39 protein-coding genes and 2 pseudogenes are annotated in these 47,806 nt (G+C 68.0%); 20 read left to right on the top strand and 21 right to left on the bottom strand.

The features are described from left to right. Nucleotides 1–55 precede the first annotated feature (55 nt). Nucleotides 56–601, bottom strand: a complete 546-nt coding sequence (locus CV1CTNOD_RS05735; protein ID WP_431607075.1) for a (2Fe-2S)-binding protein — start codon at nt 599–601, stop codon at nt 56–58. A 37-nt stretch (nt 602–638) separates the two neighbouring features. Beyond that, nucleotides 639–1,667, bottom strand: coding sequence for an FAD binding domain-containing protein (locus CV1CTNOD_RS05730; RefSeq protein WP_431607074.1), 1,029 nt, complete (start codon nt 1,665–1,667; stop codon nt 639–641). 646 nt (nt 1,668–2,313) lie between these two features. Between CV1CTNOD_RS05730 and CV1CTNOD_RS05725 the strand changes: the two genes are divergently transcribed. Then, nucleotides 2,314–3,522 carry a Rieske 2Fe-2S domain-containing protein gene (locus CV1CTNOD_RS05725; protein ID WP_131785124.1) on the top strand — a complete coding sequence of 403 codons (1,209 nt, stop codon included), beginning with the start codon at nt 2,314–2,316 and terminating at the stop codon, nt 3,520–3,522. Nucleotides 3,523–4,027: 505 nt separating this feature from the next. Here the strand turns inward: CV1CTNOD_RS05725 and CV1CTNOD_RS05720 are convergent. Beyond that, a complete protein-coding gene (locus CV1CTNOD_RS05720) occupies nt 4,028–4,543 on the bottom strand; it encodes a hypothetical protein (RefSeq protein ID WP_131785123.1) in 516 nt (171 codons plus the stop codon). A 177-nt stretch (nt 4,544–4,720) separates the two neighbouring features. On the opposite strand from CV1CTNOD_RS05720, the gene CV1CTNOD_RS24435 reads away from it, so the two are divergent. After that, a complete protein-coding gene (locus tag CV1CTNOD_RS24435; RefSeq protein WP_165485329.1) occupies nt 4,721–4,864 on the top strand; it encodes a hypothetical protein in 144 nt (47 codons plus the stop codon). On the opposite strand, the gene CV1CTNOD_RS05715 is transcribed toward CV1CTNOD_RS24435, so the two are convergent. Further along, nucleotides 4,846–6,636 carry an adenine deaminase C-terminal domain-containing protein gene (locus CV1CTNOD_RS05715; RefSeq protein WP_131785121.1) on the bottom strand — a complete coding sequence of 597 codons (1,791 nt, stop codon included), beginning with the start codon at nt 6,634–6,636 and terminating at the stop codon, nt 4,846–4,848. The two genes, CV1CTNOD_RS24435 and CV1CTNOD_RS05715, sit on opposite strands and share 19 nt — an antisense overlap. A gap of 474 nt (nt 6,637–7,110) precedes the next feature. On the opposite strand from CV1CTNOD_RS05715, the gene CV1CTNOD_RS05710 reads away from it, so the two are divergent. The 7 genes and pseudogenes from CV1CTNOD_RS05710 to CV1CTNOD_RS05685 all read left to right on the top strand — a co-directional run. Further along, the gene (locus CV1CTNOD_RS05710; RefSeq protein ID WP_131785120.1) at nt 7,111–7,413 is read left to right on the top strand and encodes an urease subunit gamma; all 303 of its coding nucleotides are present in this window, start codon (nt 7,111–7,113) and stop codon (nt 7,411–7,413) included. 48 nt (nt 7,414–7,461) lie between these two features. Beyond that, nucleotides 7,462–7,773, top strand: a pseudogene (locus CV1CTNOD_RS25445) (urease subunit beta); the annotation flags it as partial. A gap of 123 nt (nt 7,774–7,896) precedes the next feature. Beyond that, nucleotides 7,897–9,627, top strand: a complete 1,731-nt coding sequence (locus CV1CTNOD_RS05705) for an urease subunit alpha (protein ID WP_207386214.1) — start codon at nt 7,897–7,899, stop codon at nt 9,625–9,627. Nucleotides 9,628–9,892: 265 nt separating this feature from the next. Beyond that, nucleotides 9,893–10,618 carry an urease accessory protein UreF gene (locus CV1CTNOD_RS05700; protein WP_131785119.1) on the top strand — a complete coding sequence of 242 codons (726 nt, stop codon included), beginning with the start codon at nt 9,893–9,895 and terminating at the stop codon, nt 10,616–10,618. A 267-nt stretch (nt 10,619–10,885) separates the two neighbouring features. Continuing rightward, nucleotides 10,886–11,077 (top strand): hypothetical protein, encoded by a 192-nt coding sequence (locus CV1CTNOD_RS05695; protein ID WP_131785118.1) that lies wholly within the window; start codon nt 10,886–10,888, stop codon nt 11,075–11,077. A gap of 69 nt (nt 11,078–11,146) precedes the next feature. Continuing rightward, complete coding sequence (locus CV1CTNOD_RS05690) at nt 11,147–11,437, top strand: hypothetical protein (protein WP_131785116.1); 291 nt, start codon at nt 11,147–11,149, stop codon at nt 11,435–11,437. A gap of 342 nt (nt 11,438–11,779) precedes the next feature. Then, nucleotides 11,780–12,178 (top strand): annotated as a pseudogene (locus CV1CTNOD_RS05685) (transposase family protein); the annotation flags it as partial. 103 nt (nt 12,179–12,281) lie between these two features. On the opposite strand, the gene CV1CTNOD_RS05680 reads toward CV1CTNOD_RS05685, so the two are convergent. Then, nucleotides 12,282–12,581 (bottom strand): toll/interleukin-1 receptor domain-containing protein, encoded by a 300-nt coding sequence (locus CV1CTNOD_RS05680; protein WP_242606398.1) that lies wholly within the window; start codon nt 12,579–12,581, stop codon nt 12,282–12,284. Nucleotides 12,582–12,963: 382 nt separating this feature from the next. Between CV1CTNOD_RS05680 and CV1CTNOD_RS05675 the strand changes: the two genes are divergently transcribed. Together CV1CTNOD_RS05675 and CV1CTNOD_RS05670 are read left to right on the top strand one after the other, a co-directional pair. Next, nucleotides 12,964–13,218: a hypothetical protein gene (locus tag CV1CTNOD_RS05675; RefSeq protein ID WP_242606401.1), complete on the top strand. Its 255-nt coding sequence runs from the start codon at nt 12,964–12,966 to the stop codon at nt 13,216–13,218. 2 nt (nt 13,219–13,220) lie between these two features. After that, nucleotides 13,221–13,622 (top strand): type II toxin-antitoxin system VapC family toxin, encoded by a 402-nt coding sequence (locus CV1CTNOD_RS05670; protein ID WP_207386213.1) that lies wholly within the window; start codon nt 13,221–13,223, stop codon nt 13,620–13,622. A 72-nt stretch (nt 13,623–13,694) separates the two neighbouring features. Here the strand turns inward: CV1CTNOD_RS05670 and CV1CTNOD_RS05665 are convergent, their stop codons facing one another. The 4 genes from CV1CTNOD_RS05665 to CV1CTNOD_RS05650 all read right to left on the bottom strand — a co-directional run bounded on the left by CV1CTNOD_RS05665 (nt 13,695) and on the right by CV1CTNOD_RS05650 (nt 17,476). Further along, nucleotides 13,695–14,639 (bottom strand): hypothetical protein, encoded by a 945-nt coding sequence (locus CV1CTNOD_RS05665; RefSeq protein WP_207386212.1) that lies wholly within the window; start codon nt 14,637–14,639, stop codon nt 13,695–13,697. 420 nt (nt 14,640–15,059) lie between these two features. Beyond that, nucleotides 15,060–15,290: a hypothetical protein gene (locus CV1CTNOD_RS05660; protein WP_131785111.1), complete on the bottom strand. Its 231-nt coding sequence runs from the start codon at nt 15,288–15,290 to the stop codon at nt 15,060–15,062. A gap of 210 nt (nt 15,291–15,500) precedes the next feature. After that, nucleotides 15,501–15,782 carry a hypothetical protein gene (locus CV1CTNOD_RS05655; RefSeq protein ID WP_131785109.1) on the bottom strand — a complete coding sequence of 94 codons (282 nt, stop codon included), beginning with the start codon at nt 15,780–15,782 and terminating at the stop codon, nt 15,501–15,503. A gap of 179 nt (nt 15,783–15,961) precedes the next feature. Next, nucleotides 15,962–17,476, bottom strand: a complete 1,515-nt coding sequence (locus CV1CTNOD_RS05650; protein WP_207386211.1) for a WXG100 family type VII secretion target — start codon at nt 17,474–17,476, stop codon at nt 15,962–15,964. Between the two features lie 254 nt (nt 17,477–17,730). On the opposite strand from CV1CTNOD_RS05650, the gene ureG reads away from it, so the two are divergent. The 3 genes from ureG (at nt 17,731) to CV1CTNOD_RS05635 (ending at nt 20,552) form a co-directional block, all read left to right on the top strand. After that, on the top strand, nt 17,731–18,453 hold the full coding sequence (ureG, locus tag CV1CTNOD_RS05645) for an urease accessory protein UreG (protein WP_131785107.1): 723 nt from the start codon (nt 17,731–17,733) through the stop codon (nt 18,451–18,453). A 125-nt stretch (nt 18,454–18,578) separates the two neighbouring features. Further along, nucleotides 18,579–19,604, top strand: a complete 1,026-nt coding sequence (locus CV1CTNOD_RS05640; RefSeq protein WP_242606397.1) for an urease accessory protein UreD — start codon at nt 18,579–18,581, stop codon at nt 19,602–19,604. 324 nt (nt 19,605–19,928) lie between these two features. Then, on the top strand, nt 19,929–20,552 hold the full coding sequence (locus CV1CTNOD_RS05635) for a TetR/AcrR family transcriptional regulator (RefSeq protein WP_131785105.1): 624 nt from the start codon (nt 19,929–19,931) through the stop codon (nt 20,550–20,552). A gap of 287 nt (nt 20,553–20,839) precedes the next feature. Here the strand turns inward: CV1CTNOD_RS05635 and hpnH are convergent, their stop codons facing one another. After that, nucleotides 20,840–21,844, bottom strand: coding sequence for an adenosyl-hopene transferase HpnH (gene hpnH / locus CV1CTNOD_RS05630; RefSeq protein ID WP_131769673.1), 1,005 nt, complete (start codon nt 21,842–21,844; stop codon nt 20,840–20,842). A gap of 901 nt (nt 21,845–22,745) precedes the next feature. Between hpnH and CV1CTNOD_RS05625 the strand changes: the two genes are divergently transcribed. Together CV1CTNOD_RS05625 and CV1CTNOD_RS05620 are read left to right on the top strand one after the other, a co-directional pair. Continuing rightward, entirely contained in the window at nt 22,746–25,217 is a 2,472-nt protein-coding gene (locus CV1CTNOD_RS05625) for a protein kinase domain-containing protein (protein WP_165485328.1), read from the top strand. A gap of 290 nt (nt 25,218–25,507) precedes the next feature. Further along, nucleotides 25,508–26,245: an FkbM family methyltransferase gene (locus tag CV1CTNOD_RS05620; protein WP_242606400.1), complete on the top strand. Its 738-nt coding sequence runs from the start codon at nt 25,508–25,510 to the stop codon at nt 26,243–26,245. A 165-nt stretch (nt 26,246–26,410) separates the two neighbouring features. Here the strand turns inward: CV1CTNOD_RS05620 and CV1CTNOD_RS05615 are convergent, their stop codons facing one another. From CV1CTNOD_RS05615 to CV1CTNOD_RS05570, 10 genes are all read right to left on the bottom strand, one after another. Then, on the bottom strand, nt 26,411–28,744 hold the full coding sequence (locus tag CV1CTNOD_RS05615) for a hypothetical protein (RefSeq protein WP_242606396.1): 2,334 nt from the start codon (nt 28,742–28,744) through the stop codon (nt 26,411–26,413). Between the two features lie 176 nt (nt 28,745–28,920). Then, nucleotides 28,921–30,822, bottom strand: coding sequence for a 4-hydroxy-3-methylbut-2-enyl diphosphate reductase (gene ispH / locus CV1CTNOD_RS05610; RefSeq protein ID WP_431607073.1), 1,902 nt, complete (start codon nt 30,820–30,822; stop codon nt 28,921–28,923). After that, nucleotides 30,819–32,771: a squalene--hopene cyclase gene (gene shc / locus CV1CTNOD_RS05605; RefSeq protein ID WP_131785100.1), complete on the bottom strand. Its 1,953-nt coding sequence runs from the start codon at nt 32,769–32,771 to the stop codon at nt 30,819–30,821. Before shc ends, ispH begins: the two co-directional genes overlap by 4 nt. A gap of 60 nt (nt 32,772–32,831) precedes the next feature. Continuing rightward, nucleotides 32,832–33,848: a polyprenyl synthetase family protein gene (locus CV1CTNOD_RS05600; RefSeq protein WP_131785099.1), complete on the bottom strand. Its 1,017-nt coding sequence runs from the start codon at nt 33,846–33,848 to the stop codon at nt 32,832–32,834. Then, on the bottom strand, nt 33,845–35,722 hold the full coding sequence (gene hpnE / locus CV1CTNOD_RS05595; protein WP_131785097.1) for a hydroxysqualene dehydroxylase HpnE: 1,878 nt from the start codon (nt 35,720–35,722) through the stop codon (nt 33,845–33,847). Before hpnE ends, CV1CTNOD_RS05600 begins: the two co-directional genes overlap by 4 nt. Further along, on the bottom strand, nt 35,719–36,624 hold the full coding sequence (gene hpnD, locus CV1CTNOD_RS05590) for a presqualene diphosphate synthase HpnD (protein ID WP_131785096.1): 906 nt from the start codon (nt 36,622–36,624) through the stop codon (nt 35,719–35,721). The genes hpnE and hpnD overlap by 4 nt, the downstream gene beginning before the upstream one ends. After that, entirely contained in the window at nt 36,621–37,634 is a 1,014-nt protein-coding gene (gene hpnC / locus CV1CTNOD_RS05585) for a squalene synthase HpnC (protein WP_131785095.1), read from the bottom strand. Before hpnC ends, hpnD begins: the two co-directional genes overlap by 4 nt. A gap of 563 nt (nt 37,635–38,197) precedes the next feature. After that, nucleotides 38,198–38,989 (bottom strand): SDR family NAD(P)-dependent oxidoreductase, encoded by a 792-nt coding sequence (locus CV1CTNOD_RS05580; RefSeq protein WP_431607076.1) that lies wholly within the window; start codon nt 38,987–38,989, stop codon nt 38,198–38,200. A gap of 376 nt (nt 38,990–39,365) precedes the next feature. Beyond that, the gene (locus CV1CTNOD_RS05575; RefSeq protein WP_165485326.1) at nt 39,366–39,896 is read right to left on the bottom strand and encodes a DUF192 domain-containing protein; all 531 of its coding nucleotides are present in this window, start codon (nt 39,894–39,896) and stop codon (nt 39,366–39,368) included. 291 nt (nt 39,897–40,187) lie between these two features. After that, on the bottom strand, nt 40,188–40,838 hold the full coding sequence (locus CV1CTNOD_RS05570) for a TetR/AcrR family transcriptional regulator (RefSeq protein ID WP_242606395.1): 651 nt from the start codon (nt 40,836–40,838) through the stop codon (nt 40,188–40,190). Nucleotides 40,839–41,012: 174 nt separating this feature from the next. Here CV1CTNOD_RS05570 and CV1CTNOD_RS05565 point away from each other — a divergent pair, with 174 nt between their 5' ends. The 4 genes from CV1CTNOD_RS05565 to CV1CTNOD_RS05550 all read left to right on the top strand — a co-directional run bounded on the left by CV1CTNOD_RS05565 (nt 41,013) and on the right by CV1CTNOD_RS05550 (nt 46,761). Next, nucleotides 41,013–43,268, top strand: a complete 2,256-nt coding sequence (locus tag CV1CTNOD_RS05565; protein ID WP_131785092.1) for an MMPL family transporter — start codon at nt 41,013–41,015, stop codon at nt 43,266–43,268. Between the two features lie 304 nt (nt 43,269–43,572). After that, on the top strand, nt 43,573–45,486 hold the full coding sequence (locus CV1CTNOD_RS05560) for a DUF4012 domain-containing protein (protein ID WP_131785091.1): 1,914 nt from the start codon (nt 43,573–43,575) through the stop codon (nt 45,484–45,486). 100 nt (nt 45,487–45,586) lie between these two features. Further along, nucleotides 45,587–45,973, top strand: coding sequence for a hypothetical protein (locus CV1CTNOD_RS05555; protein WP_131785090.1), 387 nt, complete (start codon nt 45,587–45,589; stop codon nt 45,971–45,973). Nucleotides 45,974–46,089: 116 nt separating this feature from the next. Then, complete coding sequence (locus CV1CTNOD_RS05550) at nt 46,090–46,761, top strand: hypothetical protein (protein WP_131785089.1); 672 nt, start codon at nt 46,090–46,092, stop codon at nt 46,759–46,761. On the opposite strand, the gene CV1CTNOD_RS05545 is transcribed toward CV1CTNOD_RS05550, so the two are convergent. After that, nucleotides 46,758–47,447: a hypothetical protein gene (locus CV1CTNOD_RS05545; RefSeq protein ID WP_131785088.1), complete on the bottom strand. Its 690-nt coding sequence runs from the start codon at nt 47,445–47,447 to the stop codon at nt 46,758–46,760. The genes CV1CTNOD_RS05550 and CV1CTNOD_RS05545 overlap by 4 nt on opposite strands. Nucleotides 47,448–47,806 lie beyond the last annotated feature (359 nt).

Genomic DNA, 47,806 nt, shown 5'->3' with positions numbered 1-47,806 from the left:
GTCGCCGGCCCGCCCCCGGTCGCCGGCCCGTTCTCGGTCACCAGCCCGTTCTCGGTCACCAGCGGGCATCCTGGACCGATCGGATCGCGGCGATGATCCGTCCGTAGCCGGTGCACCGGCAGATGTTGCCGGCCAGCGACTCGCGGATCTCGTCCTCATCGGCGTCGGGACGCCGGGCCAGCAGGTCGGTGACGGCAACCACGAACCCCGGCGTGCAGAAACCGCACTGGACGGCGCCGTGGGCGAGGAACGCGGCCTGCACAGCGCGCGCCGGCCCGCCCACACCCAACCCGGCCACGGTCGTGACCTGGGCGTCGGCAGCGTCCGCGGCAAGGACCGTACAGCTTGTCACCAACCGGCCGTCCATCAGGACCGAGCAGGAACCGCACCGGCCCTGCTCGCAGGCATCCTTGACCGACAGCACGCCCAGTTGGTCACGCAGCACGCGCAGCAGGGACTCCCCGAACCAGACATCGGTCACCTCCCGCAGGCTGCCGTCGATGTAGAGCTGGTAGGACACCCGCGGTTCGGCATCGACGTCGGTACAGGTGTCACTGCCGGACGTGGCAGCAGGCCCGATGTTGCATTCGGCGCCGTGCAATGGACCTCCTCCAATGGACGCGCCCCGGTGGACACACTCACTCATGCCCGTGCCCGCCGGCCGCCCGCTGATACCCCGATGCACCCGGTGTTGCCGGCGCACCCGATCCCCCCGGTGCCGCCGCCGGTGCCCCAGCCGTCGGACGCGGCTGCGGGCCCGACAGACAGCGTCCGGCTGCGCGCGCCGCCAGCACCCCGGCGGCGTGCCGGCGGTAGGCCACCGAGGTGCGCAGATCGCCGGGGAGCGGAGCGGAGGCGGTCTGGACGGCTTCGGTGACAAGCTCGCCGAAGCCCGCAACGACGTCGGCGGGAGCCGTGCCCGTCGACCAGTCGACCCCCTCACGGACGAAGTCCTCCGCGGCAACCGGGCGGATCGGCCGGCTCGCCACCCCGCTGATCGCGCAGGCGACCCGCTCCCGCACCCGATCGACAACCAGTGCGCACGAGACCAGCGCCGCCGAGGCGGCCTGCCGTGAGCCGACCTTGAGGTAGACCTGGGGACCGCACGGCCGGGGCAGCCGGACCGCCGTGATCAGCTCGACCGGGCTCCGGCCGTCGGCCAGGTAGGACGAGATCGCCACCGTCCGCGCGCCGTGCACACTGTGCAGGACGACCTCGGCGTCGGCCGCGCTCAGGAAGGTCAACAGATCTCCCCGCGGATCGGCCGTGCCGAGTGCTCCACCGACCGTGCCCAGGTTGCGGATCTGCGGTGATCCGACGACCCGTGCCATGGCGGCGAGACCGGGTGCCAGCGACCAGCCGGCCAGGTCGTGGTAGGTGACGCCGGCACCGACGATGAGTCCGTCGGCACTGGCACCCCGGGTACGCAGTTCCAGGACCCGGCGCAGGGCGACGATCCGTCGCGGCCGGCGCCGGCCGGTTCGCAGCGCGGGGACCAGGTCGGTACCGCCCGCGAGCAGGTCCGCCGCACCGTCGGCCAGGATCTCGACGGCGTCGGCCACGGTCAGCGGCCGGTACAGGCCGGTCGGACCGGTCGGACCGGTCATCGAGTGGCCGGGCGGGTGGGCAACCTGACCGCCGGCCGCATCGTCGGCAGTAACAATCATGCGTGCTGCTGTGGGAGCGTCCTCACGGCACGGAAGCCCGCTGGCGGGTGTGATGGCAGGGATGACGGTCGGCCGCGCACAACCCCACATGACAGCCGACGATAGTGGCCCGAGGTTACACGCATGTTCACTATCGGCGACGTGCGGGGGCTTCCTGGCCGGCCGGCAGCAGAAGTCACCCGACGAAAGCCGACGTGGACGAGTCGGACGTCGATGGATCACAGCCGCATTCATCCGTATTGAACACGATACATCCGCAGCGGGAGTCATATCAGTCCGGTCCGGCGGTGTCCGGCATTACGCAAAAAAGGGAGCGCCCTCACGACGATGTCCGCGGGTTCCCCGAGCACGAAGAAACCATGATCATATCATTTCCGGCCGGCTGGGTCCGCGGCCTCGGATGGAAACCGCGGCCGCGTCGCTTCCGGAAGACAATGAGATATCGATCACCGTCACCTTGTGTCACACCCGGGACGCGAGGTCGAAACAGGGGCTCGTTTTAATCAGCACACTCGAAGAACACTTTTACCGGACTCGTTACCGGACCCGGCCGGACCGGATCGGAACCCGGCTCGTGATCTGCACCTGATACGCAGCTGCGGTCCGGCGACCTCTGCCCCAGGAGGTGGTTGACGTCCGTCCAAGAATGACGAACACAGATCCTTCGCTCCGGCACGGCTGGCATCCGGTCGCGCTGTCATCGGACATCGGTGACGAGCCGGTATCCGTGCGGCTCCTCGGTGACCTGTGGGTGATCGCCCGTCTCGACGACCGGGTGACGGCCCTTGCCGACCGCTGCCCGCATCTGCTGGCACCACCTTCGACCGGCCGCTCCGACGCTCCCCAGCACGTCTGCCCATACCACGGCTGGCGTTTCGTCGCATCCGGTGCATGTACGGCCATGTCCGCGCCCGAGTCGGGCGCTCTCCGGTCGGAACGCACCCGGGCCGCCCCGGCGTGGGGCGCCACCGAACGTCACGGACTGGTCTGGATCGCCCCCGAGGAACCGTTCGCGGACATCATCGGCCTGCCCGAGGCGGACGATCCCAGCTTCGACTCCCGGTGGCTGGACGTCACCCGGAGCCCGGCGTGCGCGGCCGTGCTTGTCGACGATCTCCTCGATGCCGCGAACCTTCCGTTCGTCCACCCGAGCGTGGTCTGCACCGACCCGATCCGTACTGGCCCGATCCGCACCAGCGTGGGCGGCGTGGGCGAACAAACGATTACCCTTCGCCGTAGCATCGCTGCCGATGGCAACGGATTCCGTATAAGGATGGAACAGACAGTCACCAATTCCGGGAAGCCGGCAGCGGCGGCCGGTCCGCGACCGCCGAGCGGCCGCCACCGGTCGACCTGTACCTACCGGCCACCGTTCCAACTCCGGCTGGTACTGGAGTATCCCGACGTCGGGATCACCAGTACGATCTTCTTCTGCCTGCAACCCGAGGACGCCGCGTCCACCCGTATCTACACCCGCCTGCTCCGCAACGATCTCGGCGGGAACCCCGACCGGCTGGCCGAGGCCGCCCGCATCGAACAGATGATCTTGGACCTGCACCTCGCTGCGCGGCAAAGACGCCCGCTCGACGGCCTGCCGCTGACACCCACCGGCTGCGGCACCAACGACGCCGGCGCAGATGCCGACATGCATACGGACGGTATGCATGCAGACAGCATGCCCACCAGCGTCCAAGCGGACGGCGTCCAAGCGGACGGCGTGCAGGCGGACGGCGCCGGAATCGCGTTGCGGCGAGCACTGTCCGCGCTGGTCGAACGGGCACGGCTGACCCCAACGCGCGACCGGCCCGGCGGCATCCGCTACGCCCGTCGCGCGAAGGCGGGCTCCCGCCCCTGACCTCCCCGACCCAACCCGCAACCCGCCCAACCCTCCGGCCTTTCCGTCATCGGCCCGCGCCGATTGCCGACGCACATAAACGCATATAAAAAGAACGACCAAAACCCCGGTACCGATATCCTCCCATCCGCCTTTCGGACACTCACACCCACCCCATGTCCCGATCCGTCCACACCGCTGTTGGTCGCCACCTTCCCAAGGCGGCGACCAACAGCGCAAAATGCCAGCTCAGACCAGGTGTCCGCGGGTCTTCGGCAAATAGTCGCCACAACAACCACTGCAATTGCAACGACCGTCCGGGCCACCCGGGGAAAATTCTGTGACCAGAATCAAGTTCTTCTCCTCGGGATCGCGCCGCCACCACGGCCTCAGACCCATGACACACACCGGTGTCACCTCCAGGCGCTCCGGCTCATCGCGCCGAAACCCCCACGCAATCCATGCATGACGAAGCTGTAGGTGGAAACCGTCGTTACAGCAGCGGTTTCCACCTACACCTTCCGCTCTACAGGTTTTCGAAGAGGAGCAGAACGAGGTCGGTACTACCGTCGCCGCCCGCGAGGACCTCGATGTTCTGGCCCTTTTCCTCGAAGGTGAGCTTCGTTCTGCCGTCCGAGCCACCCTGCTGCAGGAACTTGTAACCGGCGGCGGGCAGCGCCTGCCGGTAGAACTGGACCGCCGCGGAGGGGGTCACGTCATGCAGCGAGATCGTCGCACGCTGGGGCTTGGACACCGAGACCGTGGGGGTCGCTCCCTTCGGGAACGGAAAGCCCGCGGGGACGACCGTTCCCTTAAGGGCTTCAACCCCCGCGGTCGCGCCCGCGCCCGCGGTGACCTGAGGAGCCGCCGTCCCTGCCGGAGGAGCCGTGCCCGGCGACACCAACAGGTCAGTTGGCAGGTCGGTCGGCAGGTCCACGGGTGGAACGCTCGGAGCAGCCTCTGCCGCTGTCGCCGGCGCGACCGCAGCAGAGGGCGACGGCGTGGAGCCACCACACGCACCGAGTAGGAGCGTCAGGCCCACGCCGGCTCCGGCCGTCACCGCACGAAGCTGCGGCCTTTCCGCTCGGCCCATTAAGGTCGTCAGACTCATCGGACTCATCAGATCCCCCACTCACGGACTGCTGTCCGTACATCCCCATACACGTGTTGACCTACGGGGCCCGGTAGCGCCCCTGCCAGAGCCGACCCTGCCAAAGCTATGTCCTATTCGACGTGCCGGACGTTCCGTCAGGACGGCGGGCAGGCGTTCCGTCAGGACGGCGGGCAGGCGTTCCGTCAGGACGGCGGGCAGGCGTTCCGTCAGGACGGCGGGCAGGCGTTCCGTCAGGACGGCGGGCAGTAAAGCTGCTGGCCCAGCGGCGCGAGGGTGAGAAACGGTGCGGCAAGTGTGCAGCCGAGCGCCGCGGCGGCCGCGTCGACGCCGTCCAACTGGTCACGCACGGCATCCCAGGGGGCGTCGCTCATCACGCCGGCCACCGGCAGCGGGCAGGCTGCCAACACCCATCCGCGGTCGACCACCACGAAACCGCCGCCCATCCCCTCCAGCGCCCGGGCGGCCGTCATCATGTCGTGGTCGCCGGCCCCGATGATGGCCAGGTCGCCGGGTGCCACGCTCGTGGTCATCGCGATCGCACCCTGACGCAGGCCGATCCCGCGGATGAACCCGACCCGCGTCCCGGCAGGCTGATCCGCGCGGCACGTGACAAGGGCTACCTTCAGCAGGTTCTGCTCCGGGTCGGCCTCGGCACAACCGGTAACGCCGCCGGTGACGGCCGGTCGCACCATAACCACCTCAACGCACGGCTCCTCACCCTGAATGAGGATCACCTGGACTCCGTTCACGGCCCGGCCGGCGGAACCGAGAGAGGCCGCGGGCACGGTGAACGATCCGCTGTGCAGCCCCGGGGGCAGCGACAACCGTTCGCGGGCCCAGGCGGGGATGACGTCGAGGTTGTCGAACAGCGGGCGTCCCCGCTCCGCGGCCAGCCGCCCACCGGAGAGCACGACCTCCGGCGGGTGGGGCCCGGCGATCTCGCTGACGATCTGGATGTCGGCCAGGTGCGTCGGCGTGAGCGATCCGAGCAGGTGGTCCAGACCGTGGCGGCGGGCCGGGGCGAGAGTCGCCATACGGACGGCGGTCAGCGGGTCCATGCCTGCCTTGACCGCCCGGCGGACGTCCCGGCCGAGATGACCGCGCACGACAAGATCGATCACCGTGCGTCCATCGGAGGCTTCCAGTAGCGCCTCCCAGGGGTCGTCGTCAGCGGTCCGCTCGACCGGCAGACCCCCCGACGCCGACCCGGACCCGGAGCCGAACGTGGGCCCGGAGGGGGAGACGGGTCCGAACCCGTCGGGCTCGGGCCCCACGGGGAACGCCCCCGGCATGCCGGTGACGTCCAGCGGCGGTCCCCCGGCGGACTCGGGTAAGGAAACCGGCTGCCGCGGCACCATCGTCGTCATTGCGGCAGGCATGGCAGGCGTTACAGGCAGTGCCTCCAGCAGCCGCATCGGGGTGCGGGTGGCGGTGGCGAGCTGCCCGCCGCGCGGTCCGCACAAGGCAGTCAACCGGCTCGTGTCCGCCAGCAGGGTGACCGTTCCGCGGGGCACGACGACGCGAGCAAGCTCACCGGGGGTCAACAAGGTCCGTTCGACCCGGATGTTCTCGTCAACATAGGCCGGCAGGAGGTAGCGACCGGAGGCGTCCAGCGCACGGCGAGCGCTCAGCGCCCCCGGCTGTGTCACCGCGGCGATGAACCGTCCGACGATCAGCAGGTCACGGCGCTGCAGCTCACCGGTGTGGACGACGACCAGCGTGCCACCATGCACGATCAGGTCCGCATCCTCCTGACCACCTGCGACCCGGTGCAGCCGCCGGAGTTCCGCCGGGCTCGGGGCGAGGTCGGCGCTGTGCGCGGCTGCGCGCCGCGGGAGGCGACCATGTCCGGCCGACGGTCCGGAAACCTGGGCCTTCCGGACCTGCCCGACCGGCTTCCGGACCTGCCCAAGCGCGCAAGAATCATGATCTTGTTCGGCTGGGGATCTTTCCGGCAGGCGGATCACAGGTCCGGGTCCGCATGCGAGCCACCCTTGTTGGCGGTCACGTCCGGCGGTCATGAAGCCTCCGCAGACACCGTTTGGACGAGGATGGAACATGACCCTGCGCAAAGAACTCGTTCGACAATGTGACGTACGTTATGCCTTGGCGCAGCCCTGCGACCTCGAAGTGGGTACGCGAACGCGGCATAGCCGCTTACTGTGCCGCCACAGAGCCGGCGACGCCCGCAAAAACGGGTATCTTAACATGGCTGTCATAGGTTCGGTGCCGGTGGTCACAACGGTGGGCTGTTCGAGAGATCCCGGACATCACAGCGACGCACCGGGGAGACGCATACGGGCTGTACCGGCTGCCCGGACGCATCCGGACTGTACCGGGCGCGCTCAGGGCAGACCCACCGGGCATGTGCCTGCTGGCATGCATGGTGCCAAAGGCGAAGCGATCATGTTTTTTTCGCGACGCCGAAGGCCCAAACTCTCCGGGTCGCCGGCGGGTGGACGCACCCGTGGCCGCGACCGCTAGACTTCGCCACCGTGCTGCTGAGTCCGCACGAACAGGAACGGCTGCTCATCCATGTGGCGGCCGGGCTCGCCCGCGAGCGGCGGGCCCGCGGCCTGCGGCTCAACCACCCCGAAGCGACCGCCGTCATCACGTCCTTCCTGCTCGAAGGCGCCCGGGACGGCCGTACCGTCGCCGATCTGATGGCAGCCGGACGGACCGTGCTCACCCGCGAGGACGTCATGGACGGCGTCCCCGAGATGCTCGGCGAGGTGCAGGTCGAGGCGACCTTCCCGGACGGCACCAAGCTGGTCACCGTCCACGAGCCGATCCCGTGAGCAGAGCCGAGCCCATGAGCGAGCAGATACCGTGAGTGAGCAGATACCGTGAGCGAAGCCGCCGGCATCCGGCCAGGCGAGATCCGCCACGACGGCGACCCGGTGGAGATCAACCCAGGACGACCGGCGCTGACGTTGCGTGTGCGTAACGTCGGTGACCGTCCGGTGCAGGTCGGGTCGCACTACCACTTCGCCGCCGCCAATCCGGCCCTGGAATTCGACCGGGACGCCGCGTGGGGGCACCGGCTGGCCGTTCCCGCCGGCACCGCCGTCCGGTTCGAACCCGGCGTCGAACGCGAGGTGGACCTCGTCCCGCTGGCGGGCCTGCGGGTGGTGCCCGGCCTGCGCACCGAGTGGGCCGGTCCCCTGGACTGCGCTCCTGACGAGACTCCGGCCGGCATGCCTGACGGCACTGCTGACGGCACTACGAACGGCGCTTCGGACGGTGCTCCCGGCCCGCCGGGCCGGCGCGGGGCGCGCCCCGTGAGCAGGTACCTCGACCGGTCCCGTTACGCCGACCTGTACGGGCCGACCGTCGGTGACCGCATCCGCCTCGCCGACACCGACCTGTTCATCGAGGTCACCGAGGACCACAGCCGCGGACCCGCCGGTGCCGGCACCGGCGACGAGGCGGTGTTCGGCGGCGGCAAGGTGATCCGGGAGTCCATGGGGCAGGCCCGGACGTCGCGCGCCGAGGGTGCCCCGGACCTCGTCATCACCGGGGCGGTGATCCTCGACCACTGGGGGGTCGTCAAGGCCGACGTCGGTATCCGGGACGGGCGGATCGTCGCGCTCGGCAAGGCCGGCAACCCCGACATCATGGACGGCGTCCATCCCGACCTGGTCATCGGACCGGGCACGGAGATCCTCGCCGGCAACGGGAAGATCCTCACCGCGGGGGCGGTGGACTGCCACGTCCACCTGATCTGCCCGCAGCAGGTCCCCGAGGCCCTCGGCGCCGGCATCACCACGCTGATCGGCGGCGGGACCGGGCCCGCCGAGGGCACCAAGGCCACGACCGTCACCCCCGGCCCGTGGAACCTCGCCCGGATGCTGTCGGCGATGGACGCGCTGCCGGTCAACGTCGTCCTGCTCGGCAAGGGCAACACCGTGGGTGAGGACGCCCTGTGGGAGCAGCTGCGCGGCGGCGCCGCCGGCTTCAAGCTGCACGAGGACTGGGGTTCGACACCGGCGGCGATCGACGCGTGCCTGCGGGTCGCGGACGCCTCCGGGGTGCAGGTCGCGCTGCACTCCGACACCCTCAACGAAGCCGGTTTCGTCGAGGACACCCTGGCCGCGATCGCCGGCCGGGCCATCCACGCCTACCATACCGAGGGTGCCGGCGGCGGGCACGCCCCGGACATCATCACCGTGGCCGCGGCGGCGAACGTCCTGCCGAGCTCCACGAACCCGACCCGCCCACACACCGTCAACACCCTCGACGAACACCTCGACATGCTCATGGTCTGCCACCATCTGAACCCGAGCGTGCCCGAGGACCTGGCCTTCGCCGAGAGCCGGATCCGGCCGTCCACGATCGCCGCCGAGGACGTCCTGCACGACCTCGGCGCCATCTCGATGATCGGTTCGGACTCACAGGCCATGGGACGCATCGGCGAGGTCGTGCTGCGCACCTGGCAGACCGCGCACGTGATGAAGGCCAGGCGTGGCCCACTGCCCGGGGACGCCCGCGCCGACAACGCCCGCGCCCGCCGGTACGTCGCCAAGTACACGATCTGCCCGGCCGTCGCGCACGGCCTGGACGCCGAGATCGGCTCGGTGGAGCCGGGCAAGCTCGCCGACCTGGTGCTCTACGACCCGGCGTTCTTCGGCGTCCGGCCGGCTGTCGTCATCAAGGGCGGGTTCGTGGCATGGGCGGCGATGGGCGACGCGAACGCGTCCATCCCCACCCCCCAGCCGGTACTGCCGCGCCCGATGTGGGGCGCGGCAGCAGGCCCGGCCGCGGCGTCGTCGCTGTCGTTCGTTGCCCCCGCGGCCCTCGACGCCGGTCTGCCGGGACGGCTCGGCCTGGCCAAACCGATGGTCGCGGTCGCGGACGTGCGCCGCCGAGGCAAAGCGGACCTGCCGGAGAACACCGCGACCCCCGACATCCAGGTCGACCCCGAGACGTTCACCGTGACCATCGACGGCGACGCCGTCGAACCTGCCCCCATAACCGAACTCCCCATGGCCCAGCGCTACTTCCTGTTCTGACCCCCTCGGCGCTGAAGTCCTGCCGGGCGTCAGTCCCGACCGCAGGCGTCCCGACGACGCCCACGCCGTGGCGCACCGTCCGCCCCGGCCAGCGGCTCGACGACCACCGTCCGGTAGACGCCGGCCCGCTGTCCTTCGTCCGGTCGGTGCGGACGGTTCGTGCCCCGCGGAACGCACCGCGGGAATGTGAACGCGCCGCGGGAATGTGATGGTCACCTCCGTGGGGCTGTTGACTGTTGTCTGCTGGCCGTTGGGAGGATGCCTGATGGTGGACCCGAGCCGGGCGGCGTTGCTGTTACTGGCGGACGGCCGGTTGCCGGCGGGCGGTCATGCGCACTCCGGCGGGATCGAGGCCGCGACCGTCGACGGCAGCGTCACCGATCTCGCCGATCTCGAACGCTTCCTGCGCGGCCGGCTAGCCACAGCCGGCCTGGTAGCCGCCACCTTCGCCGCGGCCACCTGCCGATCGTCCCGCCGGTCTCACCCGGGTGGGAGCGTCCCGGCCAAAATCGTCGCCGCCGAGACCGTCGCGACACCGACCGGGGTGATCGCCGATCTGGACGCCGAGTTGGACGCGCGGACGCCGTCACCGGCGCAACGTTCCGCGAGCCGCGCGCAGGGCCGGGCGTTGCTGCGCGCGGGCCGCGCCGCCTGGCCGGGCGTGTCCTGCCCGATCCCTGCGCCGCACCATCCGGTCGCGTTCGGCCTGGTCGCCGCACACTCCGGCCTCTCCCCCGCCGACGTCGCGCTGGCCGTCGCCTACGGCGCGATCAGCGGCCCCGCCTCGGCCGCGACCCGCCTGCTCGCCCTGGACCCGCTGGCGGTCACCGCCGTCCTCGCCCGCCTGTCGACCGATGTGGAGCACACCGCCGCCGAGGCGACCGCCCTGTCGAACCGCCCACCAGCGGGCCTCCCCGCGACCACCGCACCCCGCCTGGAACTCCTCGCCGAACGCCACCACACCGCCGAAATCCGCATGTTCGCCTCCTGACCCGGTCGACACGGTCAGCGTCCAAACAACTTCCCGATCGCCGCCGCGCGGGCCTACGGTGCACCAAAATGATCTCCGAACCGTCCCACGGGCCGCTATCGTGCGGCTCGGGCGGTGGTGGGAGCAGCTGTCATGACGATCATGAGAACTGATGGCGTCTCTGCTCACCTCCACACATCAGATTGCATCAACCTGCGGTACCGTTTGGTCGTAAGCTTGGTCGGATTGAGGCAGGACTTGGTCGGATTGAGGCAGGAGGAGTCCGGTATGGATGAGTCCGAGCTGCCACCGACCCTCGCCGACGCCGAGGAGATCGACGCGGATCCCGAGACCGAGCAGGCCATTGATGAGGCGCTCGAAGACTACGCCGCGGGCCGGTTCATCCGCTGCTACGGCGAGGACGAGTTCGACGCCCTCCTCGCCTCACTGGCCGCACACCCGCACCCTCGGGCCAGCTGACCGCATCCACATATCCGCGGACGAGCGAGTCGGCATCGAACAGTTGTTCAGGTCGCCTATCGTGTGCGCATGCCGACCTTCGACGCCGTCGCGAGGTTCCTCGCGGAGTACTCGCGGCTGAGTCCTGCGGAGCGTGCCGCGTTCGACCGGGCGCGTCGGCTGTTCGTCCAGGCCCTACGTGAGAGCCGCAAGGATCCCCGGCTCCGCACAAAGCCCTTCAGGAAGAAGCCGGGCGTCTGGGAGCTGACATGGGCGCCCGACGGCCGGGCGCTATGGATGTACAGCGACCCGGTCCCCGGCAAGCCCGGCCCACACATCATCTGGCTCCGCGTCGGCACCCACGACATCTTCGAGCGGTAGTAACCCTGCGCACGTCTGTCGTCGCGGGGTCTGCGGCGGAAGACTTTTGTCGACGCTGGTCAACACGGTCTGATATTCAGCAGGTGTCAGCGGTGGTTTCGCTCTGGCGCCCGTGACCAGGCCCTGCTCGTGCTGGCGTACCCGCACAACGGCGCCACCTACGAACAGCTCACCGAAGGCTTCGAGGGGGTAGCACCGCGCACCGCTACGTCCGCGAGGCCGTCACGCTGCTCGCCAAGGCCGGCCGGAGCCTGACCGCGGCGCTGTGGATGCTCGCCTGAACCCACAACAACTTCGCGATCCTCGATCGCATCGTCGTGCGCAGATAGGGACCGCATCCGCGTGCGCAACCGACTCTACTACTCGGGCAAACACAAGCACCACGGGGTCAACCTCCAGGGGCTGACCGGTCCCGACGGCCGGCTCATCTGGATCTCCGACGGGCTCCCCTGCGCCACCCACGACATCACCGCCGCCCGCCACCACAACGTCTTCGGACTCATCAGCCGCGCCGGCCTGTACCTGTCCGTCGACAAGGGCTACGTCGGCGACGAAACCGACCTGCTGCTCGCTCCGTACAAGGGCCGCGACCTACCCGACCGCTACCAGGATGCCAACCGTGACCAGGCGAAGATCAGAGCCAACGGCGAGCGTAGTTTCGCGACGCTGAAGAACTGGCACATCTTCGACCGGTTCCGCGGCTGCCCCCGTAATGTCGGCTCATTCGCTCAGGCCATGTTCGTATTGGAGAACGAAGGCCGGGAAAAACCAAGATGGAAAAAGCTCTGTGTACCAAATACTGGAGGTACCAATAAGCCCAGCCGGCCCCTACATCCGGCACAGTTTATAACACCCGACTCGACGAGTACAGATCAACTGCAGGCGCAGGTGGAGCGGTCGTCAGTCGGATTGGGCGGGCCTGGCCTGAACCCGGGCACACCGCCACCGTCCGGGGCGACGACTGCGCCGCCTGGTGCATCGCCTCCACGAACCCCGACCCCGGGCCGAAATCCCATGTCTGGATCAGTGTCCGGTAGCCGGCGGCTTCCAGCGTCCAGGCGATCCACTCCGCCCACGGCCGATCCACCCCGGTGTAGGACACGAAGAAGTCCAGGTTGCCGTCCGTACCACCCCCGCCGGTCACCCTGGAAGTGTCCCACCACGACCCACCGCACCGGACCATACCGGTACAGCCTTCACCAGCCTCCGTGCAGCCAAACCGGTCCCCTGGAGCAGGCTCTGGATGACCGGCGGATTTCCAAAGAAGTCGATCCTCACGTCAACATCGCCTGGGTGATGTGTGCGCACTGCTCCGGCCGGGGTTTCCCATGGCCGATCATCGCTTGCTCTCAGCTCACACAACATATTTTGATCAGGTCCGGGAGTCGTCGACGCGCTGACACAGCCATAACCGCAGCACAAGGATGGTTTGTCGCTGTTCAGCTGACGCGGAGCGTGGTGTCGGCCGGTGTTCGAACGTCCGTGCCGTCGATGCCAGATGCGGTTACGATGTTGGTGTGACTGAGATGCCGCTTCCCGAGGGCGAACAGCTGACCCAGGTGGCCCGCGACACTGCTGTGTCGGGGCAGGTTGTGTACCTGACCGACCGGGGCCAGCGGCTGGCCGCGATCGTCCCGGCCGGTCTCGCGGAACTTCTCGAGCGCAGCGGGGAGATGCCGGCCGGTCTGCGTGTACTGGGCGCCCGGGCCGCGGGCCGCAGCGGACGACACGACATATCCGAGCGTATTGAGGAAATCCTGCGCAGCGAGGTGACGCCATAGCCTTGGTCGTCGACGCAGGACCACTATATGCCTATGTCGACGCCGACGATCAACATCATGAAGCTTGCGCAGAGCTACTGGAAACGCATTCAGGTCCACTGATCGTTCCTATTCTTGTCGTGACCGAAGTCGTCTACTTGCTCAGTAGCCGTCTCGGCCTGTCCGCAGAACTCCGTTTCCTGGCGGATATGGCCTCGGGAGCATTCGACGTTGAGCCAGTCCACGCGACCGACGGGCTACGTATCGCCGATCTGGTCAACCGATACCGCAACCTTCCGCTCGGTACGGTCGACTCCTCGGTGATCGCCTGCACCGAACGACTCGGTGTCGATGAAGTCGCAACCGTCGACCGGCGGCATTTCACCGTTGTGAAAGCCAATCGCGTATTCACGTTGCTGCCCTGATCTGCCTCTCCTGACGCTGTCGTGACGACAACCAGCGAGAGGCTTACGACGGGAACGTTGCCGGCTGCGGTTCTAGAATGGAGGGACCGTGCTGGTCGTGGCGTTGCCGGCGGGCGTCTCCTCGAGGCTGATCTCCCAGTCCGACGCCTGGTCGAACGGAAGGTCGAATTTCTCGAAGGAGCAGTCGCGGGTGAATCCGTGTCGTGCGGCGTCCCAATCACTGCCGGATTTGAAATAGACCCAGTAGGTGCCGGTGATCCCGGTTATCGTGGCGCTGGAACTGCCCCGCACGTAAATAGTGACCTGGGGATTCGACGGGTTTCCGTTGGCCACCGAGACGGCGACGTCGGAGACGCCGCCATTGTTGATCCGCAGGCGTCCGGATCCTCGCCGTCCGGTTCGCTGGATGATCTCGCCGTTGGCCGCGCGGCGATCGGTGACCGGGGGAGCCACGGGCTCCGCGGGTAACATCAGCTCACCGAACTTCAGATTGAGCCCGGCAAGACCTTCCATGGCCGCCTTGTAGGAACTGGACTTCACCGCCCGGTAGACGTCCTGCTTGGCCTCGTACAGTTGCGTTTGCTGTGCTGCCTCGAGGCCACAGGAATTTGACTTCGTCACGTTCGCCGAAGAGATGTTCTTCTGCAGCCTGTCCCAGACGAAGACAGTGCTCTCCAGGCCACGGTGCTGCTCACGAGCCTGATAGGGCGGTGTGATCGTCTGCAGGTAGTCCCACTGCTTCTGCAGTATCGCGGCGAGATCGATGCGTGCGGAGTCGATCTCTGCGAGAGTGGTTGCCGCGATGACCCGGTCCATGGCGGGGCGTACAGCCTGCTCGACGCTGGTCAACACGGTCTGATACTCAGCGAGCGTCATCAGCGGTGGTTTCGACGCGGAGCTCGTTGCCAGGGAAGAGTTCGGCGGAACCGCTCGCCCGACCGAAGCATCCGTGTGGTCGGAGCCGGCATCGACGATGAACGCGATGGCGGCGACAACCGCCAAGACCCCCCACCCCACGGACGCGCCCACCAGACTCGTGCGTCGAATGCTTCGCATGACCGTCCCCGGTTCGATTGCAGTAATCACATCGTACATACTGCGGTCCCGGTTTGCCCGTGAACCGACGTCATATCGATTCACGGCAGGAGGCGGTCACCGGAACGACCGCACCGGACCTCCATCACCAGCAGGCCAAAGCTAGGCCTGCCCTGCACCCCAGATTGCAACTCCATCAAGATCGACAGATGTACCCGGCGGGAAATCCTCGAGCCCCCCTCCGGCGACCATCTAGCCAGAATGAGATCGGTATTACTTGTCAAGAGGCATGGCCACTGAAATTTTTCGAGAAACTCCTCGAATATAAACCTCGCCAAAGTCTGTTGTTGATCTCGACTTCCCGGCCTCGAAATCCAGATCTCCCAGTAGCATGGATAGCCGTCATAGACCATCCGATCTTCCGGATCCCGGGGCTCGGGGCTCGGGGACAGAGACATCGTTCAGCAGAACCGCACCACCAATGGATCCCTCCAAGCCTCGATAGCCCTTTCTGCGCACCGAGACACCGTCCTCGAAACGGGTAACATCAAAACCCATGCTATCGGCAATTCTGACAGCCACCCCAAAAAGATCGAGATCAAACTTGAAAAATATCTGATTGATGTCAGACATCGCCCTCAACCTCCACGAATCTCTGCGGAGCCATCTGGCTTGGTAATCAAAAGTCCACCGTCAACCTTCTGGACCATCATACTCGATCCGTCTCCGAGAAAAATACGCACTTGTGCAGGAAAGGATCGGGTGGCGACGTCCCCGAAAACATCGGACTTTGGACCGTTCACAGCCTGCCCCCCACGCCTTCTTGATTCCCTCGTACGCACCCTATGCGCTCAACCCCACCTGACGGCCATCAATTATCGCCCCACCATCGCCGCCAGCCTGCTTTCCTGCCTTAAGAATATTTCTCTGAACCGCATTCTTGCTCGAGCTTTCAAGAGTCTTGAGCTCTGTCATGAGACCGGGATCGCCGGGATCACGACGGACGATGATGTCGGGGTTCTGTTGATTTTGCATACTATGATCTGCGGGGCGAAAACGCACGTCTGCTCCTTCGTCAGCAAGCACACGAGCGATATCAATCTCCTTTTGTCTGACATCCCCCATGACTCCGTGCACACCTGGCTGAAAAGAATCACCGAGAGGGCCAGGAGTAAGCGAAGAAGCGCCAGTCGCGGGGTTGAATAAGGATGTTGTCTCTGACGCAGGCTCTCCGTAGAAGCTGCCGGATTCACGAGGAGTCGGATCCACCTGCGATCCAGCCGTTTCCAGGTCGTCGAATGTGATTATGGTGTCGTCCGCTTGATTGCTATGAGCGACCCCGCCAAAGTCACCGCTGGGTTTGTCAGGGGATATCGGGTGGGGACCGTTCGGGGAGGTATCGTCCGGGTTGGTGGAGTTGTCGTTGTTTCCGCATCGCTTCCCGCTTCCCCGGCCATCCGGCTCGTGGAGTGCAGTGCGGCGCTTTCGGGAAAACGGACGGCGGCGGTGCGGACGGTAACCCCGGCGGCCGCAATATCGGACCTGGCAGCGCGTAATACCCCAGCAGGATCAGCCACCGAACAGCGAACAGCGGCGGATGCCGCAGCCAGCCGCCGCCGGCCCGCGGCAACCGCGCCGACTGCCATCTCCTGACCGCCGTGAACAAGCGTCCGGGCCCCGCCCAGCAACAGCTTTCCGGCGTCGGCGACACCCCGAATACCGGCGACCGCCCGGCTGCCACCGCGTATCCCCCGGGCCAGCCCACCGACCGTCGTCAGACCTTTTGTGCCGGGAACGGAGCCGAGCAAGGCAAATGCGACGTCCCACGGGGACGCCTGCCCCCTGCCGTACTTCACCAGGGTGTCGGCGAGGACGACGACAGCGGCGGCGAAAACAACCCAGGCCGCCGGGCCACCGATAATCAGAGCGACCACGCCCAGGACCGCGACGGTGATTTTCGCGACCTGGACGGATGCCGTCCACACCTTCCCCGCGGTCTCCTTGACCTTCTCCCACGAATACCACGGCTTGTTCCTGATCCCGGCGTCGGAGGCGTCACGGATCGTCCGCACGCAGACCTTGGCGGCGTCCTCACGCATCGCTTTCGCGGACAACGCGAGCCGGCGGGCCGCGTCCAGCTCGTCCTGCCCGTCCCGGACGGCGTTTCGCGCCTGGTCGAGCCTTGCCTGTGCCGCGTCCCGGTTCCGGATGGCCTGTGCCATCTGCGCCGGGTCGGGCGGCGGGGGAACATCCGTGGTGTAGGTGGAGGACGCCGAAGCAAGATCGGCAAGGACCGCCACGTCCGCGGTCAACACGGCCTGTGCGGGGCCGAGGAGATTCTGCATACTGGCCCGCCGGAAACGGGCGTCGCGGCCCTGGGCCAACGCCCGGTCGGCCTGTACCTGCGCCGCGGCCAGAATCGGCTCATAGGCGGTCAGCGCATCGCCGACCATCCGGTAGGAGGTTTCCAGTTTCTGCAGCTGACCGGGGAACTCCGCGATCTCCTCCCGGAAAGCATCCCCCGCGTCCCCCAGCCACGACTCGACGACGCCACCGGTACCCAGGGACGCCACCTGACCGCGGGCGTACTCGACGTCCGCGGCGAATTCGAGAAACCTGCGCGCCAGCTGTCGTACCGAGAACGGGTCACCCGGTGTGGGGTCCGCGTCCAGGTCCAGAACTGCCCAGTCGGTGGGCCGGTTCCCCGGACAAGCCTGCGACCAGGGGACCGGAACCACCCGAGCGGATGGGATCAGACCGGGCTGTGTCCCTATAAAAGACAGCGCCCACGCAAAGAGGACAATTATGGCGCACGGCATGATCCTAGCGCAGAGGGTGACCATTAGGCCATGCATCTCCGAGTGCGGGTGCGGGGCCAGGAGAAGTTCGGGAAGGTGTACGGATGCACCGCGAGCATGACCTTCAGATGTTCCCCGCGGCGGGCGGCGGTCCAACCCGGGTTGCCGGCACCGGGCGGCTGCCTGAAGCGGCGCAACCACGGACGCCGAAGACAACGGAGCTGCAAACTCCTGAAGCGGCGGAACCACGGACGCCTCAGACTGCGGAACCCCGAATGCCGCAAGCAGCGGAGCCGTGGACGCCGGAAGCAGCGGAGTCGCGGACGCGCCCGGACGATCGGGCGATCCGCATCGGTGTCGGCGGGCCGGTAGGCAGCGGCAAGACAGCGCTGGTCGCGGCGTTGTGCCGGACTCTCGCCGGCACCCTGCGGCTCGCGGTCGTGACCAACGACATCTACACCACTGAGGACGCCGACTTCCTGCGCGCGGCCGGCGTACTCGACCCGGCACGCATCCGCGCGGTCGAGACGGGATGCTGCCCGCACACCGCTATCCGGGACGACATCGCCGCGAACCTGGACGCCGTCGAGGACCTGGAGTCGGACGTCGGCCCGCTCGACCTGATCCTCGTCGAAAGCGGCGGTGACAACCTGACCGCGACCTTCAGCTACGGCCTCGTCGACCGGCAGATATTCGTCATCGACGTGGCCGGCGGTGACAAGGTGCCCCGTAAGGGTGGCCCAGGAGTCACCAACAGCGACCTTCTCGTCATCAACAAGACCGACCTCGCGCCGCTCGTCGGTGCGGATCTCGGCGTCATGGCTCGGGACGCCGAACGGGTCCGCCGCGGCCGTCCGGTGCTGTTCACTTCGCTGGCGGCGGAAGCGGGGGCGGCCGAGGTGTCCGACTGGGTCCTTTCGGTCCTTTCGCAACGCGTCCTTTCGCAGCGTCCGGACCATCTGGCTGCCGAGGTCGCCGCCCCGAGTCGGCCGTCCTGAACCCGGCCAGCCCGCACCCGATCAGCCCGCACCCGGCCGATCTGAACCCGATCGCCCTGAACCCGATCGGCCCAGACGAGGCCGGCACGGACGACTACGGCGTCCTGGACGAGGGGAAAGAGGAGATGGAAACAGTTGCCGGGATGGTCTGCGCCGGTACGGGTCGTCCGCCGGCACGCATCGGCCGGACGTCGATCAGCGCGCACGCGGCCGTGCGGATCGAACCTGCCGCGGACGGCAGCGGAGTCCGCGGCAGCGGGATCAGCAATAGCGGGATCAGCGGCGGGGTCCGCGACGGTGGGGTCCGGGTCAGTGAGCTGAGGTCCGAGGTACCGCTGGTCCTGCGCCGCACCGGTGTCCGGCTGGAATCGGACGACGGGCTACCGACCGTCACCGTGCATCTGGTGAACGCCGCGGCCGGGCCGCTTGCCGGTGACCGGCTGCGACTCGACATCACGGTCGGCGCCGGGGTCCGGCTGGTGCTGCGCTCGACGGCCGCGACGGTTGCGCTGCCCGGGCACGGCGAGGAACCTTCGCTGTTCGACGTCCATGCCGAGGTCGGGCCGGGCGGCGCGCTGGAGTACCTGCCCGAACCGACTGTGGCCGCCCGCGGATGCCGGCACCGGATGCGGGCGACGATCAGGCTCGCGGCGGACGCCCGCCTGCTGTGGCGGGAGGAGATCGTTCTCGGGCGCTTCGGTGAACCGCCCGGCTCGATCTCGTCCACCCTGCGCGTCGACGTCGGGGGCAACGTCGAAAACAACGCCAAGGACGACATCGGGAAGGACATCGGCGCTGGTCGAACCGTCCGGCCGCTGCTCCGGCAGACTCTGCACCTGGATCCGGCGACCCCGGGCATCGACGGACCGGCGATCCTCGGCGACGCCCGTGCGGTCGGCTCGCTGCTGATCGCCGGACCTGGGCCGGACGGGCTGGGCCTGTCCGCCGGCACGACCGGCACGACCGGCACGACCGGCACGACCGGCACGACCGGCATCGACACGTTCGCCGTGCTCCCCCTGGCTGGACCAGGTGTCCTCGTCAGTGCGCTGGCGCCGGGCACGGTCACGCTCCGACGTTTCCTGGACGCCGGAGCGACAGCCGTGTTCACCCGAAACAGACCGCCAAACCCGCCTCCCGCAGACAGGTGAGGCCGGACGGACGGCCCGCGCTACGAGCTTGAGGTAGCACCCTCGACCAGGAAAAGCAGAGAGGACCGTTGTTTCGCCGGCCGGGATGGTCTGGACGGTCCACCAGCCCTCGCCGTGTATGTCGGCTGTGGAGCGATCGTGCGAGTCCAGCACATGTGCGAGCGTGGGCACATCCTGGAGGAGTACCGGGCGTGGCCTCGCCGTGGTGCCTCAGACCGATAGCGTTATATGATCAAGAGCATTTGACGGACCCGCTAGTGCAGTGATGAACATTCCCACGGCTGAACCCGCTCATTAGAGGACTGAGTGCAACATAATCGACGAATGACCAGGGTCGGGGGCAACGAGCATCCAGCCGCCACCCGGCAGGCTCTCCTGGCCGCCGCACGGCTGCGGTTCGGCACCCAGGGTTACGCCGCCACGGGTACCGAGGAGATCGTAGCCGACGCGCAGGTGACCCGCGGCGCTCTTTACCACCACTTCCGCGACAAAGCCGATCTGTTCGGCGCGGTCATGGAACAGGTCGCGCTCGAGGTCGCCGAACAGCTCGTGACCACGGAACTCAAGCGTGCCACGGACGAACCGGCCACAGACGCCTGGGAACAGCTGCGCACCGGGTTCCAGTCCTTCCTGGACATCTGCACCGACAGTGACTTCCAGCGCATCGTGCTGGTTGACGGACCGGCCGTGCTCGGGCACGACGCGTGGGACGTCCTGGTCGAGCGTTACGGCTACCGATTGCTCGCCGAATGGCTGGACAGGGCTGTCGAGGAGGGCCGGATCGACCCGCTGCCCATCGCGCCTCTCACCCGGGTGCTGGCGGCCGTCCTGTCCGAGGCGAGCCTGCTGATCGGCCGGGCCGGTGATCCCGCGCAGGCCCGCCGGGAGGCGGGCGAGGTTCTCGACCGCCTGCTGATCGGTCTGGAGGCGAAGAACAGCGTCCGATAGGTGTCTCTCCCCGACTCCTCACCGCTGTCCTCGGATCGCCGTTCTCGGATCGCCGTTCTCGGATCGCCGTTCTCGGGTCGGCGCACAGCAGAGAGCCGGCCACGGTCGACATGGCCGGCTCTCGCCAAGAATTGTGTTCAGGTTTGCGGAATCTGTCGAATTGCATTCCGTACGACGATTGTCCGCCGGCAGGTAATTGTCTGCCGGCCGACGATTACGTGTCAGCGATCCGAGGACTTAGGCCTCCGGCAGCGCGAGAAAAACATGATCGCGCCGCCTTTGGCCCTTTAGATGCTGCGCATGGCGCGCAGGGACTCCTTCAGCGAGGACGTGGTTGCGAGCACCGCGGAGGTCTCGTAGCCGCAGTGCGCCATGCAGTTCGCACAGCGAGGGTCCTTGCCCCGGCCGTAGGCGTCCCAGTCAGTGGTCTCGACCAGCTCCTTGTAGGAGGAGACGTAGCCGTCGCTCATCAGGTAGCAGGGCTTCTGCCAGCCGAAGAGCGAATAGCTCGGGATGCCCCACGCGGTGCAGGAAAGATCGCGCTTGCCCTCCAGGAAGTCCAGGAACACCGGCGAGTGGTTGAGCCGCCACTTGGCGCGCCGTCCGTCGGAGAAGACCTTGGAGAACAGCTCGCGGGTCTGCGAGACGCCGAGGAAGTGCTCCTGGTCGGGCGCCTTCTCGTAGGCGTAGGCGGGCGAGAGCTGGATCTGGTCGACCTTCACCTCGTCGTTGAGATAGGACAGCACGTCGATCACGTCCTGCGGGCTGTCGTTGTTGAAGAAGGTGGAGTTGGTGCCCACCCGGAAGCCCGCGGCCTTGGCCGCGGCGATCGCCTCGATCGCCTCGTCGAAGGTACCGGTCTTCTCCACCACCGCGTCGTGCCGCTCACGCAGCCCGTCGATGTGGACGATGAAGGTGAAGTACGGCGACGGTGTGAACTTCGCCATCTTCTTCCGAAGCAACAGTCCGTTGGTGCACAGCAGGACAAACTTCTTGCGGGCAATGAGCTGACGGACGATCTCGTCGAGCTGCGGGTGCATCAGCGGCTCACCACCGGCGATCGCCACCACCGGCGCGCCGCACTCCTCCACCGCGGCCATGGCGTCCTCGACGCTCATCCGCTGCTTGAGAACGGACGCCGGATGCTGGATCTTGCCGCAACCGGTGCATGACAGATTGCACGCAAACAGGGGCTCAAGCTCAAGAACAAGCGGGAAGTGCTTGCGACGCAGCACCTTCTGCTTGGCCAGGTACATCCCGATCCGCATCGAGTAGCGCCACTCCACCGCCACGGCAATACCGCCCTTCGGCGTCGACGTCGTACGGCCGTACGGCCGTTCCATCACAAGAACATACAGGGTGTACGTACAGCTTGTATGTCCATCGCGAACGTCGGATCGGCCACTGTCCGCCTCGAGCGGACCGCCCGTTCTCCAGTACCAGTGGCACCTGTCGCCGCAGGTCAGCGGGATAATCATGATGTTGCGTCGGAAACCTGACGGGTCACCTGTCGTGCATCCGACATCCCACGGACCATGATCACAAAGGGTCGAACGGTACACCCGCGACAGGTCCGACAGCCCACAGCCGGCGGTAGGCCACCGGGCTGGGGCAACCACGTCCAAGGACATCGCAGGGACGGTCCTGTGGCCGCGACGCGCCAGGTCCCGGGACCCGCCCCCACACCGGAACGTGAATATGGTCACCTATGAGCGAAACGTGAATATTGTCACCTATGAGCGGAGCATGAACATGGTCACCCGTGAACATGGCAGCTCGGGAATTCACCAGGAGCGGATGCGCCGCCCCTTCATCGCATCAGGTGCCGGCTCGGGTGCCGGCTCGACCAACGGCCCGGCACGCTTGTCGGAGGATTGCGAATCCACCGGATCTCGACCGAAGCAGTCACCTGAGCGCAAAAAACAAGTTATCTCAGTCACAGGGTTCCCATGGCGTGACGCATACCATTATGGCGGAGCCCGCGGTTCCTCAAATCAGCGACATGCGGCCCGTATCGCCGGCTCATCGTATTCCCACCAGAGGTTGTGTGGAGACCCGACCAGCGGGTCGGCGAACCCGCCGGTCAAAGGCTGTCGGCCGCGGCGCCTAACATCGGCAAAAAGCAGTAGGACATCGGCGCGGAGGTCACATGGGGTTGGGCACGTGTTGCAGGGTGAAGGTGAAGGCGGGCGTATGACACCGGGCGGGCGCACGGTCACGCATCTGGTCGGCGGGCGGTTTCGGCTCGTCGAACGGCTCGGCTCGGGGGGGATGGGGACGGTCTGGCGCGCGTTCGACACCGGCAGCGGTGTCGAACGCGCTCTGAAAGAGATCCGTATCCCCGACCACGTCTCGATCCATGACCGCGAACTGCTGATCGAACGTGCCCACCGCGAAGCACGCAACGCCGCAAGGCTAGGCGTCCACCCCCATGTGGTCACCGTGCACGACCTGGTCGAGGACCACGGTGCGCAGTGGATCGTCATGGACCTGGTCTCGGGATGCTCGCTGGCAACAATGATCGCGCACGACGGCGCGCTGGACGAGCGGGAAGTGGCCCGGATAGGCATCGCGCTTCTGGACGCGCTGGCGCACGGTCACCGCAAAGGTGTTCTGCACCGGGACGTCAAACCTTCAAACGTTCTGATCACCGCTGACGGGACCGTCCGGCTCACGGACTTCGGGATCGCAGCCTACGAGACCGATCACCGGATCACCGCCGCGGGCGGTCTGATCGGCACACCCGCCTATATGGCTCCCGAACGCATCCGCGGAGGTGAAGGCGGACCCGCCAGTGACCTGTTCTCGCTGGCAACCACCCTTCTCCACGCCGCGCAGGGCGTCTCCCCGTTCGGACGGGGCACCACCTTCGCCACCATGCACGCCGTCGTCTACGAAGGGCCGACCACGCCGGTGCAGGCTACCCGGACCTACACGGCGCTCAGCCCGATCCTGGCCAAGGAGCCGTCCGCCCGCCCACCGGCGGAGCGGATCCGCCGGCAGCTGCAGGCTCTTCTGCGCGCTCCGGAGCCGGGCCCGCCGGCAACCCCGAACACCTGGCCGACCGTGAACGCCTCGCCGACGACCAACGCCTGGCCGACCACGAGCACCTTCTACGAAGCCCCGACCATGTTCTCCATAGTAACCGACCAGCTGCGATTCGATGACCGCGAGCACACTCATCACGATCGCATCCAGCACGACCACACCCACCACGACCACACCCACCACGACCACACCCAGCACACCCAGCACACCCAGCACGACCGTTCCGGCCGTTACGACCCGGACAGCGCCAACGGCCTGAGCAGCACCCGCGTGTCCAGGGGCAGGGACGACACTGACAGGCTGGACTCCGACGAGCTCGACACGGTCGGCATCGAGGTGCCGGCCCCCGACACCACACGGAACGCGGCACGGAACACATCGCGAGACGCAGCACGCAACGCTGCGCAGGACACACCACGGCTGCGCAGGACACAGCCGGAGGCCGATGTCGACCCGGCCACCATCGAACAGCCCGTGTGGATCGACCCGAACTCGACACGGGCTGTTCCCGGGCCCGCCGGAACGAGGCATCCGGGAGGTCGGCGGCCCTCCCGCCGGGACCTGCTGTTCGCCGGCGTCGCCACGGCGGGCCTGGGGATGGGCGCCGGGACAGCCGTGTGGGCGGTGCGGCGGATCCGGCGGCCCGCCCACCCGGGGACGGCCGGGTCCGGACCAGCATCGGCTCCGCTCACGCTCGGGCTTCCGGCAGCGCCCGGCGTCGAGTTCGCCGGTTCCCTCGTCGCCGACCACCGCGGCTACTACCGCGAGGCCGGCTTCACGTCCACGCGGTTTCGCGGCAGCGGGTCGCACACCCCCACCGTGACGGCCTTGGTGGCCTCAGGCGCGGCGTTTGTGGGTGTGACCGCTCCGGAGGTCGTCGCCCGGAAGATCATGGCCGGCGCGCGGCTGCGGATCATCGGCACGCAGCGGCAGAAGTCCCCCTGGGCGATCGTCTCCCTGGCGGACAAGCCGATCAGGACGCCACAGGAGATGATCGGCATGCGGATCGCGACGACAGCGGGCAGCGCAGCTGTCTGGACGTCGTTCCTGGCCGCCGCGGGAGTTCCCGAGACAGCGGTGCAACGAGTAATCGTACCCGATCATGTGCAGATAGTCGCGCAGGCTCTCGCGCAGCGGCAGGTCGACGCAGCGCTGTCCTCCGTCTCCGACGCCCCGGTGGCCCTCACCCGTCAGGGTGTCGGTTTCTCGACATTCCTGATCGCGGATCACGGATACCCGCTGGTCTCCAACGCGTACGTCGTGACCACCGACGCTGTCACCGCCGTGCGGAAGAGAATCAAGGCCTTCCTCACGGCCGAGATCCGCGGCTGGAAGCAGAACCTGGCCGACCCCATGCTCGGGGCTCATCTCACCACGGACGTCTACGCGAAGTCGCTCGGGCTCGACGCCACCGAACAGACGGAGAAGAACAGGGCGTTGAACGTCCTCGTCCAGACCGCGGAAACACGCAGGGACGGCCTGTTCACCATGACCGACGCGCTGATCGAGGCCAATGTCCGGCTGCTGTCCACGAGCACGGCTCCCCTGACCGCCGGGCAGCTGTTCGACCTGTCCGTTATCCAGGAGCTGTACTACGAGCAACCGCACCTGATCTGACCCGGTCGCCGACGCCCCACGGGATACCGGCGCCCGCACGGAGTCGCCCACGCGGAATGCTGTCGGGGCACAGACCCGCTCCCCGGTCACTCTTATCCGAGTCGAGCGCGGGCATACTGCGTTCATGTCGAAGGCGTACGTCGAGGTCTGCTCTCCGGTAGCAGTTCCCAACATTCCTCGGCGATAGCGCTGCGAGCTATCCAAAATACGCGGGAGCTGTTTTCGTCGGACAATTCCGGCGGCTTTGAGGCAGCGCCTCCAACATGAAAAGAGAATCATCCTTGGCTGTCGTGAGCTTGCTCGCCGAACTAGCCCCCGACCGGGTGTTCGCAACCGCGATCGCCATGGCTCATCGCCGATTTGAACCGATACTGCGCCGGGTCGGTGCGTTCGTCGCACCTCACCAGACCGCACTGGACGTCGGGGCCTGGTACGGCCCGTGGACCCACTGGATGTCGCGGCACGCCGGCCGCGTCGTGACGGTGGAACCAAACCCTGAGCTGGCAGCCTTCGTCGCCCGTACCTGCCGGCCGAACGTCACGGTGGTGCCGAAGGCGGCGTCCGACGGGGAAGGCTTCGCCGAGCTGTGGCTTCCGCCGGGTGGTCGGGGCACCGAAGGTCGCGCCTCTCTGAGCCTCCAGGGCGGCGGTCGTTCCGTGAAGGTCGAGACGATCCGTCTCGACAGCCTCGACGTCGACAACGTCGGCCTCGTGAAAATCGACGTGGAAGGGCACGAACTCGCGGCATTGCGGGGTGCGGAAGAAATTATCCGGCGCTGGCGCCCGAACCTCATTGTCGAGATCGAGGATGACCGGAGCCCGGCAGCCATGGCATTGGAGCTGCTGCGGAGCTGGAACTACCAGGGTTGGTTTCTCGACCGCGGGAGGATGCGCTCACTGGCCGGTTTCGATCTGGTCGCCCACCAGCGGGTAATGGCACCGATCGCTCGCCAGGGCTATCTTCGGGCAGTCGTAACCGGAAGCGGGTGCCGGTATACCAATACAATCCTGTTCCTACCGATCTCCTGACAGCAGTTGAAAGCCGGCATTCCCGGTGATTCGTTCACAAAGAACCGTGATTCGGACCGCGATCCAACGGGCTGTCCGGCGGTAGCCGGCTGCCACGGTGGACCTCCTCCCCGCACGCCGAACTCACACAAAGATAAACCGATATAAGATGAACTGATATAAAAATTATCGATCCGCCCGGTTCGAGAGTGACGCCGACTCTACGGCGACGCCGAGCGTGCCGGTCACTGTGGCCTGCACCCATGCGTCCCCGTAGAGTTCCGGCACCTGCCGGAAGCCCTGGCCCGGGGCCAACAGCACCAGGGAACCGTCAGATCGCTGCCGCAGGGGAATCCGTTCCTCCCACCGCAATGCCCGCGCCAGGTCGGACGTGGTGCCCGCGACCAGCCCCACGACCAGTTCCGCGGGCGGATGCGCCTCGGACGCAGGAGGGCTCACCCCGGATGCGAGCAGGCCGGCGCCGGATCGCCCGTCCAGCTTCCAGGTCACCGTGCGTGTCGCGTCGATACCAGCCGTGCCGGTGAGCGGGCGGGTTTCCCTCCGGTCACCGAGGCGCAGGTAGACCGACGCATAGGGCCTGTTGGCGGGGACGACCGCCGAAACCCGGACGTCGATCGTTTCGCCCTCGACCGTGCGCAGCTCGACGAACGAACCTCGCAGGCTCCCGGGCTCGTCCGCCGCGATCCGCTCGTCCGGACGCAGCCGGTACAGCCGGCGTCCCGGCATCTGCTCGGCAAGCCCCACAGTGGCCGCGCCGACGTCCGCGGCGTACAGCACCTCGTCCAACAGGTCCGGACTGTTGCGCAGGAAGTGGTAGGGAACCTGGGTGTACCGGCTCGGAGTCGGCGGAGTGACGATCACGACCGCCGGCCCGCCGAGGTCGTTGGGGACGAGATCGAGCACGTGCTTGTCGACCGCGTTCACATACCGCTGGACGTTGACCTTGCCGGGGACGGCGAGCGCGGTCACCGCCGCCAGCGCCAGCAGGCAGACACCCGCCACCGGGCCGCGGGCCGGTCGCGCGAAAAACCGGCCAGGCAGGCGCCGCCACAGCCAGCAGGCCCCGGAGCCGGCAAGGATGACAACGGGCGTCAGTGCCACCATGTGGTAATGCGGGCCGAGGCCGTCCCGAAGGCTCGGCATGGCCATGGCACTGCCCCACCAGAAGAAATACGCGGCGAAGACCAGAAGCACGTTGGCGGCGAGCAGGAGCCGTGCGCGGCGGTGTTCTGCCACCAGCAGGCCGAGCACCGCAAGAACGATCAGCGCCCTTCCGCCGAAGAGCCAGCCGGGAGCGGCGGCAACGGTCTCCTGCCACGCCTCCACGGCAAGATGGCGGGTGAAGGCGAACGGCGGTTCGGACGGCAGGATCCGGCGCTCACCGAAACCGAAACGGTCCAGCGGGTCGGAGGCCGCCAGCGGCAGGGTCCGCATCGATCCGGTCACGTGCCGGCAGAAGGCCGCCACGACCACGGCGAACGGCAGGGCTCCGAGCCCGATCCACGCGGTGTGGCGCAGCAGGGCGCGCGGTGACGGACGCCGTCGGCGGCTGGTGGGTAGCAAACCGGCAGGGAGCACACCGGCGGAGAGCGCACCGGTAGGAAGCCGGCCGGTGGGAAGCCGGCCGGTGGGAAGCCGGCCGGTGACAAAACGTCCCGCGACGACGAGGGCGCAGACCAGCGTCACCAGCACGGCGTCGAACGGCCGGGCCGTCGCCGCGAGGCCGAGCGCCACACCACCGGCCACCAGTGACCAACGCGCGCCCGTGCGGGTGCCGCGCGCCACCTCGGCGATCGCGATCGTCAGGGCTGCCGCGGTGAACGCGTACGCCATCGGCAGCGCCGTGTGCACGACCACCAGCGGTGAGAACACGAGGAACGCGGCGGAGACGAGCGCGGTGGCCACGTCGTCGAACAGCTCACGGGCAAGGCGGTACACCCCGACCGCCCAGGCTGCGGCCACCAGCGCCGGAGCAACGATCATCGTCCCGAACAGCAGTTGGGACGCGGCCAGCATCGCCGGCCAGCCGGGCAGATACTTGGTGAAGACCCGCCCGTTGTGGACACCTGTCAACCAGGGGCGAAAGAACGGCTCCACCAGGTTCTGGTCGAGGGTGAGCTGCCCATGCAGCAGCATCCTGGCCTGCATGACATAGGCGGCCTCGTCCGCATCACCTGAACCATGACGGAACAGCGTGGTCTGCAGCACCAGGCTCAGCGTGAAAGACAGCGCGGCAAGGACGAAGAGCACAAGGCCGGCTCGAGACGGCCGGCGCCACCGGTCCCCCGGGCTCCGCCAGCGTACTGGACCCTGCCATCGGCTCAGGGCCCGCCATCGGCGCAAGCCCCGCCGGGGCGAACCGAGGTCGCTCCGGCCGGTGACCGTCCCGACGTCGACCAAGGCCTCGAGAGAGTCGATATCGCGGCACACCGACGGTGGGTCCGTGAGAACCCCGCTGGTCGATGTCTGGCGCATCCAGTGGACCGTAGCAGGGGTCACACCCTGTGCTTTTCACCGCATACTCACGGGGCCGTGCCAAAGACCGGAGAATATAACGTTGAGTAATTGAATGCAATCTACCAATTACCTTGAGTCATATCGTCACATAGAAACACCGATTCCCCGACCAGGCCACCAGCCGGGGAATCGGTGTACTGGGGATCAGCGCACTGCCCTCATTTCGCCGGGCGGCGCAGCTCCTTGGGGAGGTGGAAGGAGATCGTCTCGGCTCCCACCGAACGCACCCCGACCGTTGTCGGGCCCAGGCCCGACAACGCCTGGGTCAGTTCATCGACCAGAGTGGGAGGCGCCGACGCGCCCGCGGAGATGCCGACGGTGTCGGCGCCGGCCAGCCAGCGCATGTCCACCTCGCCGACGTCCCCGACGAGGTAGGCAGGCACGCCCTCGCGTTCGGTCACGTCGACGAGCCGGCGCGAGTTGGCGCTGTTCTGCGACCCGACGACCAGAACCACGTCAGCCTCGATGGCCACCCGCCGGATCGCGTTCTGTCGGTTCGACGTCGCGTAACAGATGTCCGCCGACCCGGGCCCGATCACGGCCGGGAACCGGTCGCGCAGCGCGTCGACCACCTCCTCCGCCTCGTCCACGGCGAGCGTCGTCTGCATCAGGTAGGTCACCCGCTCCGGGTCGTCGACCTCCAGGTGGGCGACGTCGCCAGGCGACTCCACCAACTTGATCTTCCCAGGGGCCTCGCCGAGGGTTCCGTCCACCTCCTCGTGCCCGGAATGCCCGATGAGCAGGACAGTGTCCCCCCGCGCGGTGAACCGGCGGGCCTCAGCGTGCACCTTCTCCACCAGCGGACAGGTCGCGTCGATCACCGACAGGCTGCGGTCGCCCGCCTGCTCCCACACGGCGGGAGCAACCCCGTGCGCGGAGAAGACCACGGTCGCCCCGGCGGGTACCTCGTCCAGTTCCTCGACGAAAACGGCACCGCGGCTGGCAAGATCAGAAACCACGTGGCTGTTGTGGACGATCTGCTTGCGGACGTAGACGGGCGCGCCGTATATCTCCAGGGCACGCTCGACCACCTCGATCGCCCGTTCGACCCCGGCGCAGAAGGCCCGTGGTTCGGCGAGCAGCACCTGGCGCGGCCCGACCGCCATCGCCCACCGTTCGAGCACCGGCCCGAAGGTCGTCATCGTCCGCAGCCCGGCGATTCCACGGCGGGCCAGATCGAGACGTCCCAACGGCTGCTCAGCCGTGTCGACGATGACGCGGATGATGGCCAACGGCACTCCGTTCGCGCCCGGAGCGACCTGCGCCGACTCCATGTCGACGGCGATCGCGCCGGTGGCCGCGAGCTCCGTGCGCGCAGTGCCGACCGCGAGCCGCGGCACCGACACGACCGGGCCGACGTGCACGGTCAGTCCCGCCCGCCGCAGCTCACCGGCGAGCAGGGGCGCGGACAGGCAGCGAGCGCTGACCGAACCGTCGGCGGTGCGCACCTCATCAGCCACCACCACGTCCCCGGGTTTCACCCCCGGGCCGAGACCGCCACCGAGACCGACCAGGGCGACCGCGTCGGCCCGCGCCTCCCGGATGATGCGGGTGGACCGGCTGGCGTGCTCCGGCCCCATACCCGTGCGGATGAGGATCGTGCCCGCAGGCAGGCCCGAGCGGGCCGCGGCCCACGCCTCCAACCGCAGCGGTGCGGCGACGACCAGGCGCGGACGCCGCCGGAGGGGGGCAGGGCGCTCCGGCGCGGATGCGCCGCGGGCCCCGGCCGCCCCAGCCGCCCCGGGTGGGGGGATGTCGGCCGGGGCAACCTCCACCGGGGGCTCCGGGGATACCGGGGACGCTTCGGAGGCCGGCACCGCGGAGGTCTGTGCCAGCGCATCCGCTGCCGGTACCACTGATGCCGCTACCGTTGGTAGTGGAACCTGTGCAGATGGCACGGCCGGTGCCGGTGCGGCCGATATCGCGGGTGCCGGTACAGCCGGTGCTGGTGCCGGCGTGGTTGGTGCCGGTGCGGTTGGTGCCGCCGCTACTCGTGTCGGCGCCGTGGAGGCTTCGGCGGGAACCGACGTCCTTGATGTGTCCGGTGCCGAGAAAGTCATGACGCGGACCTGCCGCTCAGGTACCGGCCGAGCGCGGTCAGCGGGAAGACCAGCCGGTACAGATGGTAGTTGATCGAAAAATCACCGGGGAAGCCGGTGCCAGTGTAGTAGGGCTCGTCCCAGGTCCCGTCCGGACGCTGCGTGTCGACCAGCCAGCGCACCCCACGCTCGACGGCGGGAGATGCCGGGTCGGCGGCGAGCAGCGCCAGCAGCGCCCACGCCGTCTGCGACGCGGTCGCCTCGCCCTGGCCGATCCATGCGTCGTCGGTGTAGGAACGCAGGTCCTCGCCCCACGCGCCGTCGGGTCTTTGGTGCTCGACCAGCCAGCGGATCGCCCGGATGATCGACGGATGGTCGGCTGGGACACCGGCGACGATCAGGGCCGGGACGACCGCGCCGGTGCCGTAGACGTGGTTGACCCCCCAACGGCCGAACCACGACCCGCCCGGCTCCTGGTTGTCCAGCAACCACCGGACCGCCTGCTCGGTGACGGGGTTGTCGGCCTGACCGACCTCGGCGAGCATTTCCACGATGTGCGCGGTGACGTCGGCGGACGGCGGGTCGATCACCTCGCCAAAGTCGCAGAAGGGCAGCTTCGTGGGGAGCGTCCGGGTGTTGTCTGCGTCGAAGGCCCCCCATGCCCCGTTGGCGGAGCGCATCCCGATGCTCCAGTCGATCCCGCGGCGTTCGGCGGTGCGCAGCCGGGCCGCGAGCTGCGGTTCGACCTCGTCGAACCCGCCCGACGCGCGCTGCGGGTCGAGTATGCGGTGGATAGCAAGCACCACCTCGGCGGTATCGTCGACGTCCGGGTAGAGGTCGTTGTCGAACTCGAACGCCCAACCGCCGGGAGCCAGCGCCGGGCGTTTCACCGCCCAGTCACCGGCTGCGGTGACCTCCTCGTCCGCGAGCCACCTGGCTGCCCGCACCATGGCCGGATGATCGGCGGCCAGACCGGAGTCCCGCAGGGCGACGACGGCGAGGGCGGTGTCCCACACCGGGGACTGGCACGCCTCCAGCCGGCGGACCATCCCCGCGGGCGTCCACTCGCGGATCGTGTACCGTTCCAGCCCCCGAAGACCGGCAACGACCACCGGATGATTCATGGGGTAGCCCAGCAGGGTCAACGCCATGATCGAATACACCCACGGCGGCTGGATACCGCCCCAGCAGCCGTCGGCCTCCTGACGGGCGACTATCCATTCGGCAGCCCGGCGCATCGCGTGCCGGCGGATCAGCTTCAGCGGGCGGCGCTCGTAACGGTGCAGCAGCCAGTCCAGGCGCTCGAACGCGCCCGCCCAGGAGCGCAACGGCGCCGGTGGCTTCGGTGGGGTCTCGACCTTGAGTTCGTCGATCCCGAAACCGAGGGAACGCTTCGGCCGCAGCGTCCCGACGATCGTCAGCGGCACGATCGACTGCCGGGCCCAGCAGGCGAAGTCATACGGGTTGAGCGGGAACCACGACGGCAGCAGCATGAGCTCGGGCGGCATCACCGGCAGGTCGTCCCAGGACCACTCGCCGAACAGCGCCAGCCAGATCCGGGTGAAGACCCGGGTGCTGGCAAGACCGCCGTTGGCCCGGACGAAGCCGGAGGCGGCCTGCATATGCGGCGCGTCCGGGCTGTCACCGGCAAGGCGCAGCGCCACATACGCCTCGAGGGTGGTGTTCAGGTCGGGCGGGCCACCGTAAAAGGTGGCCCAGGTGCCGTTTTCGCTCTGCTGCGAACGGATCCAGCGGGCGGTCTCCTCGGCTACCTCAGGCGTGAGGATGCCGAGGAACTGCCGGAGCATGAGGTCCTCGGCGTCCATGGTGACGTTGGTCTCGAGCTCGCCCTTCCACCAGCCCTGGTCGGACTGCAGCCCCAGCAGGTGGTCTCGGGCCCGGACGGCGGCTGCCGCCACCGTGTCGAAGAAGATTTCGCGGGAGACTTCATAGTCGGTGGTCGAACTCATCGGCGGCTCCCGTCCACATGTGGGTCCCGGTGCGGTACGAACAGCGGTGTCATAAACTGCTCACCGATCCCGTTCGGTGACGAAACGGGCCAGGGCAAGCAGCTCGGTTTCAACCAGCGGTGGCAAGGACAGCGATGCGAGCAACTTGGTGCACTCGTCGAGTTGGCGGTCGGCCTCGGCCGTGGTCCACTCCCGCCCACCGGCCCGTTCCACCAGCTGCGCGATGTGGTGCAGCTGAGTTTCGGACGCCTCCCCCGAGGACGCGAGGAAAGCGCGCAGCTCGTCGGCGTCAGCTCCGCCGGCGTCCAGCGCCACCACGACCGGGACGGACTTCTTGCGTGAACGCAGGTCTGACAGCACGGGCTTGCCCGTCACCGTCGGATCGCCCCAGATGCCAAGCAGGTCGTCCACGAGCTGGAAGGCGGTTCCCAGCCGTGACCCGAATTCGGCGAGACCGTCGATGAGCTCCGCCCGCCCGCCCGCGAGCACCGCACCGATCGCGGCCGAGCAGGACAGCAATGCGCCGGTCTTGCCGTCCTCCATCGTCAGGGTGTCGGCAACGGTAACGTCGTTACGGGTCTCGAAGTACAGGTCCTCGGCCTGGCCACGGACGAGGTCCTGGACACCTGCGCCGAGCATGATCGCAGCGCGACGGCCCGCCTCCCCGTCGACCTCCAGCAGCACCTGGGTCGCCAGCCCCAGCAGGGCGTCGCCGGCGAGGATCGCCCCATCCGCGCCGAAGACCGTCCAAGCGGTGGGCCGGTGCCGGCGCTCGGTGTCGCCGTCCATGAGGTCGTCGTGCAGCAGGGAGAAGTCGTGGACCAGTTCGACCGCGACCGCGCCGGGAAGCCCGACCTCGACCGCGGCACCGGCCGCCTCCGCGGACAGCAACGCCAGTGCCGGACGCACCAGCTTTCCGCCGCCGCCAGGCAGCGGCGTGCCGTCCGCGTCGGTCCAGCCGCGGTGGTAGGCGACCACCCGGCGCAGACGGGGGTGGAGCCGGTCGACAGCGGCGCGTAGCGCCGGCACTGCCAGAGTCCGGCCCCGCTCGATCGCATCGGGAACCAACGTGGTCATGCCGGGAATCCCCCTGTCGGTGACGCTGTCGATATCGATGTTGCGGTTGGAATCGCGGTTGGAGTCTCTGTCGAGGTCACCGCGGATGTCGGTGTCGAAGGCGGCGGAGTTGACGGAACCGGCGCAGCTGACGGAGTCGGCGGAGTGGACGGAGTCGGCGGAGTCTGCGAAGTCGGGTGCGAGGGTGCCGCCGACGGCGGCTGGGCGCTTGGCGAGCCCGTCGGCCCGAGGGCCGATGATCCCGGTGGGTTAGAAGACGACGGTCTCTCGCCAGGGACCTTGGTCTCCGGCGTCCGGGACGATTGTGACGTTTTACACGGGCTCCCCGACGACGACGCGCATCCTCCCGACTGCGCAGGAGAACCGCCGGGTGTTGCGACCACAGTCAGCAATGTGCGGGTCGGGCCGGGTGAGGGCGGTCCGGGACGCCAGCCGCCGAGCGCCACCTTCGCGGCGGCCAGCCCGCTGCGCACCGCGCCCTCCATCGTCGCGGGCCAGTCCGTGTCGGTCCACGCGCCAGCAAGCGCAAGCCCGGGCAGCTCGGTAGTCGGGCCGGGACGCAACGCCCGGGTACCGGGGGTCTGGCGGAATGTCGCGGTACGTTCGCGGGTCACGAACACCTCGATCGCCTCGGCGTCCCGCGCGGCAGGCAGCAGCCGGCGCATCTCCTCGACGAAGATGTTGCGGATCTCACCGGCAGGCCGGTCGATCCACTCGTCCGCGGCCGACAGGGAGATCGCCAGATACTGCGCGCCCGCGCGGGCGGGGTGCTCCCCCACCGACCCCGCGATCCCGCTCGACGCGGTACGGTCGAAGACCCACTGCACGGGGGATCCCACCACGGCCAGGAAGGGTCCCTTGAGCACCGGTCGATCGTAGATCATATGGACGTTGACGATCGGTGACGAACCGAGTTCGACGAACCGGTTCGGGTCCTGCACCGCGCCCTCGGGCAGCAGCGCGGCAGCAGCCGGCCCCGGTACGGCAAGGATCACCGAGTCGGCGTCGAGCGAGCCGCTGTCGGTGGCCACGCGCCAACCGGTCGCCGTCCTGCTGAGCGCGCGGACCTTCACCCCGGTCCGCACGTCCGCACCAACGTCGGCAAGCTCCGAAGCCGCGGCTTCCCCGTGCAGCTGCTGGAGGGGAACCTCGGCCCACCCGATGTCACCGGCGTCGGCCCGCTCCAACAGACCGGTACGCACGACCTTGGCGGCAAGCCCGAGGGAGGCCGCGTCCGCGGGGGCGTTCAGGGTGGCGACGGTCAGCAGTTCCCACAGCGCTTCGATCGCAGCCGGTGACTGACCCCGGTCGACCAGCCAACTGCCGAACGAGACGCCGTCCACCTCGGGCCGGCTCGGGTCCAGCCGCCCAAGCCGGTAGGCGGCAAGCGCGGCCCGCAGTCGCTGGCCGAGCGGAAACGCGCGGTACCCCAGCAGCGCCGGGGTCAGGTGCAGCGGCGCCGGCCAGGGGATACGGGTACGCCGCAGCCGGGCGTTCGCACCGGACCGGGCAAGCAGCACCGGAACGTCCAGCCGCTCCTGCAGGGTGGTCAGGTGCTCGACCCCGAGCCGGCGGAGGAACCCGCGGTAAGCGGTACAACAGCGCATGAAGACGTGTTGGCCGGTGTCGACCCACATCCCGTCCCTGGCGAACGAGGCGGTGGCGCCGCCCAGGCGCGGTCGTGCCTCCAGCACGGTCACGTCCGCGCCGGCATCCGCGGCGACCAGCGCGGCCGACAGGCCGGCCAGCCCGCCACCGACCACGACCAGCCGGTGAGCTCCATGGCCCGGTGGCACCGCGACGGGCTGCGCGGTAACGGGCTGCGCGGCAACGGGCAACGCCCGGTTCGACGGCGTCCCGGTGTTCACGCTCATGCGGCGGACACCTCCGGACGGCCGGCCAGGCTACGCGCGGCCACCACTGCCTTCTCCCAGCCCGGCAGCGAGAGCCGTTGGTGCAGGACGGGAGTGGGGTCGGTCCTGATCCGGCGATTGAGCCGCAGGTAGATGCCGGCCATCGCCCCGCAGCACGCGGCGCTTCGCCGGTCGAGCATGGTCAGCAGTTTCAGACCGCGCCCATACCACTCATCGGCTCGCTCCGCACAACTGCGCAGGTACTCGACGAGTGCCTCCGGGGGGCCGCCGAGCTGGCCGTCCGGGCCGAGGACAAGGGTGATGCCGGCCTTTTCCAGTTCGGCCCGGGGCAGGTAGATCCGGCCGGTAATCAGGTCCTCCCGGACGTCTCGAAGAATGTTGGTCTGTTGCAGGGCGATCCCGAGTTCGTCGGCAACCGTGGCAGCCCCCGCGTCCGCGTGCGCCGCCGGCGTGCCGAAGATCCCCAGCGACAGGCGCCCGATCGTGCCGGCCACCCGCCGGCAGTACTCGACGAGGTCGTCGAAGGACTCGTAGGTGACCCCACGCAGATCCATCTCGACACCGTCGATCAGTTCGCAGAAAACGTCCACCGGTATGGGGAAGCGCCGGCAGGCGTCATCCAGAGCTACCAGAACCGGATCCGAGCTGGACGCGCTGAGTCCTGTGATGTCCGCCCTGGCCGCGGCCAGGCGCACGGCCTTTTCCTGCACGGGCAGGTCGCCGTCGCCGATGTCGTCGAGTCTTCGGGCGAAGGCGTACACCGCGGACAACGCCGCCCGTTTGTCAACCGGCAGCAGCCGGATGCCGTAGGAGAAGTTGCGCGCGGCTTCCCGGGTCAGCGCCTCACAGGCCGCATACGCCTCAACGACCGTTGGCGACCGGAAGGGACCGTCGGGAGTCATTCGCCACCTCCACGCCCGGTGGGCTTGGTGATAATCCCATCGCCGGTGACCAGCGGGGGTAGCGCAACGCGCGCCGACCGGGCTGCCCGGCGGGCGGCCGGGGTGACCGATGCCAGCGCCACCGTCAGGGCGTACCGGGCGATCCGCGGCTTCGGCGCGGTCGGAGCACCGCCCAGGACGTCGCACCCGGCCCGTTCGACCGCGTCCAGCGCCCCACGGCCACCGCCGACGAATCCGGCCAGGACCAACCGCAGCCGGCCGCTGACCAGGCCCACCAGCGGCGTGCCCTCGTCGAGGATCCGGCGGGCGCGCAGCACCTGAAAGGCGATCAGTTCCCGTACCGCCGGTCCGGCGGTACGGCGTGCAAGATCCTGTTCGCGCACTCCGAAGCTGTCGAGGTCCTCACGAGGCAGGTAGATCCGGCCGGCGGCAAGGTCCTCGGCCACGTCCTGAACGTGCTCGACGATCTGCAGCGCCGTGCAGATCCGGTCCGACAGCGCGACCCGGTCGGGTGTGCCGATGCCGAAGACACCCAGCACCATGTGTCCCACCGGATCGGCGGACAGGGTGCAGTAACGCAACAGGTCGTCGAAGGTGTCGTAGCGGGTGACCAACTGGTCCTGCCGGTTGGCCGCGACGAGCCGGCGGAACGGCTCCGGTCCCAGGTCGCATTCCCGAACGGTCGGCGCCAGCGCCTGGATGACCGGGAGCGTCGGCGTCCCGCCCCAGATCCGCTCAAGGTCGGCTTCCAATGTGTCGAGCAGCGCGAGCCGGTCGCCGCCCGCCTCGTCGCCGATGTCGTCGACGAGGCGGGCGAATCCGTAGATGGCGAACAGGTGCTGCCGCTGCCGGGCCGGCAGGATCAGCGGAGACACCGTGAAGTTCTCGGCGGAAGCCGCCCGCAGCACATCCTGGGGTGAGGAAGTGAGGGCGTCCCCGGGCAGCGGCGCGCCGGGGGTTCCCGTCGGCCCGCCTGGCGGCGTGCCGATCTTTGCGTCGCTTGTGGTCATGCGCCTCCCCCTCGTCAGCGGTTGGGCCTGACACGCGCCGCGGGAGCCATCCGGCGGCGCGCCTGAACAGGTCTGCTCTCCAAACTCCTGAGCCTCCGGCCGCACGAAGCGATAATGATCATGCCACCTTCAACCTCAAGACCCCCCAGCGACGCGGGGACTTGGGGCCTCCCGGACCTCCCAGATCGGCTTCGCCGATCCGGCAGGAAGCCCGGATCCGGCAGGAAGCCCGAGCGCGAGAAAAACATGATCGCGTCACCTTCGGCCGGCTACTCGACGTACGACACGCCCTTTTCGGTGCGTGCCCCACATGATTCCCCGATCTAACCGATATGACCCCGTTACCGCCTGTCCGGATGCCGTGCGGAGCCTCACATCCACGGGGGACACCGCCGCGCCAAAGGACTCGCCGCAGGAGCCACCCCCTGCCGGTGGCCACTACCGCCGCGACATCGTCGAGTAGAAGCTCACCGGCCGCGCAGCGGACGGGCGTGGCGTCTCCCTCCTCCGTCGCGCGATGCATCACCGACGATCCGGGCCGACCTCCTGTTACTCGAGTGCTCCTAACCGAAGACGCCCGCCAACCGCCGGTAGAGCGGAGGCGCCGCCCCGTGGACGCGGGCGGCAAGCGACAGCCAGCGTGGCACCCATATCTCGGCCTGGCCCCGTCCGGTTGCGAGCAGCATGCGCTCGGCAACAAGGCGAGCCGGCTGTAGGCGTGGCCATCTACGCACGTACGGCGCTCCACGACGGCGGAAGAAAGCAGTGTCAACGACGCCAGGAAAACACAAGGTAACCGAAATACCACGACCGGAGACCTCAGATCGCAATGCACTGGCGAACCCGACCAGCGCGGCCTTGGTCGCCGAGTAGGCGACCTCACCACGAACCCCCACTGCTCCGGCGACACTGCCGACCAGCAGGATGCGCCCGTGCCCACGCTCGAGCATCGCCGGGAGCACAGCACGGACGAGCGCCATCGGCGACAGCACATTGACCGCCACGAGCTCGGCAAGAGCTTCGTGGGACAGCTGGTCGAACGGACCGGCCGAACCGAGGCCGGCCGCGCACACCAACAGGTCGAGGTCACCGAGCAGATCCTCGCTGCGGGAGGCCACCGTGGCTTCGGCGCCCGAGACCGACAGGTCCACCGCGATCCGGTGACCCGCCGTGGACGCAGCGACCTCGTCGAGCGCGGCACCGTTACGGCCGACCAGCAAGACCTTACAGTTCATCTCGCCGAGCAGCAGCGCCGCCTCCCTGCCGATTCCGCTGCTTGCGCCGGTAACAAGCGCTGTCCTGGGCGGCCATCCCCGACTGCCCGCGAAGCGGGACTGCTCGGCGACGACGTGCAAGCGGCTGTCCGGAACCGTGGAACGGGCCGGTGTATACACAACAAAACCCTCCGGTCGCGCGGTGGTCGCCTCCTCCCAGGATGGGAGACGGTCGCGGTCAGGCCTTCGGAACCTGGGTGTCGACAGCGCTGACGACAAACGGTCGGCCACGTACGGCCCAGCCCTATTTCATCGCCCCACGGCCGGAACGTCCATCGTCAGATAGACGACAGGGCGCCGAAAGCCTTGTCGGACCCATCACGTCAACGACGGATCCACACTGCAAGCACTACATGACATCCAGTCGACATTCATCCAAAATCTGATTGCCGCCTGATGGCTCCCATCACATCGGAACATGGATTTTTCACTGTTGACATGCCACATCCCGATGTGGCTAGAGGAATTCAATCATATCACCTAGATGTATCCCGGCATTGCTGAAGGTACCGGCGGGCGCCTCGATCGCCGCCGTGTATGCGGTATCAGCCCGGTAGATCTCACAACGGTTCGGATTCTCTTCAACACACGGCGTCATCTCACGGATCGTTACAATCCGCCCGTACCGGGAGAACGCGATGGAGAGCGGGAGAAGGGTCCGGTACATGTAAAAACTATCCGTCGACTCCCCGTCGAAGACGAACAACATGCCGGTTCCGAACGGAAGCGATGTACGGGCCATGAGGCCGCGCATACGGGCAGCCGGCGTCTCGGCGATCTCGACGGTGAGGGTCGCCGTTCCCACCCGCACCCGACGGGTCGCCAGGCCCGCCCCGACCGCGGCCGGGTCACCGACGGCCGCGTCACCAGCGGTCACTGCGGGCCCGCCAGCCGGACCCTCCACCGGTGGCGGCCGGACGGGTGCGGTCAGCAGCTGCGATACGCACAGCCAGGCGGCGCCCCCGACAGCCACCACCAAGGTCGCCACCGAAAGCACGTAACGTGATCGGACCATCATCAGGAGGATACCCGACCACCCCACGACCGTTACTCAACGCTATCGTCCCAGATGGCCAAAGGCAGCACGATCATGTTTTTCTCGCGCTGCCGGCAGCCTGGGCCCCCGGGCCGGCAGACAACCAAAGACGGCGCGATCATGTTTCTTCCGCGCACGGGGTTGCTGCCGGATCCGCCATGCCGGTCCGAGGCCTGAAGCCCATGGGTCACTGCACGGAAAGGCAACGATCAGTCGTCCGGGAGGAGCCCCGGCGCCGAAGATCTATCCAGCGGACCCGAGGGCGTCGAGAGCAGCTTCGACGACCTCGCGCCGGACGTCCTCCGGAACGAGCGGCTGGTCGGCGTCGACGCCACCCGTGCCGGGTTCGGCAGTGCCGGCGGGGTCGGCGCCGGCGCGTGCCAGCGCTCGCCGCTCCAGCGCGGTACCGAGGATGCCCGCCTGCACGCAGCCGACCGCACATCGGGCGCGCAGGATCCGTAACGGAGTGGGTTCAGGTCCTGCCAGTGCGGTCACGATAGCGTCCTGGTGCGAGGCGATGCCACCCTTGCCGATCTGCCGGTGGATCACCGACGGGTCGTTGACGAAGGCGAACAGCACCGCACCCGGCCCGGCCATCGCCTCGACCAGACCCTCGATAATCGACCGAGCCGATGCCGGTGGATCAACGTGTGAGAGATCCCTCACATGGCCAAACGCCTCTACGAACGGCTGTACCGCCGCGTCCAGAATCATGTCCTTGGACGCGAAGTGGTAGTAGAGAGCGGCTTTCGTCATACCGAGCCGCTCCGCAATGTCACGGATAGATGTCCCCGCGTAGCCCCGTTCGTTGAACAGCTGCACGGCAACAGCAAGGATCCGGTCACGCGTATCCGCAGCGTGAGCACGCGACGCGCGGTCGGACATCGTCGCCATGCACCCCTCTCACCGGGAGGTCCGTAGCGAAAACCTATACCCATCCTGACAATATCCTCTTCTACTGACCGATCGGTAGACTACCCCGATCGACCGATCGTCCAGAGCGCCCGGGGACACCGGCGTTCTGCACTGACCCTGACCCGTCCATCGGCCCAGACCGGGGGGAAACCCGTGGCATCGCTCGCGCGTTGGTGCTTCCGTCACCGCTGGATCGTCCTACTGTTGTGGTTCGCGGCCCTGCTCGGCTTCGGGACGGCTGCATACGCTGCCGGCACGGACTACAAGAACAACTTCTCACTTCCCGGAACCGAGTCCCAGCAGGCGATCGACCTGCTCAAACGGGAGTTTCCCGCCGCCGCCGGAGAGACCGCCAGCATCGTGCTGCACGCCCGCACGGGGACCCTCTACAACCCGCTGCTCGAAGCCGAGGCCGTCCCGATGCTCGAGCGGGTCGCGGGCCTGGCACACGTGGTCGCGGTGGCCAGCCCGTACGACCCGGCGGGTGCCGGCCAGTTCACCAGGGACGGCCGGACGGCCTTCGCCACGGTCGCACTGGACGACCAGGCAGTCGACATACCCCGCGCCGATCTCAAAGCGATCATCGACACCGCCCGCGCGGCCGACGGCGGGGCGCTGCAGGTCGAGATGAACGGGAGCGCGGTCTCCATTGTCGAACAGCCGCAACAGAACACCAGCGAACTACTCGGGGTCGTGGCCGCCGCGATCATCCTGTTCATCGCGTTCGGAACCCTGCTGGCGATGACGTTGCCCCTGGTCGCGGCAGTCATCGCACTCGGTGTCGGCATGGCCGGTATCGGCCTGGTGTCTCACGTGATGGCCATCGCCCAGTTCGGACCGACACTGGCGACCCTCATCGGCCTGGGCGTGGGTATCGACTACGCACTGTTCATCGTCAACCGGCACCGTATCGGCCTGCGGGCAGGCAAGACGCCCGAGGAGGCGGCCGTCACCGCCATCAACACCTCCGGGCGGGCCGTCCTGTTCGCCGGGCTCACCGTCTGCATCGCGCTGCTGGGCATGTACGCGCTCGGCGTCACTTTCCTCTACGGTGTCGCGGTCTCCGCGGCCCTTGCGGTGTCGCTGACCATGGCCACCGCGGTCACGCTGCTCCCGGCGCTGTTGAGCTTCTATGGGATGAAGGTGCTCGGCCGGGCCGAACGGGTGAAGCTCGCCCACATGGGTCCCGAGCCCGAGCACCCGTCCGGCTTCTGGTGGCGTTCGGCACGCCGGATCGAAAGACGCCCCGTGGCCTACGCGGCGCTGTCGGCCGCGCTGATTCTGATCACCGCGCTGCCGTTCTTCTCATTGCGGCTCGGCACCGCCGACGAGGGCAACGGATCGCAGTCCAAGACGTCCCGGCGCGCCTACGATCTTCTGGTCGGTGGGTTCGGACCCGGGTTCAACGGCCCGTTCAGCCTTGTCACCGAGATCCACTCCCCCGCTGACATCGAAGCCCTGGACACGGTGGCCACCGAACTGCGCACCGAGCCGGGGATCGCCTTCGTCGCACCGGTACAGCCGAGCCCGAACGGGCAAGCCGCGATCGTGGCGGTGTTCCCGACCACAAGCCCGCAGGACGCCCGGACCTCCGCGCTGCTCAAGCGGCTACGCGAAACGGTCATCCCCCGAGCGACCCAGGATACCGCCCTGGACATCAGGGTCGGCGGTGTGACCGCGACCTACCAGGACTTCTCCGACGTCCTGACCGGCAAGCTCCCGCTGTTCATGGGTGTGGTCGTGGCGCTGGCCTTCCTCCTGCTCATGGCGGTGTTCCGCAGCGTCGTCGTACCGCTGACCGCGTCGGTGATGAACCTGCTGGCGGTCGGCTCGGCATTCGGGGTGATCGTCGCGATCTTCCAGTGGGGGTGGCTCGCGGGCCTCATCGGGGTCAAGGGCGGTCCGATCGAACCCTTCCTGCCCGTGATGCTGTTCGCCATCCTCTTCGGTCTGTCCATGGACTACGAGGTGTTCCTGGTCAGTCGGATCCACGAGGAATGGCTGGTGCGCCGGGACAACCGGATCGCGGTCTCCCTCGGTCAGGCCGAGACCGGTCGTGTGATCACCGCCGCAGGCGCGATCATGACATTGGTCTTCGCGTCCTTCGTCCTCGGGGACGACCGTGTGATCAAACTGTTCGGTCTCGGGCTCGCGATGGCCGTTCTGATCGACGCGTTCGTCGTCCGCGCGCTGTTGGTGCCTGCACTCATGCACCTGTTCGGGAAGGCGAACTGGTGGCTGCCGTCATGGCTGGACCGGATACTCCCGAGGGTCTCGGTGGAGGCGGCCGAGGAGATCGAGGAGATCCGCAACACCCCCGTGCCCGCCGAGGTCATCACGCCCGCGGACGAGGAGAACAGCGCCCGCGACCAGGCGAGCGCGTCCACGCACACCCCGCCGACCCGGTGAGCTGACAACCACGCGTAACCATTCGTAGCCCCAAGTAATCAGCCGTAGAAGCTGACGGACACGCGTAGGGGCCGACAGGTGCACAAGCAACGCGGGTGACAGCAGCGCCGGCGACACCACGCCGAGCAGCCAACATGCGTGATGCGTATCTGTACACCCACCATCCGCAGTTATTACGCTGTGGATCCATGAAGATGCGGAAGGTTGCCAAAGGGCGGGAGTCCCAGCCCTCGACGGCGGCGGCCACGGCCGCCGCCGGGCTGACGCGGTTGGAGCGGTTGGAGCGGTTGGAGCTGCGCCAGCAGTGACCGCGCCTCCGACCCAGGCTGCGGATGCCAACCAGCCCCCGCCACCGGGCCGGTTCCGGCGACTGTCAAGGCGGGCGCGGTTGCCGGTGCTCGGCGTCACCGTGTCCGTGCTGCTCCTGGCCCTGGCGGTGTCGTGGATCGCGGTACGTGGTCTGCTCGCGCGGTCGCACCTGCGGACGGCCCAGAACGAGATCGTCGCTCTGGATCACGCACTGCGGGGCAGCGACCGGCTGTCCGGAGCTGCGCTCCGGAGCCGAATCGGCATGATCAGCGCAGAGACCGCGGCTGCCCGGAAACTGACCGGCGACCCGCTGTGGGCACTTCTCGACCATGTCCCGACGATCGGATGCCCCAGCCGGTCCGTCCGGTCCATGGTGACCGCAGTGGATCGGCTGGTTGCGGACTCGCGTACCCTGCTGGACCCCGAGGGGTCAGTTCTCGATCTGGACTCCCTCCGCAGCGATACCACCATCGACGTCGACCGGATCGCGGCCGCACGCCCGGCCGCCGACACCACGCACAACGCGATCACGCAGTTCCGCCGGCAGCTTGAGTCGACGTCGAGCTGCGGGGCGATCGGAGACCGCATCGGCCTCGCCGACGCCCGCGACACGGGCATGCAGTACGCCGAACGGCTCGAGCGGGCCACCGCAACGCTGGATCTGGCGACCCGGCTGGTGCCGCCGATGATGGGTGTCGACGGACCCCGCCGCTACCTGCTGGTCGTCCAGAACCCGGCCGAGTCACGAGCCACCGGGGGAATCATCGGGGCCTTCGGCCTGCTGACCGTCACCGACGGCAGGATCGAACTCGCCGACATCTCCGGCAACGGCCGGCTGCCCGGCGGGCCGACCCAGCGTGGGCCGGCCATACAACTTCCACCCGAGCTCGAAAACATGTACGCGGCCGCGGAGCCGACCCGGGTCTGGGCCAACGCCAACCTCACCCCGCACTACCCGACCGTCGGCAGCTTTTACACGGCTCTCTACCAGGCTGGCACGGGTGTGCACGTCGACGGGACGGTCAGCATCGATCCGACGACGCTGGCCTACCTGCTTGCCGCAACACGCCCAGCGGTCCTGCCGGACGGGCGGACCGTGCCGGCGGGAAGGCTTGTCGAGCTCGTGGAATCGCAGGTGTACGCCGAGATTGCCGACGCCTCAGGACGGGACGACTTCTTCGCCGCCGTGGGGCGGGCCGTCTACGACGCCGTCGCGTCCGGCACGGGAAACACCTCGGCGCTGCTGTCCGCGCTGGGACGGGCCGCCTCCGAAGGGCGCCTGCTGGTGTCCAGCAACCATCCGGCCGAGCAGAAAATCCTTGAGACGACCGCGCTGGGCGGCGCGCTCCCCGACTGTGACGGTCCCTACCTGGCAGTGGTGACGCAGAATGCCGCGGCCAGCAAACTCGACTACTGGATGCGGCGCAGCACCGACTACCGCAGTATCCGGCGTCCCGACGGCTCCGCGGACGTGACGATCACGATACGGATCACGAACACGGCGCCGGCCGGTCTGGGCGACTACGTCCGTAATCGAAGCGACCAACCTGCTCCTGGACAGCCTGGTTCCGGACAGTCTGGTTCCAGACAGAGCGCCCCGCCGAAAGGTAATCCGGACGCGCAGAACCTGCTGTCGCTGGCGGCGTACACCGGTGCGGGCAGTGGGCTGCAGGCAGCCACCTTGGACGGTCTTCCCGTCGGCATGCGCCGGGACCTCGAGCGTGGCCATCCGGTGCTTTCGACACCCCTGTCGGTGAACCGTGGGCAGACCCGCACGCTGGTGTTGCGGCTCTGGGAACCGGTGGCCAGGCCAACCCTGCTCTTCCGGCCGCAACCACTGGTCGTCCCCGAAGCCTTCACCGCGTCAGGCGTACGTTCCGTCGCTCCCTGGTCACGGAATCCCGAATGACACGCCCAACACTATAGACACGTAAAGTAACGATCTATAAGCTGACAGTGTTCATGCTCAGGCCGCTTATACCAGCAGGCCCGACAGTGGGAGTACATTCATGAGATTCCGTCGATTCGGAGCGGCGTTGCTCGCCGGCTGCCTGCTGGCGCTCGGCGTAACATCGGCCTCTCCAGCCGTCGCCCAGCCCTATCCACCGCCGTTCCGGTGCACCGGTTTCCTGGACATAGGCACGGTGGCACCGAACCCGGTCGTGACCAACGCCTCCTTCACCTTCAGTGGCTGCGGCTACGCACCCAACTCGACCGTCCAGATCTACCGCAACTTCCAGTACTACGGGAGCGCGACCACGGACGGCAACGGCATCTTCCTGGCCACGCTGCCGGCCCCGGCCACGCCCGGAGTAATCAGGCTCACCGCCGTCGGCCAGCGTCCCACCGGACAGCTTCGGGTCACCGTTGCGATTATCCGGGTCCGCGCCGGCTGATGACGGTGTTCGGCCCGCGATCGCAGCGCCAGCCAGGCGGTCACCCGATCGCGGGCCGAACCTGTCCCGGCATCGCGGCAGGATTCTCCCGGCATCGCGGCAGGAAGAGCCCCTCCATGAACTTCCGTGTAGCTGCCGTCGCACTGCTTGTCGGCGGCGGGCTGGCCCTCGGCACAACACTGGAATCACCGGCCACCGCCCAGGAACTGCAGGAGCAACTTCCTGGTTGCAACGGTCCGATCAGTTTCGGCTCGGTCACCCCCGAACGTGTCCCAGCAGGTGGGTCGGTGGTCTTCAGTAGCTGCGGCTTTGCTCCGGGTGGCGCGGTCACCATCGACGTCAACGGTGCGCGTACCCAGACCGTGACCGCGGACGGCACGGGTAACTTCGCGATCCGGCTGACCCTGCCCACCCAGGGGGACCACTACCTGACCGGCACCGGAGCACCGAAGGACGCTGTCGAGACGGCACCGGCACCCGGCGGGCAGACCGGGAGCGGCATCGAGGCCCACAGCGCCGGCGCCGACGCCGGGGAGCGCAAGGTCATCGGCATGGTCTGGGTGGATGCTTCCGATACTGGAAACGCCGCGTCCACCGGGAACAGCCGATCCGCGGAGGGAGCAGGTGGAAGGGAAACCGGCGGGGAAACGGACGGCGGTCTGCCGGTTTCCGGCACCCAGGCCGGTGTTATTGCGGCGGTCGCTGTGGTCCTGATCGGCGTCGGCATGTTCTTCCGCACATTCCGCCGCCGGCCTCGGGATGGGGAACTACCCAGGGACGCGTCCTAAACCTGCCCCGGGTCGGGAGTCAGCAGCTCAAGATCGTCCGCAGTCACGAGACCGGCAGCGATCACCCATTTGCCGAGCCGGACGATGTAGTCGGGCAGTCGTCGCGACGCCGGCCCCGGCTCGTCACGCAGCAGCCCGGGTATCCCCTGCCCGGCAAGGTTGCTGCGGACCGTCGCAAGTCGTGATCGGACGTAGTTGTCGTCGCGGTTGACCCGACGGGCGATCTCGCGATAAGTGGCGAACGGTGCATGGTTGTCACCAGTGCGCAGACGAGGTTCACACAAAGCCACCAACAGCAGACGCTCGGTCTGGGTGAGCCGGACGGAGATCTGCATCGTGTCCTGCTCGCGGTGAACCTGCAACCGGTGATGGTGGACAACGCCGATCTGGTGGCGTCCACCATCGGTCCCGACAGCGACGATGTGAAACTCGGCCAGACCGGCGGACAGCGCCGTGCCCGGCGACACGATGTGATGGGTGTCGCCACCGACGGTCAGTAGGAGCAGTGGATGCCGGCCGGTGTTGCTGATGACGATCGCGCCTTCGCTTTCGGCCAGTGTCCCGGCCCGGCGGGAGACAAGCAGATCCTGCGGGTCAGCACCGAACGGGATGTCACATCCGGCCCGGCCGAAGGTCAGCCGCCGACCCGCTCCGAGATTCCATCTCCGCCCGCCCGCAACGATCATCGCGACGACCGCCGGTGTTGCCGTATGCGGTATCCCTCGTGGGACCATGCGCCTTCGCCGCCCCTTTCATGCCGACCCGATGAGCCTAACTACGAAAAGACCCGCTGGCTGTCATGTCCGAATCACCTCCTGGCGGTTGATCCGGACAGATCACCGGGGACGCCCCCGCCCTTCCCGACAGTAGATCCCAACGGCCGGGGCCTCCCGGGCCTCCAGGGGAGCACCCCTGCTCCGGTGCGGGGGCGCTCTGTTCGGGCGCCCGCGGACCCGACAGGATCTGTTCTGCGCCCACCGGCAGGACACCACAGGATGCCGGGGCGTACCTCGGCTGGGGGGCCGAGGTACGCCCCGGCATCCTG

This window comes from Protofrankia symbiont of Coriaria ruscifolia (genome assembly GCF_900634745.1).
Taxonomy (GTDB): Bacteria; Actinomycetota; Actinomycetes; order Frankiales; family Frankiaceae; genus Protofrankia; species Protofrankia californiensis.
The sequence above is the reverse complement of the archived record's forward strand: the minus strand, read 5'-3'. Positions and strand labels throughout refer to the sequence as shown.

What these genes read in the sequence shown, in the direction of transcription:
- CV1CTNOD_RS05730 (WP_431607074.1), bottom strand. Translation starts at nt 1,667, where the DNA reads ATGATTGTTACTGCCGACGATGCGGCCGGCGGTCAGGTTGCCCACCCG.
- CV1CTNOD_RS05725 (WP_131785124.1), top strand. Translation starts at nt 2,314, where the DNA reads ATGACGAACACAGATCCTTCGCTCCGGCACGGCTGGCATCCGGTCGCG.
- CV1CTNOD_RS24435 (WP_165485329.1), top strand. Translation starts at nt 4,721, where the DNA reads ATGTCCTATTCGACGTGCCGGACGTTCCGTCAGGACGGCGGGCAGGCG.
- CV1CTNOD_RS05715 (WP_131785121.1), bottom strand. Translation starts at nt 6,636, where the DNA reads ATGACCGCCGGACGTGACCGCCAACAAGGGTGGCTCGCATGCGGACCC.
- CV1CTNOD_RS05700 (WP_131785119.1), top strand. Translation starts at nt 9,893, where the DNA reads ATGGTGGACCCGAGCCGGGCGGCGTTGCTGTTACTGGCGGACGGCCGG.
- CV1CTNOD_RS05695 (WP_131785118.1), top strand. Translation starts at nt 10,886, where the DNA reads ATGGATGAGTCCGAGCTGCCACCGACCCTCGCCGACGCCGAGGAGATC.
- CV1CTNOD_RS05690 (WP_131785116.1), top strand. Translation starts at nt 11,147, where the DNA reads ATGCCGACCTTCGACGCCGTCGCGAGGTTCCTCGCGGAGTACTCGCGG.
- CV1CTNOD_RS05675 (WP_242606401.1), top strand. Translation starts at nt 12,964, where the DNA reads ATGCCGCTTCCCGAGGGCGAACAGCTGACCCAGGTGGCCCGCGACACT.
- CV1CTNOD_RS05660 (WP_131785111.1), bottom strand. Translation starts at nt 15,290, where the DNA reads ATGTCTGACATCAATCAGATATTTTTCAAGTTTGATCTCGATCTTTTT.
- CV1CTNOD_RS05655 (WP_131785109.1), bottom strand. Translation starts at nt 15,782, where the DNA reads ATGGGGGATGTCAGACAAAAGGAGATTGATATCGCTCGTGTGCTTGCT.
- CV1CTNOD_RS05650 (WP_207386211.1), bottom strand. Translation starts at nt 17,476, where the DNA reads ATGCCGTGCGCCATAATTGTCCTCTTTGCGTGGGCGCTGTCTTTTATA.
- ureG (WP_131785107.1), top strand. Translation starts at nt 17,731, where the DNA reads ATGCCGCAAGCAGCGGAGCCGTGGACGCCGGAAGCAGCGGAGTCGCGG.
- CV1CTNOD_RS05640 (WP_242606397.1), top strand. Translation starts at nt 18,579, where the DNA reads ATGGAAACAGTTGCCGGGATGGTCTGCGCCGGTACGGGTCGTCCGCCG.
- CV1CTNOD_RS05635 (WP_131785105.1), top strand. Translation starts at nt 19,929, where the DNA reads ATGACCAGGGTCGGGGGCAACGAGCATCCAGCCGCCACCCGGCAGGCT.
- CV1CTNOD_RS05625 (WP_165485328.1), top strand. Translation starts at nt 22,746, where the DNA reads ATGACACCGGGCGGGCGCACGGTCACGCATCTGGTCGGCGGGCGGTTT.
- ispH (WP_431607073.1), bottom strand. Translation starts at nt 30,822, where the DNA reads ATGACTTTCTCGGCACCGGACACATCAAGGACGTCGGTTCCCGCCGAA.
- shc (WP_131785100.1), bottom strand. Translation starts at nt 32,771, where the DNA reads ATGAGTTCGACCACCGACTATGAAGTCTCCCGCGAAATCTTCTTCGAC.
- CV1CTNOD_RS05600 (WP_131785099.1), bottom strand. Translation starts at nt 33,848, where the DNA reads ATGACCACGTTGGTTCCCGATGCGATCGAGCGGGGCCGGACTCTGGCA.
- hpnE (WP_131785097.1), bottom strand. Translation starts at nt 35,722, where the DNA reads ATGAGCGTGAACACCGGGACGCCGTCGAACCGGGCGTTGCCCGTTGCC.
- hpnD (WP_131785096.1), bottom strand. Translation starts at nt 36,624, where the DNA reads ATGACTCCCGACGGTCCCTTCCGGTCGCCAACGGTCGTTGAGGCGTAT.
- hpnC (WP_131785095.1), bottom strand. Translation starts at nt 37,634, where the DNA reads ATGACCACAAGCGACGCAAAGATCGGCACGCCGCCAGGCGGGCCGACG.
- CV1CTNOD_RS05570 (WP_242606395.1), bottom strand. Translation starts at nt 40,838, where the DNA reads ATGGCGACGATGTCCGACCGCGCGTCGCGTGCTCACGCTGCGGATACG.
- CV1CTNOD_RS05555 (WP_131785090.1), top strand. Translation starts at nt 45,587, where the DNA reads ATGAGATTCCGTCGATTCGGAGCGGCGTTGCTCGCCGGCTGCCTGCTG.
- CV1CTNOD_RS05550 (WP_131785089.1), top strand. Translation starts at nt 46,090, where the DNA reads ATGAACTTCCGTGTAGCTGCCGTCGCACTGCTTGTCGGCGGCGGGCTG.
- CV1CTNOD_RS05545 (WP_131785088.1), bottom strand. Translation starts at nt 47,447, where the DNA reads ATGATCGTTGCGGGCGGGCGGAGATGGAATCTCGGAGCGGGTCGGCGG.